The sequence below is a fragment of the Paenibacillus sp. GCM10023252 genome, from assembly GCF_042653305.1.
Taxonomy (GTDB): domain Bacteria; phylum Bacillota; class Bacilli; order Paenibacillales; family Paenibacillaceae; genus Pristimantibacillus.
The window spans coordinates 403444-461114 of the sequence record NZ_JBHSHW010000021.1; the positions used below are offsets into that span (position 1 = coordinate 403444).

General features: G+C 53.6%; 54 protein-coding genes (2 of these 54 only partly in view). 45 read left to right on the forward strand and 9 right to left on the reverse strand.

The genetic code is table 11. The features are described from left to right. Nucleotides 1-62, reverse strand: the 5' portion of a protein-coding gene (lexA, locus tag ACFO9Q_RS12880; RefSeq protein WP_379182534.1) for a transcriptional repressor LexA. 559 nt of this gene lie to the left of the window's left edge; the window shows 62 of its 621 coding nt (coding positions 1-62); the start codon lies at nt 60-62; the stop codon falls past the left edge of the window. 771 nt (nt 63-833) lie between these two features. On the opposite strand from lexA, the gene ACFO9Q_RS12890 reads away from it, so the two are divergent. The 4 genes from ACFO9Q_RS12890 to ACFO9Q_RS12905 all read left to right on the forward strand — a co-directional run bounded on the left by ACFO9Q_RS12890 (nt 834) and on the right by ACFO9Q_RS12905 (nt 3433). Further along, nucleotides 834-1022 (forward strand): DUF896 domain-containing protein, encoded by a 189-nt coding sequence (locus ACFO9Q_RS12890; protein ID WP_379182536.1) that lies wholly within the window; start codon nt 834-836, stop codon nt 1020-1022. Between the two features lie 25 nt (nt 1023-1047). After that, entirely contained in the window at nt 1048-2034 is a 987-nt protein-coding gene (locus ACFO9Q_RS12895) for an aldo/keto reductase (protein WP_379182538.1), read from the forward strand. Between the two features lie 69 nt (nt 2035-2103). Continuing rightward, the gene (locus tag ACFO9Q_RS12900; protein ID WP_379182540.1) at nt 2104-2619 is read left to right on the forward strand and encodes a hypothetical protein; all 516 of its coding nucleotides are present in this window, start codon (nt 2104-2106) and stop codon (nt 2617-2619) included. Between the two features lie 28 nt (nt 2620-2647). Continuing rightward, a complete protein-coding gene (locus tag ACFO9Q_RS12905) occupies nt 2648-3433 on the forward strand; it encodes an HAD family hydrolase (protein ID WP_379182542.1) in 786 nt (261 codons plus the stop codon). Between the two features lie 77 nt (nt 3434-3510). Here ACFO9Q_RS12905 and ACFO9Q_RS12910 read toward each other — a convergent pair whose 3' ends face one another. Next, on the reverse strand, nt 3511-4056 hold the full coding sequence (locus tag ACFO9Q_RS12910) for an acireductone dioxygenase (RefSeq protein WP_379182544.1): 546 nt from the start codon (nt 4054-4056) through the stop codon (nt 3511-3513). A gap of 146 nt (nt 4057-4202) precedes the next feature. On the opposite strand from ACFO9Q_RS12910, the gene metH reads away from it, so the two are divergent. The 3 genes from metH (at nt 4203) to ACFO9Q_RS12925 (ending at nt 9791) form a co-directional block, all read left to right on the forward strand. Further along, nucleotides 4203-7643 carry a methionine synthase gene (metH, locus tag ACFO9Q_RS12915; protein WP_379182546.1) on the forward strand — a complete coding sequence of 1147 codons (3441 nt, stop codon included), beginning with the start codon at nt 4203-4205 and terminating at the stop codon, nt 7641-7643. 116 nt (nt 7644-7759) lie between these two features. Next, nucleotides 7760-8704, forward strand: a complete 945-nt coding sequence (rnz, locus tag ACFO9Q_RS12920) for a ribonuclease Z (protein WP_379182548.1) — start codon at nt 7760-7762, stop codon at nt 8702-8704. A gap of 118 nt (nt 8705-8822) precedes the next feature. Further along, entirely contained in the window at nt 8823-9791 is a 969-nt protein-coding gene (locus ACFO9Q_RS12925) for a metal-dependent hydrolase (RefSeq protein ID WP_379182550.1), read from the forward strand. Between the two features lie 3 nt (nt 9792-9794). Here ACFO9Q_RS12925 and ACFO9Q_RS12930 read toward each other — a convergent pair whose 3' ends face one another. After that, on the reverse strand, nt 9795-10433 hold the full coding sequence (locus ACFO9Q_RS12930) for a DUF1648 domain-containing protein (RefSeq protein WP_379182552.1): 639 nt from the start codon (nt 10431-10433) through the stop codon (nt 9795-9797). 2 nt (nt 10434-10435) lie between these two features. Continuing rightward, a complete protein-coding gene (locus ACFO9Q_RS12935) occupies nt 10436-10711 on the reverse strand; it encodes an autorepressor SdpR family transcription factor (protein WP_379182769.1) in 276 nt (91 codons plus the stop codon). A gap of 205 nt (nt 10712-10916) precedes the next feature. On the opposite strand from ACFO9Q_RS12935, the gene ACFO9Q_RS12940 reads away from it, so the two are divergent. The 17 genes from ACFO9Q_RS12940 (at nt 10917) to ACFO9Q_RS13020 (ending at nt 31001) form a co-directional block, all read left to right on the forward strand. Continuing rightward, nucleotides 10917-13202, forward strand: a complete 2286-nt coding sequence (locus ACFO9Q_RS12940) for a DEAD/DEAH box helicase (protein ID WP_379182554.1) — start codon at nt 10917-10919, stop codon at nt 13200-13202. After that, on the forward strand, nt 13199-14506 hold the full coding sequence (locus tag ACFO9Q_RS12945; RefSeq protein WP_379182557.1) for a ribonuclease H-like domain-containing protein: 1308 nt from the start codon (nt 13199-13201) through the stop codon (nt 14504-14506). The genes ACFO9Q_RS12940 and ACFO9Q_RS12945 overlap by 4 nt, the downstream gene beginning before the upstream one ends. A 23-nt stretch (nt 14507-14529) precedes the next feature. After that, on the forward strand, nt 14530-15342 hold the full coding sequence (locus ACFO9Q_RS12950; RefSeq protein ID WP_379182771.1) for a TIGR01457 family HAD-type hydrolase: 813 nt from the start codon (nt 14530-14532) through the stop codon (nt 15340-15342). A 41-nt stretch (nt 15343-15383) separates the two neighbouring features. Beyond that, entirely contained in the window at nt 15384-16199 is an 816-nt protein-coding gene (locus tag ACFO9Q_RS12955; protein WP_379182559.1) for an Fpg/Nei family DNA glycosylase, read from the forward strand. Between the two features lie 12 nt (nt 16200-16211). Beyond that, nucleotides 16212-17042, forward strand: a complete 831-nt coding sequence (locus tag ACFO9Q_RS12960) for a deoxyribonuclease IV (RefSeq protein ID WP_379182561.1) — start codon at nt 16212-16214, stop codon at nt 17040-17042. Between the two features lies 1 nt (nt 17043). After that, complete coding sequence (locus ACFO9Q_RS12965) at nt 17044-17388, forward strand: cyclic-phosphate processing receiver domain-containing protein (protein WP_379182563.1); 345 nt, start codon at nt 17044-17046, stop codon at nt 17386-17388. A gap of 28 nt (nt 17389-17416) precedes the next feature. Further along, the gene (locus ACFO9Q_RS12970) at nt 17417-18433 is read left to right on the forward strand and encodes an SAM-dependent methyltransferase (RefSeq protein WP_379182565.1); all 1017 of its coding nucleotides are present in this window, start codon (nt 17417-17419) and stop codon (nt 18431-18433) included. 142 nt (nt 18434-18575) lie between these two features. Further along, a complete protein-coding gene (locus ACFO9Q_RS12975) occupies nt 18576-20183 on the forward strand; it encodes a serine/threonine protein kinase (RefSeq protein WP_379182567.1) in 1608 nt (535 codons plus the stop codon). A gap of 129 nt (nt 20184-20312) precedes the next feature. Continuing rightward, nucleotides 20313-21872 carry an ABC-F family ATP-binding cassette domain-containing protein gene (locus ACFO9Q_RS12980; RefSeq protein WP_379182569.1) on the forward strand — a complete coding sequence of 520 codons (1560 nt, stop codon included), beginning with the start codon at nt 20313-20315 and terminating at the stop codon, nt 21870-21872. Between the two features lie 123 nt (nt 21873-21995). Further along, nucleotides 21996-23285 (forward strand): chromate efflux transporter, encoded by a 1290-nt coding sequence (gene chrA / locus ACFO9Q_RS12985; protein WP_379182572.1) that lies wholly within the window; start codon nt 21996-21998, stop codon nt 23283-23285. Between the two features lie 107 nt (nt 23286-23392). Then, nucleotides 23393-24091, forward strand: coding sequence for a response regulator transcription factor (locus ACFO9Q_RS12990; protein ID WP_379182574.1), 699 nt, complete (start codon nt 23393-23395; stop codon nt 24089-24091). Beyond that, nucleotides 24088-25443: a HAMP domain-containing sensor histidine kinase gene (locus tag ACFO9Q_RS12995; RefSeq protein ID WP_379182576.1), complete on the forward strand. Its 1356-nt coding sequence runs from the start codon at nt 24088-24090 to the stop codon at nt 25441-25443. Before ACFO9Q_RS12990 ends, ACFO9Q_RS12995 begins: the two co-directional genes overlap by 4 nt. 43 nt (nt 25444-25486) lie before the next feature. After that, nucleotides 25487-26347, forward strand: a complete 861-nt coding sequence (locus tag ACFO9Q_RS13000) for a carbon-nitrogen hydrolase family protein (protein ID WP_379182578.1) — start codon at nt 25487-25489, stop codon at nt 26345-26347. A gap of 33 nt (nt 26348-26380) precedes the next feature. Then, nucleotides 26381-27052: a GNAT family N-acetyltransferase gene (locus ACFO9Q_RS13005; protein ID WP_379182580.1), complete on the forward strand. Its 672-nt coding sequence runs from the start codon at nt 26381-26383 to the stop codon at nt 27050-27052. A gap of 18 nt (nt 27053-27070) precedes the next feature. Then, complete coding sequence (locus ACFO9Q_RS13010; protein WP_379182582.1) at nt 27071-27745, forward strand: GNAT family N-acetyltransferase; 675 nt, start codon at nt 27071-27073, stop codon at nt 27743-27745. Further along, nucleotides 27742-28521: an MBL fold metallo-hydrolase gene (locus tag ACFO9Q_RS13015; RefSeq protein ID WP_379182584.1), complete on the forward strand. Its 780-nt coding sequence runs from the start codon at nt 27742-27744 to the stop codon at nt 28519-28521. The genes ACFO9Q_RS13010 and ACFO9Q_RS13015 overlap by 4 nt, the downstream gene beginning before the upstream one ends. Before the next feature lie 485 nt (nt 28522-29006). Continuing rightward, nucleotides 29007-31001 carry an endonuclease MutS2 gene (locus ACFO9Q_RS13020; protein WP_379182586.1) on the forward strand — a complete coding sequence of 665 codons (1995 nt, stop codon included), beginning with the start codon at nt 29007-29009 and terminating at the stop codon, nt 30999-31001. 36 nt (nt 31002-31037) lie between these two features. On the opposite strand, the gene ACFO9Q_RS13025 is transcribed toward ACFO9Q_RS13020, so the two are convergent. Beyond that, entirely contained in the window at nt 31038-31691 is a 654-nt protein-coding gene (locus tag ACFO9Q_RS13025; protein ID WP_379182588.1) for a thiamine diphosphokinase, read from the reverse strand. 219 nt (nt 31692-31910) lie between these two features. On the opposite strand from ACFO9Q_RS13025, the gene ACFO9Q_RS13030 reads away from it, so the two are divergent. After that, nucleotides 31911-32543, forward strand: coding sequence for a trimeric intracellular cation channel family protein (locus ACFO9Q_RS13030; protein ID WP_379182773.1), 633 nt, complete (start codon nt 31911-31913; stop codon nt 32541-32543). Continuing rightward, nucleotides 32544-33020 (forward strand): low molecular weight protein-tyrosine-phosphatase, encoded by a 477-nt coding sequence (locus tag ACFO9Q_RS13035; protein WP_379182591.1) that lies wholly within the window; start codon nt 32544-32546, stop codon nt 33018-33020. It abuts the gene before it with no gap. A gap of 80 nt (nt 33021-33100) precedes the next feature. Here the strand turns inward: ACFO9Q_RS13035 and ACFO9Q_RS13040 are convergent, their stop codons facing one another. Next, nucleotides 33101-33832 (reverse strand): alpha/beta hydrolase, encoded by a 732-nt coding sequence (locus ACFO9Q_RS13040; RefSeq protein ID WP_379182593.1) that lies wholly within the window; start codon nt 33830-33832, stop codon nt 33101-33103. 307 nt (nt 33833-34139) lie between these two features. On the opposite strand from ACFO9Q_RS13040, the gene pdhA reads away from it, so the two are divergent. The 6 genes from pdhA to thyA all read left to right on the forward strand — a co-directional run bounded on the left by pdhA (nt 34140) and on the right by thyA (nt 40509). Further along, nucleotides 34140-35207 (forward strand): pyruvate dehydrogenase (acetyl-transferring) E1 component subunit alpha, encoded by a 1068-nt coding sequence (gene pdhA / locus ACFO9Q_RS13045; protein ID WP_379182595.1) that lies wholly within the window; start codon nt 34140-34142, stop codon nt 35205-35207. A gap of 19 nt (nt 35208-35226) precedes the next feature. Further along, nucleotides 35227-36204, forward strand: a complete 978-nt coding sequence (locus tag ACFO9Q_RS13050; RefSeq protein ID WP_379182597.1) for an alpha-ketoacid dehydrogenase subunit beta — start codon at nt 35227-35229, stop codon at nt 36202-36204. Nucleotides 36205-36253: 49 nt separating this feature from the next. After that, nucleotides 36254-37615, forward strand: a complete 1362-nt coding sequence (locus ACFO9Q_RS13055) for a dihydrolipoamide acetyltransferase family protein (RefSeq protein ID WP_379182599.1) — start codon at nt 36254-36256, stop codon at nt 37613-37615. A 3-nt stretch (nt 37616-37618) separates the two neighbouring features. Next, a complete protein-coding gene (gene lpdA / locus ACFO9Q_RS13060; protein ID WP_379182601.1) occupies nt 37619-39034 on the forward strand; it encodes a dihydrolipoyl dehydrogenase in 1416 nt (471 codons plus the stop codon). Nucleotides 39035-39157: 123 nt separating this feature from the next. Then, nucleotides 39158-39658 carry an acyl-CoA thioesterase gene (locus ACFO9Q_RS13065; RefSeq protein WP_379182775.1) on the forward strand — a complete coding sequence of 167 codons (501 nt, stop codon included), beginning with the start codon at nt 39158-39160 and terminating at the stop codon, nt 39656-39658. A gap of 56 nt (nt 39659-39714) precedes the next feature. Beyond that, nucleotides 39715-40509 (forward strand): thymidylate synthase, encoded by a 795-nt coding sequence (thyA, locus tag ACFO9Q_RS13070; RefSeq protein ID WP_379182603.1) that lies wholly within the window; start codon nt 39715-39717, stop codon nt 40507-40509. 22 nt (nt 40510-40531) lie between these two features. Here thyA and ACFO9Q_RS13075 read toward each other — a convergent pair whose 3' ends face one another. Beyond that, nucleotides 40532-41635, reverse strand: coding sequence for a glycosyltransferase (locus tag ACFO9Q_RS13075; RefSeq protein ID WP_379182605.1), 1104 nt, complete (start codon nt 41633-41635; stop codon nt 40532-40534). A 126-nt stretch (nt 41636-41761) separates the two neighbouring features. On the opposite strand from ACFO9Q_RS13075, the gene ACFO9Q_RS13080 reads away from it, so the two are divergent. The 6 genes from ACFO9Q_RS13080 (at nt 41762) to ACFO9Q_RS13105 (ending at nt 50583) form a co-directional block, all read left to right on the forward strand. Next, complete coding sequence (locus ACFO9Q_RS13080) at nt 41762-42250, forward strand: dihydrofolate reductase (protein WP_379182607.1); 489 nt, start codon at nt 41762-41764, stop codon at nt 42248-42250. A gap of 226 nt (nt 42251-42476) precedes the next feature. Then, the gene (locus ACFO9Q_RS13085) at nt 42477-43967 is read left to right on the forward strand and encodes a glutamate synthase subunit beta (protein WP_379182609.1); all 1491 of its coding nucleotides are present in this window, start codon (nt 42477-42479) and stop codon (nt 43965-43967) included. Nucleotides 43968-44073: 106 nt separating this feature from the next. Beyond that, complete coding sequence (locus tag ACFO9Q_RS13090; protein WP_379182611.1) at nt 44074-44382, forward strand: hypothetical protein; 309 nt, start codon at nt 44074-44076, stop codon at nt 44380-44382. A gap of 63 nt (nt 44383-44445) precedes the next feature. Next, a complete protein-coding gene (locus ACFO9Q_RS13095; RefSeq protein WP_379182613.1) occupies nt 44446-45555 on the forward strand; it encodes a hypothetical protein in 1110 nt (369 codons plus the stop codon). Between the two features lie 16 nt (nt 45556-45571). After that, entirely contained in the window at nt 45572-48043 is a 2472-nt protein-coding gene (locus ACFO9Q_RS13100) for a DNA topoisomerase 3 (protein ID WP_379182615.1), read from the forward strand. A 263-nt stretch (nt 48044-48306) separates the two neighbouring features. Then, complete coding sequence (locus ACFO9Q_RS13105) at nt 48307-50583, forward strand: DEAD/DEAH box helicase (RefSeq protein WP_379182617.1); 2277 nt, start codon at nt 48307-48309, stop codon at nt 50581-50583. A 128-nt stretch (nt 50584-50711) separates the two neighbouring features. Here the strand turns inward: ACFO9Q_RS13105 and ACFO9Q_RS13110 are convergent, their stop codons facing one another. Both ACFO9Q_RS13110 and ACFO9Q_RS13115 read right to left on the reverse strand, forming a co-directional pair. Continuing rightward, a complete protein-coding gene (locus ACFO9Q_RS13110; RefSeq protein WP_379182619.1) occupies nt 50712-51449 on the reverse strand; it encodes an HAD family hydrolase in 738 nt (245 codons plus the stop codon). 442 nt (nt 51450-51891) lie between these two features. After that, entirely contained in the window at nt 51892-52116 is a 225-nt protein-coding gene (locus tag ACFO9Q_RS13115; RefSeq protein ID WP_379182621.1) for a hypothetical protein, read from the reverse strand. Between the two features lie 173 nt (nt 52117-52289). Between ACFO9Q_RS13115 and ACFO9Q_RS13120 the strand changes: the two genes are divergently transcribed. The 7 genes from ACFO9Q_RS13120 to ACFO9Q_RS13150 form a co-directional block, all read left to right on the forward strand. Further along, complete coding sequence (locus tag ACFO9Q_RS13120) at nt 52290-53015, forward strand: phosphonate ABC transporter ATP-binding protein (protein ID WP_379182623.1); 726 nt, start codon at nt 52290-52292, stop codon at nt 53013-53015. Beyond that, the gene (locus ACFO9Q_RS13125; RefSeq protein WP_379182625.1) at nt 53012-53572 is read left to right on the forward strand and encodes a GNAT family N-acetyltransferase; all 561 of its coding nucleotides are present in this window, start codon (nt 53012-53014) and stop codon (nt 53570-53572) included. The genes ACFO9Q_RS13120 and ACFO9Q_RS13125 overlap by 4 nt, the downstream gene beginning before the upstream one ends. Nucleotides 53573-53588: 16 nt before the next feature. Further along, complete coding sequence (locus ACFO9Q_RS13130) at nt 53589-54200, forward strand: DUF3298 and DUF4163 domain-containing protein (RefSeq protein ID WP_379182627.1); 612 nt, start codon at nt 53589-53591, stop codon at nt 54198-54200. Nucleotides 54201-54251: 51 nt separating this feature from the next. Beyond that, on the forward strand, nt 54252-54830 hold the full coding sequence (locus ACFO9Q_RS13135; protein ID WP_379182629.1) for a response regulator: 579 nt from the start codon (nt 54252-54254) through the stop codon (nt 54828-54830). Between the two features lie 70 nt (nt 54831-54900). After that, nucleotides 54901-56535, forward strand: coding sequence for an amino acid permease (locus tag ACFO9Q_RS13140; RefSeq protein WP_379182631.1), 1635 nt, complete (start codon nt 54901-54903; stop codon nt 56533-56535). Between the two features lie 191 nt (nt 56536-56726). After that, the gene (locus tag ACFO9Q_RS13145; protein WP_379182633.1) at nt 56727-57512 is read left to right on the forward strand and encodes an SDR family NAD(P)-dependent oxidoreductase; all 786 of its coding nucleotides are present in this window, start codon (nt 56727-56729) and stop codon (nt 57510-57512) included. A gap of 40 nt (nt 57513-57552) precedes the next feature. Continuing rightward, nucleotides 57553-57671 carry the 5' end (the start) of a phosphotransferase gene (locus ACFO9Q_RS13150; protein ID WP_379182635.1) on the forward strand. 961 nt of this gene lie beyond the right edge of the window, so only the first 119 of its 1080 coding nucleotides appear in the window; the start codon lies at nt 57553-57555; the stop codon falls past the right edge of the window.

Sequence of the window (57671 nt, forward strand, 5' to 3'; positions counted from 1 at the left end):
TCTCGAACTTCGTTCTTGATAAATTCAAGAATTGTTTGTTGACGGTTGGATATCTTCGACACCGCAATCACTCCATTGTATGTTTGAAGGAATTATAGCACAGAACCGGAGTTCGTACAAACATAAGTTCTTGAAAACAAAGGTTCGTATTTTAGTATTGACCACAAACATGCGTTCGTGTTATTGTTGTATTAACAAAACAGAACAAACGTTTGGGGTGTGGGATATTATGATAATGAATCCAACGACGTATACAAGCATACATAATCGCAATCATTCTATGAGAAAGAAAACTCATCTTCAGCTTACGATAAGCTTAATGCGCAAGCATAGCTTGAAGATTTTGACTTCAATAGTAGTCTCCATTATCTTATTCACTGGGTTCGCGTTAATCGGAACAAACGCATCTAGTACCCAGTTAGCTCCAGCGGGTGCTGGAGAGCAGACCATTATTGTAGTGGGAGGCGATACCCTCTGGAGTATTGCTTCCAACTATATAGAGGAAGGCGACATCAGAAGAACTGTCTATTCCATCAAGAAGCGGAACAATCTAGATTCCACTGTATTACAACCAGGACAGACATTAATCATCCCTTAGATCCAGGTAAGCAGAATTGCTGGAGCTGGCCAGGTTGATAGGGTTACTCTTTTGCTCATAACACTTTAGTTACCAAGCTGCTGCACGGCATAGAAGGGTTGGAAGGATAGGCAACTATCTTTTTAACCCTTTTTTTTGTTCTTGCTGCTGGCCCGTAATCTTGACAATGATAAGCGGGAAATGTCAAAGTAGAGTAGGTATCTAAATGTTAGTGCAGCGAGAGGAGAGAATCAGCATGATTGAACAGTTGATTGCGCGTATTAATGAACTGTCGCGTAAACATAAAGCAACCGGATTGACCCATGAAGAGTTAGTCGAGAGAGACGAGCTTCGCAAGAAGTACCTCGCCAACTTCAAGAGTAACTTCAGACAGCAGCTTGATTCTATTAAATACACGGATGAGGATGATTCAGTAAAACATTAGCGGCATTCAGGAGGGAACCATAACGATGCATTATCGATTATTGGGACGAAGCGGACTAGCTGTATCTGAGTTATGTCTAGGTACGATGACGTTCGGCAATTCTACTAGCGAACAGGATTCAACAGAGATGATCCATCGCTTCCTGGATCGGGGAGGCAACTTCCTTGATACTGCGGATGTCTACGTCCAAGGACGATCCGAGCAGATTGTGGGACAAGCGATTAAGAACCGCAGGTCTGAGGTCGTTCTGGCTACGAAGGTCAGAATGACCACCTCCCCTGATATGAATGGAGTGGGTCTGTCCCGCAAGCATATTATGGACGGAGTTGAGGCTAGTCTAAGGAGGCTCGATACCGATTACATCGACCTCTATCAGGTACATGTATGGGATCATGCGACCCCAATTGAGGAGACACTCCGAGCATTAGACGACCTGGTTACCTCAGGCAAGGTTCGTTATATCGGCTGCTCTAACTTCCTCGCTTGGCAGTTAATGAAGTCGCTGGCAGTGAGCGAGGCGAACCGGTACATAAGATTCGTGTCTATTCAGCCGCAGTACAGCCTAATTAGCAGACAGATGGACCTTGAGATGATGTCTCTGTGTCAAGAAGAGAATGTCGGCGTTATTCCTTGGGCTCCGCTGGGCGGAGGATTCCTCACGGGCCGATATGACCGGAATGAGCCAACGGAAGGTCGTCTTACTTCCAAGGTTGGCGAGAGTGCATGGGTGAATCGGTCAACCGATAGGAACTTCACCATACTCGATGCCATTAGAGGAACGGCTCTTGAACTAGGCAAGTCACCTGCTCAGGTTAGCTTGAACTGGCTGCTTCAGCAGCCGGGCATTACGTCGCCGATATTCGGCGCCAGCACTTTAGAGCAGTTCGAGGATAATATGGGGGCTGCCGGCTGGAAGATGCCCGCCGAGCTGTGGGAGCGATTGGATCAGGTGAGTGCGCTGCCTGATGATTACCCGAATCGATTCATTACGAAGTTCAAGCGTCCATTCTGATTAACTAGAATGGCCTAAGCTTATATTGACGAAGCGGATTATAGCGCTTCACTAACTGGAGGAATAGTCTTGTCACGTACGTGGGAGCGCAAGGTGCGCCGTAATTCAACTCAGCTAAGCAAGCAGCGCAAGAAGCATGGTGGTTCACCGATAGTTGCCAGCAGTGAGAAGGTGGATCGATTCAAGGGCAGGAATTATGTCATTCCAGCTTTCATCATTCTCTTCATCGGATTATATGTCATACTCAACTTGTCAACATCAACAACTCAATCTACTGAACAAGATACGATGTTCTGGGTGACGATAGGTCTCTATGTCATGTTGGCTGTGATCTTCTTCTTCAGACGTCCATATCTTGCCGTAGGCAAGGATTATGTGCAGACGAGACGGCTGACAGGGGATAAGAGACTGCCCGCTGCTTCCATTAAGGGGTTCACCCTGCAGCAAGGTTATGTATCTATCGAGCAGGAGAAGGGCGGCAATTGGGTGTTCTCCCGGTTCATCAACCGCTATCCGACAGACGAGATGGCAGTCAAGCTGAGAGAATTCGCCAAGCAGCACAGCATTACCGTACAAGAGAAATAATATCAGAACTAGGAGTGTGCAATTCGACATGGCTAAGCAGGCGGTACTATTCGATCTAGATGATACGTTGCTGTGGGATGACCGCAGTGTGAAGGAAGCATTCGAAGCAACCTGCAAGGCGGGTTCTGATGCGGCAGGGGTAGACCCGGGAGAGCTAGAGGAAGCGGTGCGTCGCGAGGCAAGAGCGCTCTATGAGTCCTATGAGACCTATGCCTTCACGAAGATGATTGGCATTAATCCATTCGAAGGGCTGTGGGCCCCATTCCGCGAAGGTCACCAAGAGGAGTTCCGCAAGCTGGAGGAGCTGGCGCCGGTATACCGGAAGGAAGCGTGGACACGCGGTCTTCGAGCACTTGGTGTGGAGGACGAAGCGCTGGGGGCTAAGCTCGCTGAGCAGTTCCCGGCTGAACGCCGAGCGCGTCCGATCGTCTATGAAGAGACCTTCCGCGTACTGGACCAGCTTAAGGGCTCCTACAAGCTGCTGCTCTTAACGAACGGTTCACCGGATCTGCAGCAGGAGAAGCTAAGCGGCGTTCCGGAGCTCGCTCCTTACTTCGATCATATTATAATCTCCGGAGACTTCGGGCAGGGGAAGCCGGCAGCGGCAATCTTCCATCATGCCCTGGAACGTCTCGGCATTCAACCGGAGCATGGCATTATGGTCGGGGATAAGCTGACGACTGACATTCTCGGTGCGAATACAATCGGGATGACATCTGTCTGGATTAACCGCCACCATGCCGTTCGCAATGATGATATTATTCCTACTCATGAGATTACCCACTTGGAAGAGCTTCTTCCTCTTCTCAAGTAACAACAATAAGGGACTGTCTCCTAAGGTCATCGACCTTGTGAGACAGTCCCTTAATCATCTTAGGGCCAGACTCCAGCCTACTTAGCCGCTTTGAACTCCGGATCTGCATAGGAATGAGCAATCCAGCCGTCCTTCTCGATGAAGAGGCGCACAGCCACAATCTGGCGGTTCTCCATCAAGGTGAAGAAGTGAGGCTTGTTCTCGGGAACCGAGATGACATCGCCGGCTTCCAATTCTACATTGAAGTACCCGACGTCTTCCGTCCCTTTGATGATGAAGATCCCTCTGCCGGCCGTTATCGCACGAACCTCATCCTCGGTATGGGTGTGAACGTCTTCGAATCGCTTCAGAATCGCGTCCAGATCAGGTGTAGCATCTGACAGTGCTACGATATCCCAAGTCTGATAGCCGCGGCGTGACGCCAGATCGCGAATCTCTTCGTCGAATGTGCCAAGAATCTCAGTCTTATCTTCATCCGATAGAACGAACTTTTCCTGAAGGTGTTCTGGCAGCTTGGCTGCTTCCCAATGCTCATACAGCACTTCCTGCTTCTCTAGGAATGCAAGAACCTCAGCATCTCCTTGAATCCGTTCCCCTGTATTGCGAATAACGATTTCAGCCATTGTCAATCCCTCTTTTCCAATAGAAATTCATGATATTCGTTATTATATCGGATAATTTCATAGCTGTCGATTGGATTTACCTTTTCACCGTGCTGCTATTCTGATAAACTATTCCTTAATGATTTCGGGGAGAAGGGTGTAGAAAAATGTCGAAGTTAACCATACAAGAAATGCTGCAAAAGCGCATCCTAATCCTTGACGGAGCGATGGGTACGATGATCCAACAGGAGGACTTAAGCGCGGCCGACTTCGGCGGTGATGAGCTCGAGGGCTGCAACGAGATGCTGGTCCTCACGAGACCGGATGTCATTCAGGGCATCCATGAGAAGTATCTCGCTGCAGGCGCTGATATTCTAGAGACGAATACGTTCGGTGCGACGAGTGTCGTGCTGGCCGATTATGATATTCCTGAGAAGGCACGTGAGATTAACCTTGCGGCGGCGAAGCTGGCTAGAGAGGCAGCGGATAAGTACTCAACACCAGATCATCCAAGATATGTAGCGGGAGCGCTAGGACCAACGACGAAGACATTGTCTGTGACTGGCGGAGTCACCTTCGATGAACTGGTAGACAGCTACTATGAGCAGGCTCTCGCTCTAATGGAAGGCGATGTTGATGCATTGCTGCTGGAGACGTCGCAGGATACGCTTAACGTGAAGGCGGGGAGCATCGGCATTCAGAAGGCATTCGAGACATTAGGCAGAGAGCTGCCGCTCATGATCTCAGGAACGATCGAGCCAATGGGTACAACACTCGCTGGACAGTCCATCGATTCCTTCTACATCTCGCTGGAGCATCTGAAGCCGATCTCCATCGGTCTGAACTGCGCGACGGGCCCTGAATTCATGCGGGACCACATTCGTTCGCTGAGCGGTATTGCGAAGTCCGCCGTCAGCTGTTACCCGAATGCTGGACTGCCTGATGAGAACGGCAAGTATCATGAGTCGCCGGAGTCGCTCGCCAAGAAGGTAGCCGCATTCGCCGAGCAGGGCTGGCTTAACATTGCAGGCGGCTGCTGCGGAACGACGCCGGATCATATCCGCGCGATGGCAGAGACACTCTCGAATTATGCGCCAAGATCGCAATATGGGGATCACCCGCCAGCTGTATCCGGCATCGAGACGGTCTACATTGAACCTGAGAACCGTCCAATCATGATTGGTGAGCGGACGAACATCTCGGGATCGCGGAAGTTCAAGCGTCTCATTAAGGAAGGCAAGTTCGACGAAGCGTCCGAGATTGCCCGTGCTCAGGTGAAGGGCGGAGCCCATGTCATTGATATTAACCTGCAGGACACGGATATCGATGAAGCTTATGCGGTTCATGAATTCCTGCCTCAGGTTGTGAAGAAGATTAAGGTCCCGCTCATGCTGGACTCTACGTATAACCACATCATTGAGCTTGGACTGAAGTATTCCCAAGGCAAGGCGATTATTAACTCCATTAACCTTGAAGACGGCGAATCGAAGTTCGAACAGATCGTCCCGCTTATTCACCGCTACGGCGCGGCTGTCGTTATGATTCTTATTGACGAGCGCGGGCAAGCCGTATCCCGCGAGGCGAAGATGGAAGTCGCTGACCGCTCGTATGATCTTCTTGTGAACAAGTATGGGATGAATCCGGAGGATATTATTTTCGACCCGAATATGTTCCCGGTTGGCTCTGGTGATCCGCAGTATATCGGCTCCGCGGTGGAGACGATTGAAGGGATCAAGATGATTAAGGACAAGTATCCGAAATCGAAGACGATTCTCGGACTGTCGAATATCTCGTTCGGACTCCCGGATGCGGGGCGCGAGGTACTCAATTCCGTCTATCTGTATCACTGTACGAAGGCGGGGCTTGATTACGCGATCGTCAATACGGAGAAGCTGGAGAGGTACGCGTCGATTCCTGAGGAAGAGAGACGTCTGGCTGAAGAGCTAATCTTCAACACGACTGACGAGACTCTGGCTGCCTTCGTCGCGGCCTTCCGTGACAAGAAGGTAGAGAAGAAGGAGAAGATCTCGAATCTCACGCTCGAGGAGCGTCTTGGCTCCTATGTGGTGGAAGGGACGAAGGAAGGGCTCTATCCGGATCTGGATGAGGCGCTGCAGAAGTACTCTCCGCTGGAAGTCATTAACGGCCCGCTCATGCGCGGGATGGAAGAGGTCGGCCGCCTGTTCAACGGGAATGAGCTGATTGTAGCTGAAGTGCTGCAGAGTGCGGAGGTGATGAAGGCATCCGTCGCTTATCTCGAGCCGCATATGGAGAAGGACGAGACGAGTGTGAAGGGCAAGATTATACTGGCGACGGTCAAGGGCGATGTGCATGATATTGGCAAAAACCTCGTCGAGATTATACTCTCCAACAACGGTTATAAAATCATTAACCTCGGCATCAAGGTACCGCCTGAGCAGTTAATTGAAGCTTACCGCAACGAGAAGGCCGACGCGATTGGACTATCCGGCTTGCTGGTGAAGTCCGCTCAGCAGATGGTCATTACCGCGCAGGACTTGAAGACAGCAGGCATCGATGCTCCGATTCTGGTTGGCGGCGCGGCGCTGACGCGGAAGTTCACGAAGACACGAATCGGTCCGGAATATGACGGTCTCGTCTTGTATGCGAAGGATGCGATGGACGGACTGGACATTGCGAATAAGCTGATGGACAAGGAGTATAGAGCGAAGATCGAGGAGGAGCATGCAGCGTTCAAGGCTTCCGGAGAAGTGTATGAGGAAGAGAAGCCTCAGCTTCCTAAGCTGACGCGTGCGGTCCGCTCCAATATCTCGCCAGACGCACCCGTGTTCATCCCGCCGGATCTGGACCGTCACGTGCTTCGTGATGTGCCGATCTCACATGTTACTCCTTATGTGAACATGCAGATGCTGCTCGGTCACCATCTTGGCCTGAAGGGCAATGTGGAGCAGCTGCTTGCCGAAGGCAATTCGAAGGCGGTTCAGCTGAAGGAGACGGTGGACGGCATTCTGAAGGAGGCCGCTTCACAGGGCATTATTCGTGCTCATGGCATGTACCGGTTCTTCCCGGCGCAATCGTCCGGCAATGATATCATTGTGTATGATCCACAGGACCAGACACGTGAGCTGAAGCGATTCTCCTTCCCGCGTCAGGCGGTTGAACCGTATCTCTGTCTGGCAGACTTCCTGAAGACGGTCGACAGCGGCATCATGGACTACGTTGGCTTCCTCGTCGTTACCGCAGGTCAAGGGGTGAGGGAGCTGTCCGGAGAGTGGAAGGACAAGGGAGATTATCTGCGCTCCCACGCACTGCAATCCGTTGCACTAGAAGTGGCGGAAGGATTGGCGGAACAGGTTCACCATATGATGCGCGACAGCTGGGGCTTCCCGGATCCGCACGACATGACGATGAAAAAAAGACACGGAGCCAGATACCAAGGCATTCGCGTATCCTTCGGCTATCCGGCTTGTCCGAACCTGGAGGATCAAGGTCCGCTGTTCGAGCTGATGCATCCTGAAGATATCGGCATCGAGCTGACAGAAGGATTCATGATGGAGCCGGAAGCTTCCGTATCGGCTATGGTATTCGCTCATCCCGAAGCCCAGTACTTCAATGTAGACAAGGCTTAAGCAACACGCAAAAGCGTATCATTCGTATAGATTCTCAGGCCTCCTAGGAAGACCGCGCTCAGCGGCCGTCCTCGGGGGCTTCATTCGTATGAAGGCAAGGAAAGGCGGCATGAGAAGTGGAGATCTGGTTCATGGGGACGAATGCGGGGCGGCCGACCAAGGACAGGAATGTAACCTCGATTGCGCTGCGGCTATTAGAGCCGTGTGAGCATATCTGGCTGTTCGACGCTGGAGAAGGAACGCAGCAGCAGCTGCTGCGGACACCGCTGAAGCTGAACAAAATATCGAAAATCTTCATCACTCATCTGCATGGTGATCACATCTATGGACTGCCTGGGCTGTTGACCAGCCGTTCCTATCATGAAGGGGCGGGTCCGCTCATGCTGTTCGGTCCTCCGGGTATCAAGCAGCTATTGGATACGATCTTCGAGCTCAGCGGAGCCTATCTGAACTATGAGTTAATGGTTCAGGAGATTACGGATGAAGGGCTGCTCTATGAGGATGTGCACTTCCGAGTAGAGGTGGGCTCGCTTGACCACCGAGTTCCATGCTTCGGCTATCGCGTCGTAGAGAAGGAGCAGAGCGGGATGCTGAATATAGAGAAGCTGATGCAGCTGGGCGTACCGAAGGGACCTCTCTACGGGCAATTGAAGCGCGGGGAGAATGTGTGGCTGGAAGACGGGACCGAAGTATTGGTTGCTGAAGTGACGGCGCCCCCGCTTCCTGGGCGAATCATCACGATACTTGGCGACACGAAGCCTTGCGACAATGCGGTCAAGCTCGCGGAGAACGCCGACCTGCTCGTTCACGAAGCGACCTTCCGCGCTGGCATGGAGGAGAAGGCGCATGCCTATGGTCATTCAACCACGATTGAAGCAGCTGAGACGGCGAGGAGAGCTGGGGCAAATCGGCTGCTGCTCACCCATTACAGCTCCCGGTTCCGTATGGAGGAGCTGTATCAGCTGCAAGAGGAAGCCGCAGCTTACCATCCGAATACGACAGCCGCTTATGATCTGTTCTCGACGACGGTTCCGAAGCGCAAGCGGTCCAGCCCTCATTAGAGTAGAGCATGTCTTGTATTCCTTACAATATCGTCATCATTCGTGAATAATCCCTTAATGATTGCCTGCTAAGATGGCACCGTACAGTGTCAGTCATAGCGGAAGGGGATGGCGGAGGATGGATACAGGGAGTCACTTGTTAATGGGTGCAACACTCGGAGGTCTTGCAATGGTCGATCCTGTCGTCGCTGCACATCATGAGGCTGCGTATGCGGTCATGGCAGCGACATTAATAGGAAGTCATGCTCCTGACTTCGATACGCTGGCCAGATTGAAGGGTCCTGCCGCATATGTGCGCTACCATCGGGGAATTACTCACTCCCTCCCTGCTCCTATGCTATGGGCACTGGGGCTCGGATTCCCTATTGCGATGCTCACCGGGGCGGCTGATTATGTATGGACCGTCGTGCTATGGGCCTTCATCGCGGTCTGCTTGCATATTGTCCTTGATCTATGCAATGGCTACGGAGTACAGTGCTTGCGGCCGATAACGCGCAAGTGGGTCCACCTGGATGCCTTATGTCTATTCGATCCGTATCTATTCGGGCTTCATGCTGCAGGCGCCTGCCTGTGGCTTCTTCGTGTGCTTCCGCCGGCCCCTCTGTTCCTCACCGTATATACCCTGACTATCTTATATATCTCATGGAGGCTTGCTGCACGCCGACTCATCAGGCGCAGGCTGAGGCTGCGATTCGGTCTTAACGGCAGGCTAACGATGGTTCCTAGCCTCAGCGGGAGGTCTTGGCAATTCAGCGCGGAGCTCGATGATCGATCGGTGCTCGGAATGATAAGCGGTCGGCACATCTCGATTGATCATACCGTTATGAAGCAAGCAGAGCAGCTACCGCCCGCTGTCGCAGCGACGATGGGAGCTGACGGCGTGAGAGCCTTCCTGCAATTCGCTGAGCGCGTCCATTATCAGGTGCAGGAGAGGCTGGACGGCTATGAAGTAACCTGGAGCGACGTAAGATTCTGGACGAAGGATGGAATGCCGTTCGGTGTAGCGGTTCAGCTGGATCGCAATCTGCAGGTGCTGCATCACCAGCTGCGATGGAACAAGAAGACGTGGGAGCCACCCCACGTCTAAGTCTTACTTCACTCTCTGCCTATAGAGATAAGCGGATATAGCAGGTGACAGGCCGACAAGGATAACGACGGTCAGGAAGACTGGGAATTGGGATCCGCTCGGCATGAACGCAGTTAGTACGAGGATAAGACCTCCAATGACGAAGGCATACGAAGTCCATCGGTTCGTACTGCGCCAAGCAGGCTCATCCATCGGTTCGGAGTGTGGCTTGAATCCTGGTCCATAGGACAGCTTAGGACCAAGCCGAGGCATATAATTGCCGATTGCGACGAACAACAGGCCGATGATAGGTCCCAGCACCGTTGATAGGTTCCATTCAAATCCGTAGCCGTATCCAATAATGAATACCTGTAGAGCGAACAAGCCGAGCAGAAGCACCATGAGTATGGAGCTAAGAGCGGATTCCTTGATCCGCTTCTTCGTGTTAGCCCGTTCCAGCTTCGGTAATAGCCAGAATAGGATAGTCATGAAGATCATGAGGGCAGGCACGATAAAAAGGGCGATAGCCTTCGGTCCGTAGCGGTCCGGATCGCCTCCAGGTCCCCAGTGAGTAGGCATAGTGGCGGGCATATCGGGGTAAGCAACAGCGGTTCCTACAGCTGCGAGCAGTATGAGCAGCCAAGCGAGGTAGTATCTACTCATTCTTAACGATCACTCCTGTCCTTGGATTGCTGGAGCGACAGCATCCACTTCATCAGCTCGTGGAAGACGGTCGTGTTCAGCGAATAAGAGATGTGCTGCCCTTGACGCTCATCCCATACGAGATCGGCCTGCTTCAGCAGGTTCAAGTGATGGGAGATGCTCGGCTTCGTCATCTGGAATTGGTCAGCAATCTCGCCTGCGGTCATGTCGCGGTCCTTCAGCAGGTCGAGAATCTGACGCCTAGTCGGGTCTGACAGCGCCTTGAAGGCATGGTTGATAGACAATAGGCTCCTCCTCTGTTCAATAATTAGATAATTATCTAAATATTAAATGTATCCGCAGTATAGCTTGAGCCAGCGCAAGAGTCAATAGGCTGAATCTGGATAAAAATTAAAATTGCCGTACGAACATGCATTCTGTACAATAAAAGATAGACTGCGCGTCTGTAAAATAGACGCCCTCAAGGACAGGGAGTGAACGGTCATGAATCGCTGGACGGGCAAAGCCTCAGGTCTCCAGGAATGGCTGGATATGCTGCGAGAAGATAGAGAAGTGATGGACAACGTTACATACTGGCGTACGGTTGATGCGAAGGATGCCTCTTCGGTCCCTCTCCCGGAGGAGCTTCATCCGAAGCTGAAGAAGGCGCTTCAAGACCGCGGCGTCGATCAATTATATACTCATCAAGAGGAAGCCTTCCGAGCGGTCAGAGCGGGACATCATGTCGTCACCGTCACGCCAACTGCTTCGGGTAAGACATTATGCTATAACCTTCCCGTGCTGCAGAGCCTGCTCGAGAATGATGAAGGCAGGGCGCTCTACCTATTCCCAACGAAGGCGCTCGCCCAGGATCAAGTGGCGGAGCTGCAGAAGCTTGCCGATCTGATGGAGACAGACCTCAAGACCCATACGTATGACGGTGATACTCCGCCGACTGTTCGCCAGGTCGTCCGCAATGCGGGACATATCGTGGTGACGAACCCGGATATGCTGCACTCTGCGATACTGCCGCATCATACGAAGTGGGTGAAGCTGTTCGAGAATGTGAGATACATTATTATTGATGAGCTTCATGCCTATCGCGGCGTATTCGGGAGCCATGTGGCGAATGTCATTCGGCGGCTGAAGCGAATATGCCGGTTCTACGGGTCTAACCCGCAGTTCATCTGCGCTTCTGCGACGATTGACAATCCGAAGGAGCACGCAGAGCGGCTAATCGGGGAGTCGGTTACGCTAGTGGACAACAACGGAGCCCCTATGGGTGAGAAGCACTTCGTGTTCTACAATCCGCCAGTCGTCAATCGACAGCTCGGCATCCGCAGGAGCAGCGTCCTTGAGACGAAGAAGCTCGCAGGATTGCTGCTGAAGCAAGGCGTCCAGACGATCGTCTTCGCGAGGAGCCGTGTTCGAGTGGAGCTGCTCCTTACCTATCTGCAGGAATTAATTAAGGATAAGGTGAATGACCGCACGATTCGCGGGTATCGCGGCGGCTATCTGCCGAAGCTGCGGCGTGAGATTGAGAGGGGACTGCGAAGCGGCGAGATACGAGGGGTTGTGTCGACCAATGCGCTCGAGCTTGGCATTGATATCGGACAGCTGCAAGCCTGCGTGCTGAACGGCTATCCGGGAACCATCGCTTCCACGTGGCAGCAATCCGGGCGGGCCGGCCGACGCCATGAGAGCTCGGTCACCTTCATGGTGGCGAGCAGCAATCCGCTGGATCAATACATGATTCAGAATCCTGACTTCTTCTTCAATCGTCCGCCGGAGAGAGCGCTTATCCATCCTGATAATCTGCTTATCCTGATTGACCATGTGAAGTGTGCAGCCTATGAGCTTCCCTTCTCAGCGGGGGATACCTTCGGATCCGAGTCGCTGGAAGACATGATGGAATTTCTAGTCGAGGAGAAGGTGCTGCACCGGGCGGGGGATCGCTGGTTCTGGATGGAGCAGTCCTTCCCGGCTCACAATATCTCCCTGCGCACAGCGGCGCAGGAGAACTTCGTTATCGTCGATATGACTAGCGGACATCGGGTTCTCGGTGAGGTGGACCGCTTCAGCGCCCCGACGCTCATTCACGAGGAAGCGATCTACATCCATGAGGGAGTGCAGTATCAAGTGGAGAAGCTGGATTATCCCGAGAAGAAGGCTTACGTGCGCGAGGTGAACGTCGATTACTATACCGATGCGAATCTAGCCGTTGAGCTGAAGGTGCTGCATGTGGACAAGGAGCGGCAGGCCGGAGATCTAGATCTGCAGTACGGCGAGCTGACGGTCAATGCGAAGCCTACGATTTTCAAGAAGATCAGGTTGCGCACACATGAGAATATCGGCTCCGGACCGATCCATCTCCCGGAAGAAGAGCTGCATACGAGCGGCTATTGGTTCGCCTTCAGCGAAGAAGCGGCCGCCCGCAAGAGCAAGAATGAGATGCAATACGCGCTGCTGGGCATTGCCAATGTCCTCGTGCATATCGCACCGCTCTATCTCATGTGCGACCCGTTCGATATTCGTGTCGTCCCGCAGGTGAAGGCGGTGCACACACAGCGGCCGACAATCTACTTCTACGACCGTTACCCTGGCGGCATCGGCCTCAGCGAGCGGCTGTACGAGGTGCATGACAAGCTGATTAGCCAAGCGCAATCGCTCATTGAATCTTGTACCTGTCTAAGCGGCTGTCCCGCCTGCGTCGGTCCGATTGAAGAGGTTGGACTGTTAGGCAAGCAGCAAGCGCTCCAGCTGCTGCAGGAAGCAGGTGGTGTGAAGTGAGCTTGCGGGATCGAATGAATCGGCTTCGCGGCACGCAGCCTGCGGAGCAGGAGCTGGTGAATCCGAAGGATGACGATGCCAAGTTGAACCAGCCTCCAGATGAGGGTGAGGATGAGGTTGAAGACGAGGAGCTCTCTCCTGCTTGGGCGCCGATGGGGGTCGTTCAACGCTCGAATGCGCATGGAAGCTATCTTGTACGCGAAGTGAGGTACCCGTTAGATTATGTTCACGGCCATCATCGGTTGTCCGAGCTTGCGATTGCGGCGCCATACTTGTCGTCCTTCCATCAAGGCGAGCAGATGACGGAGGAGAGGCTGCTGTTCCTCGATCTGGAGACGACGGGACTAGGCGTCGGAGCCGGCAATGTTCCGTTCATGGTAGGAATCGGGTATTGTGAATCGACAGAATTCATCGTCGAACAGACCCTCATTCGCCATCCTGCCGAGGAGAGGGCAATGCTCTTCGATCTGCAGGAGAAGCTGAAGGACTTCCGCTATCTCGTCACCTACAATGGAAGGACGTTCGATTGGCCGGTCATGCAGAATCGCTTCATCCTGAGCGGCTTCGGGCGTGACATCTGGGAGCCGATGCATATTGACTTCCTGCATCCGGCACGGAGTATCTGGCGCAATACCCTTGCCTCCTGCCGGCTGTCGCATGTTGAGGAGGAGAGGCTGGGCATCTATCGCAAGGATGATGTGCCGGGCTCAATGGCTCCGCAGCTCTACTTCCAGTATCTCGCCGAGGGCAATCCCGAGCCGCTTCACGGCGTGTTCCTCCATAATGGGACGGATATGCTGTCGCTTGCTTGCCTAGCCATACGCTTCGGACATCTGCTGTCAGGCAGGCTGGGTCAGTATATTCCGCTGCCAACTGAGCCTGAGGAGCTAGTTCGAACGGGGCTATGGCTGGAGAGAGTCGGAGCCGCCTCTATTGCTGAGCCATTCTATGAGGCTGCAGCTCAGTCTACGGCCGCTTCCGCAGCGACGTTGATGACCTTGGCATCCAGGGACAAGAAGGTTGGCAATTGGCAGCGGGCTGTGTTATTGTGGCAGAAGGCTGTCCTGCAGAGGGAGAAGTACACGTCCTCGTCTGCGAATGAGGCTCATATTGAGCTGGCCATGTACAACGAACATAAGCTGAAGGATTACGAGACAGCTTACTTATATGCGAGAGAAGCTCTGGAGAGAGCCTTAAGTCATCCGCTGCTGTCGCGACGCGACAAGAAGCGACAGGCTGAGATTGACGCGCTTCGGAATCGGACGCAGAGGCTGGAGCGGAAGCTCGGGAGGCACACCAGTTGAATACAAGGAATGCACGGCATAGAATGAACACACTGAGTACACCTCAAGGCTTGCTCATTGATCTAGACGGAACCTTATATCATGGCTCTAAGCGAATAGAGGGGGCAGATACTCTCCTCCACATGCTGCAGGAGCAGGGCATTGCCTATCGATTCGTTACGAATAATTCCTCTGCATCATCACGAGCAGTGGCCGAGCGTCTTGAAGCGATGGGCATTCCTGCGAGAGCAGAGGAAGTGTGCACATCAGCGGCTGCGGCTGCGACGTACATAGCAAGCGTGAAGCCTGACGCAACGGTATTCATCATTGGGGAGTCTGGTCTTACAGAAGCGGTGGAAGAAGCGGGATTAACTCTGACTGAGGCTGGCGAGCCGGACTATGTCCTTCAAGGCATTGACCGGCAGCTCACCTATACGAAGGTTGCACATGCAGTAAGCTGTATTCGCGCGGGCGCAAGATACATCATGACGAACCCCGACTTGCTGCTTCCAGGTGAGAACGGACTCATACCGGGGGCTGGATCCATCGGAGCGATGCTTCGTGCCGCGAGCGGGACCGAGCCCATCGTGATTGGCAAGCCTTCCTCCATATTAATGGACTATGCCTTGAATGACATTGGCTTATCAGCTAATCAGACGTGGGTCATCGGGGATAACCTCGCCACTGATATAGCAGCAGGGCACGCTGCCGGCTGCGGCACCGTGCTCGTCTTGACAGGACTTACTACCCCCGATAACTATAGTCATTATGCGAAGCTGGCGGACTGCGAGCCGGATGTCGTCATTCCTACACTAGATGAGCTTAGGCAGTATATAATGAATGGGATCGGGCTATAAGAGAAGGATAGCGAACAGGCAGAGAGGAAGTTGAACTAGGCATGCCGGAACTACCAGAGATGGAGCATTATCGGGCGCAGCTTGCCCCTAGAATCGCCGGTGCTCAGATTACCGGGACGGAAGTAACACGAGAGAAGTCAATTAACCTATCCGTGCAGGAGTTCCAAGACGGGCTCCATGGACGGACGATCTGGCATGTGGAGCGCCGCGGGAAGCATCTGGTTATGCACCTTGACAATGGCAAGAGACTCGTGCTCCATCTCATGCTGGGTGGATCCATCTTCTTCGGCAGCGAGGAGGAGAAGCCGGATCGTACGGCTCAGGTGACCATACGTCTCACGACAGGCAATCTATACTTCATAGGGCTGAGACTCGGCTACTTGCATCTGCTGTCCGTCAAGGAAGTGGAAGCGAAGTTCAGAGAGCTCGGACCAGATCCCTTCGATAAGCGTCTTAGTCTGCAAGCATTCATAGCCAGATTCTCCGGCAAGCGCGGCGTATTGAAGCCGGCACTCGTCGACCAGCATGTGCTCTCTGGCATCGGCAACTGTTACTCTGACGAGATTGCATTCGCCGCCTCCATTAGACCGGATGCCCGCATTCGCGAATTGGAGCCATCCACCTGGGAACGTCTCTATCAGGCTATGCACAGCGTGCTGCGAGAGGCGACTGCCCGCGGCGGCTATATGGAAGAGCCGCTTACTGCGGGGGATGAAGTGACCGGCGGTTATAACGACCACTGCCAGATCTACGATCGCGGCGGAGAGCCGTGCGTCCGCTGCGGAACTGTGATTGAGCAATTCGAGGTGTCCTCTCGCAAGGCTTTCGTATGCCCTGCCTGTCAGAAGAGTCAGTAGGTGACACGCTCCATGCGATATGGATACCATCTCAGCATTCGCGGAGGCTATCATGCAGCGGCCAGAGCGGCTTCGGCGGCGGGGCTGTCTGCTTATCAATATTTTCCGAAGAATCCTCGAAGTCTTACGCCTAAGGCTATTGATTACGCGGATGGTGAGCGCTGCGCTTCGTTCTGCCGTGAGCATGGGATAGTATCCATCGCGCATTCCCCTTATCCGACGAATCTGGCGGCAGGGGATGAAGAGCAGGTGAAGAAGACGACGATCTCCCTGCTTAATGATCTGGCTATTGCGGATTCTTGCGGCTCAGTGGGGGTTGTGGTGCACTTCGGAATCTACAAGGGCAGGAATGTGCTAGACGGGTACCGGAATATTATCTATAGTCTGAATCTCATAACCTCTCATTGGTCTGGTAAGGCGAAGCTGCTCATTGAGAACCAAGCGGGGGACCATGCCTTCATGGGGACGACGATGGAGGAGCTTGCTCAGATTCGCGGATTATGCAAGGAGCCAGACAAGATTGCCTATTGCTTGGATACTTGTCATCTGTTCGCCAGCGGCACGTGGAACGGGGAGCGGGAGGCGCAGTGGGCGGATAAGGCTCGTCAGCTGGGAGTGATGTCTTCCATCGCTGCGGTGCATCTGAATGATTCGCTCCATCCTGCCGGGATGAAGCGGGACCGGCATGCGGCACTCGGGCAAGGCCATATTCCGGTGGACGGAATGAAGTGGCTGGTCGGACTGCCAGAGCTTGCTGAAGCGGCGATTATACTGGAAACGCCTCCAGATGAGGATGGCACCTACAACGCGCAATTGAATCTTATTCGTGAATGGGGAGATTAGATTGATTCACCTCTATCTGGATGATTACCGAGCGTGTCCGCAAGGCTTCGTGCTTGCAGGGAGTGCTAAGGAATGTTGTCTTCTCCTCGATGAAGAGGAGATCGGCGTGCTGTCCCTCGATTATGATCTGGGCTGGGGGGAACCAACGGGAATCGAGGTCGTCAAGCATATCGTGGCGATCGGCCGATACCCGCAGGAGATCTATCTGCATACGTCCAGCACGGCTGGCCGCATGGAGATGTACCATCAGCTGTCGGCCCATGCGCCGATGGAGGTTAAGCTTGTGAACGGCCCGATGCCTGCTCTTAGGCTGGAGCAGATTGCTACAGAGGCTAAGTCAGGCTGAGGGATATAGAGAAAGAGGTGCGACTTAAGTGAGTGAGTGGATTGGAACGGCCAACAGCCCCTATTCGCCGTATGCGATGGAGGAATTGCGCCGTGTCATACAAGGGGTTACATATACCCAACTAGCGGCTGGAGAAGTGTTCAAGTTCGACAGTCCGTTGGATCGAGAGGCTACTCTTCGTGCGATTGGAGAGGAAGAGCCGATCTTCCTGAGGCATGTGCAGCCCGTGGATCGCACGATTAGCATTACAGGCAATGCCGATGATCTGGAGAGTCTATCGGATACGATACGTCGAGCGAAGCTTACCTTCGAAGGACGGATGACAGCTGTTCACGTCAGACGTGCTTCAGGGACAAGTTACCCCTACTCGGCAGCCGATACGAAGGCTGTCATCGATGCGGTGTTGCTGGAGGTTGACGCAGAGCCTGTCGTGCAGCAACCTGATATCATCATTGCGATCTATGCGGCTAAGGATCAGCTGTACATCGGCTTCGGCAAGCCGGATGAGATGCTGTCCGATTGGCCGGGAGGCGCAGTTCGCTTCCAGCGGGAAGAAGGGCAGATCTCACGTGCCAAGTTCAAGCTGCTCGAGGCTGAGCGGACCTTCGGGCTGAATTATGCGAACTTCCGCCAAGCGCTGGACATCGGGGCTGCTCCTGGAGGCTGGACCTCGCTGCTGCTAGAGAGAGGACTTCGTGTCACGGCTGTTGATCCGGCTGAACTGCATCCCTCTCTTGCTGCTTATACGACGCTTACAGCACTCAGGAAGAATGCGTCTGAAGTGTCCTTCAAGCCTGGCACCTTCGACCTGCTCGTCTGTGATATGAGCTGGAGTCCGATGCAGATGTGCAGGCTCATCACCGATCTTAAGGACGCCCTTGCTCCGGGCGCGACCGCGATTATTACCGTGAAGCTGATGCATCGCAAGCCGCTTCAGACGATTCGCGAGGTGAAGGAGCGGCTAAGCACGGTGTTCCATCTGCGTAAGGCGAAGCAGCTGTTCCACAATCGCGAGGAGATCACGCTCCATCTGCAGAAGAAGTAGGAAGAGATTGTACGTCTGCTAGTGCTATGATAGAGTAGCTATATATAGGACATGGGAAGGCATCCCGATTTGACTTAAGCGAAGGCGACTTCGATTAGGTGAGGTCGGGATTTTTGTCTTTCCCGGGAGGAGGAAGATCGTCATGCAGGCATGGGATGAGGGAAGGCTCGTAGGAGGCCGTTATCGCATTATTGGAACACTTGGTCGTGGAGGAATGGGTGTCGTGTATGCAGCTGAGGATACGAGGCTGCAAGGGAAGCTGAGGGCGATGAAGGTGACGGCCTTGGCGGAGGATGCTGCCGAAGAGATGGCCGCTCAGCAGCCGGTTGAGGCTTGGATGCTGATGCGGCTGAGCCATCCGAACTTGCCATTGATTGTGGATTATTATCCAAGGGAGGAGTCGGGATGTGAGATTGTCGTGATGGACTTCATCCATGGGGAGACGGCTGCTGCACGGATGGAGCGGATGAATAATCAGATGGGCTTCCATGAAGTCATCACAATTGCCCTGCAGCTCTGTTCAGCGCTCGCATACTTGCATGGGCAGACTCCACGAATTATCCATAGGGACCTGAAGCCATCGAATGTGATGCTGGAGGAGAACGGCAATGTGAGACTGATCGATCTCGGTATTGCGCGTGAGTTCAAGTCGGGGCAGCGAACAGATACGATGCGGCTTGGCACGCCAGGCTTCGCGGCTCCAGAGCAAGAGAGCGGTGAGCAGAGTGATGAGCGTACTGACATCTATGGTCTGGGCGCGCTGCTCTATTATATGCTGAGCGGAGGCAAGCGGTATCCTTCGCCTCTCCTGCAACGAACATCGAGCGATCCGATGCGGCTCCTGCAGCAGCGTGATGATGTGCCGAGGACCTTCGTCGATACCTTAAGCCGAATGCTGCAAGCAAGGCCGGAGAGAAGACATGGCTCGATAGCTGAGGTTGAGCAAGCTCTGCTATCGTACTCCTTAGGTAAGCACTCACCTGCAGCCTCGTCTGCTCATGGCCATCCGCGGACTTCTGCTCAAGCTTCGCCTTCCATGCTAATTAACGTACTTGCATTGTCACCAGGTGCCGGCGCGACCTTCCTCACCCTCACTCTCGCCCACTTGCTCGGTCTTCGCGGCTATCCGTGCTCGGCTGCAGAATATCCCTCTCCCAGCTCGGAGTGGGTGCCGCTGCTTCAGCCTGCCCCATCCGCTTCGCGAGTGTCTGCCGATGGGCTGTACAGGAGCTGGCATCGCCACGGGGTATGGTGGAACGGTCTGCAGCCGCGTACGAACGGGACTACCCAGGATGAGCAGGAGAAGCTGAAGCTGATGCTTGGGCAGCAGCCTAGCCTGTTCACCCTGATGGATCTGTCCAGCCAGTGGGAGACAGCGGGAGCATCCGCTTGGATCAGGAGATCCAGCTATCTGATTATCGTTGCAGACCCCCATCCTGCGAAGTGGCAGGCTCATCGGCTTATTGCCTTGCAGAAGCTCAGCGGCGAAGCAGAGCAGTTAGGCGCGCGTATCCTATGGGTCGTGAACAAGGACGCTTCGTTCCGGCATCGCAGGGAATGGCTGGAGATGCTCCCGATGCGCCCGGCTGCTGCCATCCCTCAGCTCCCACAGGAGGAATGGCTGAATCTGGTATGGGATGGGAAGTGGGCGACCGATCATCCGAGACTGAGGAAGGTGCTGGAGAGGGCGATGACGCCGCTTACGGACGTGCTTTTACGAGAAATGCACACAAGATCGGAACGCATATGATACAATAGTACGGGTGAAAAAAAGGCCACTCATCACTTCCGGTGCTTCTGCCAGAATCACTGTTGACCTCGCAGCGAAGCATGGAGTCGACCAAATATATGAGCAAGTAAGAATGGAGCAATGAACAAAGTGAGCTTGTTAACGGTAGAACAGTTGTCGCACACGTTCGGAGATCGGACGTTATTCAAGGATGTATCGTTCCGCCTGCTGGCGGGAGAGCATGTCGGCCTCGTCGGCGCGAATGGAACGGGTAAGTCAACGCTGATGAATATATTGACGGGCAAGCTATTGAAGGACGAAGGCAAGGTGGAGTGGACGCCGCGCGTGCGGTACGGCTATCTGGATCAGCACACGAAGCTGACGCCTGGACTGACGATTCGGGATGTGCTGAAGCAAGCATTCCTCCCGATGCTGGAGCTCGAGCAGGAGCTGAATGAGATTGCAGCCCAGATGGCAGAGGCAGATTCGGATCAGCTCGAGCAGCTGCTGGAGCGGATGGGGGAGATTCAAGAGGAGCTGGAGATTGGAGACTTCTACCTCATCGATGTGAAGGTGGAGGATCTGGCTCAGGGACTGGGGCTGAATGCCATTGGTCTGGACCGGGATGTAGCCGCGTTAAGCGGGGGTCAGCGGACGAAGGTTCTGCTTGCGAAGCTGCTGCTGGAGAAGCCGACGGTCCTACTGCTGGATGAGCCTACGAACTATCTAGACGAAGAGCATATTACTTGGCTAACGAACTATCTGCGTAATTATCCGTATGCTCTCATCCTGATCTCGCATGATACGGCGTTCATGAATGCAGTTGTCAGCATCGTCTACCATCTGGAATTCTCGAAGCTGACGAGATATACGGCCAACTATGAGAGATTCCTCGATATGGCGGAGATGAACAAGACTCAGCATATTGAGGCTTATGAGAAGCAGCAGGAGTACATTAAGAAGCAAGAGGACTTCATCCAGCGGAACAAGGCAAGAGCATCAACCTCGACCCGCGCCAAGAGCCGTGAGAAGCAGCTCGACCGGCTAGATCGGATTCACAAGCCGGAGGAAGCCCAGAAGCCTACCTTCGCCTTCAAGGAGTCGCGGACGAGCGGCAAGACGGTCTTCGAAGCAGAAGGATTGTCGATTGGATATACGAAGCCGCTGCTCCCTAGCATGGATATGGTGCTCGAACGCGGCGACAAGGTAGCGATTGTAGGCTGCAACGGCGTCGGCAAGTCAACGCTGCTGAAGACGATACTCGGGGTTATTCCGGCGCTGGACGGGAAGACCTACCGGGGGGATTATCTTCACCCTGCATACTTCGAGCAGGAAGTGAAGGCACCTACGAATACACCGCTTGACGAAGTGTGGAATGAATTCTCCTCTATGAATCAGCATGAGGTGCGTGCTGCACTTGCTCGTTGCGGGCTCAAGAACGAGCATATTACCCGTGCGATGAACCAGCTGAGCGGCGGCGAGCAGGCGAAGGTTCGCTTGTGCAAGCTGATGCTCCGCGAGAGCAATTGGCTGCTGTTCGATGAGCCGACGAACCACTTGGACGTCGCCTCCAAGGATGAGCTGAAGCGTGCGATGCAAGCGTTCAAGGGCACGATCGTGCTCGTCTCGCATGAACCGGAATTTTACGAGGATTGGGTCACGAAGGTATGGGATGTGGAAGCTTGGTCGATGCAGCAGGCTCGCGTGTAGGCGTGCTTGATTGCAGGATCGATGAATGACACCACCTTCAATGATTCGGGTTGGTGTTGCGGGGCGAAATAGAGGGAAAGCTCCCGTTCGGATTCAAGTTGAGTGAGGGAGAGGATTGAATTCATGGAGCCGCAAGCTGGAGCTCAGCAGGAGCAGTCGCAATCTGGGGGGCAAGCGATCACTGTTCATGCGAACAGTATCCATCCGAGTAATGAGCTCCTTGAACAAGGGAGAAGCGCAGTAGTCGAGGTATTCTGGACGGCGCTGAAGCTCGGGCTAACCTCCTTCGGGGGCCCCTCCGCTCATATCGGTTACTTCCGTAATGAGTATGTAGAGCGGAAGCGCTGGCTGTCGGAAGGAACCTTCGCGGAGCTAACCGCTCTCTGCCAGTTCCTGCCTGGACCTGCAAGCAGTCAGCTGGGAATGGCGATTGGGATGCGAAGGGCTGGATCGGCGGGAGCTGCAGCTGCTTGGCTAGGATTCACGCTGCCGTCAGCGCTCCTCATGTTCCTGTTCGCTTACGCGGCAGGAAGCTCCTCAATCGCGGGTGCAGGTTGGCTGCAGGGATTGAAGCTGGCAGCTGTTGCCATCGTGGCGTCAGCCGTATGGAGCATGTCGACGACGCTCGCTCCCGACCGTAAGCGGGCTACGCTCGCTATTAGTGCAGCATGTGCAGCACTCCTCTTGCCGGGCGTATGGGGACAGCTAATTCCACTCGTCGTCTGCGCTGCAATAGGACTAGCCTGGCTTCAGGCGCCGGAGGCGGCTGTTACCTCTGCCCCTGCCATTCCCGCACAACGCCGTCGTTACGGAGCGTGGTTAGCACTAACCATATTCGTCATACTCATGGGACTGCTTCCGCTAGCTGCCCGTACGATGGATTCGCCGCTCATCTCCCTCGCTGACAACACGTATCGCGCGGGGGCGCTCGTATTCGGCGGCGGGCATGTCGTTCTGCCTATGCTAGAGCAAGAGGTTGTCGGCGCAGCGGGCGGCCTTACAACCGAGCAGTTCATGGCCGGCTACGGCGCCGTTCAAGCGGTTCCCGGTCCACTGTTCACCTTCGCTGCCTATATCGGCGCGGCGATGACCGAAGGCCCGCAGCGCATGCTGTACGCTGCCGTTGCAATTGCCTTCATCTTCCTGCCCTCATACCTGCTCCTAGCCGGGGCACTGCCTTATTGGAGCTCTCTGCAGAGGAGCAAGCGGGCACGAACTGCGCTGATGGGCGTGAATGCAGGGGTAGTGGGACTTCTGCTCGCGGCCCTGTATAACCCGGTGTGGATCGATACGGTGAAGCAGCCGCTTCACTTCGTCATGGTGTTGCTGGCCTTCTTAATGTTACATCTATGGAGACGACAGCCTTGGCAGGTTGTCCTGTTCGCAGCAACGGCCGGCCTACTCTTCCTGTAGCCCGGCCTGCTTGCTTTATACAGGATCCTTCCATTATGATATCAGCAAGTATTATGCTACATTCAACTACTACCCCTAAGGGATTCTGGAAGCAGGTGGACATCACGATGAAAGAACGCATATTAGTCATAGAAGATGAAGCAGGGATTGCAAGAATATTGCAGCTCGAGCTGGAGCATGAAGGATATACGGTAGGAACAGCGGCCGATGGACGCAAGGGCTATGAGATGGCAACAAGCGAAGAGTGGAGCCTAATTCTGCTGGATGTGATGCTGCCAGAGCTGAATGGGATAGAAGTATTACGCAGACTTAGACAAGCGGGCAACCCTGTTCCGGTCATGCTGCTTACAGCCAGGGACACCGTTCCTGACAAGGTAAGCGGGTTCGAGCACGGTGCCAATGATTATATTACGAAGCCGTTCGCAATGGAGGAGCTGCTTGCGAGGGTGCGCAACATCCTCCGTATCTTCCAGCAGAACCCGAAGGAGGCGGAAGGGTCAGACCAGCTGACAGTTGGCGATCTGAACATCGAGCTGCGCACCCGCAAGGTGTTCCGCAAGGAGATTATTATCGATCTGACCCCTAGAGAATTCGAGCTGCTCGTCTACTTGGCAGAGCACAAGAATGAGGAGAAGTCGCGCGAGGATATTCTCTCTGAGGTGTGGGGCTATGACTTCATCGGCGAGACCAATCTCGTAGATGTGTATATCCGTTACCTTCGGCAGAAGCTCGACAAGGGCTATCGCCACAAGCTCATCCACACCGTACGCGGAGTCGGCTATATGATTAAGGAGCCTGACGCATGACGCTGCGAAAGCGGTTCACGCTTTTCACCATATTCTGGTTCATCTTCATCCTCATTCTGTTCAATATCTTCGTCTACTTCTATGTGATTAAGATAACGACGCAGAGCGAGGAGCAGGTAATCGCCAACAAGGTGAATCTCATGCTGGACAACCCGCAGATTCAGACGACGACGAGACTGACCGATCCGGAGCTGCTGAATGAATACTACAATGTAGATGAGGTCATTCGAATCATCCTGCCGGATGGCAAGGTGGCCAACATTAGCGGGTCGGATTCAGCTCTGCTGGAGCTGCCCGCCGTGTTCTATGATCAGCATCAGACGGGCATGCAGACGAAGGGCGGAGAGCGAATTCTATACATGAGGGTTCCGCTCTACAAGGATGGCAAGGTCGTGGCTATGCTTGAAGTGAACCGTATCTTGAATGAACTGGACAACTATCTGCAGATTCTTGTCGCAGCGCTGAGCGTCACGAGCGGAGGTGCGATTCTGTTCGCCATCTTCGGTACGTATTGGTTCACTTCGAGGCTCACTGCGCCGATCGGCCAGATGGTGAATACGATGAGGGAGATCGATCGCAGCGGGAAGCTGCGGCAGATTGACTTGCATGGACATGAGGAATCGGCAGAGCTGCAGCAGCTAGTGAGGGCGTTCAATCAGATGATTGAGCGGCTCGACCGTACGTTCGCCAGGCAGAAGCAGTTCGTCGCAGATGCCTCCCACGAGCTCAAGACTCCTCTTACCGTAATCAGCTCCTACGCTGGTCTGCTGAAGCGCTGGGGACGGGATGATGAGAACATCCGCAATGAAGCGATTGATGCGATTGATATGGAAGCCGCGCGGCTGCAGAATCTGACGAAGTCGATGCTGACCCTCGCCGAGGCGGAGCAAGAGGACTGGCTGCGGCAGGAGATGTTCGATGTCGTCCAACTGGTGGATGAGCTGGCAGGCATGCTTCAGACGACCTTCCAACGCTCGATTCGAGTGAAGCCGATATCACGCGTCGTCCGAATGGTCGGAGACAAGGACAAGATCCGGCAGCTGCTCGTCATCCTGCTCGACAATGCGATCAAGTACAGCAAGGATCCGATCGATGTCACCATCGCACTGAACAAGAATATTGTGAAAATCGACGTAAGAGACAAAGGAATCGGCATCCCTGAAAATGAGATTCCTCACTTGTTCGAGCGCTTCTATCGTGTGGACGGGGCGCGAAGCCGCTCCACTGGAGGCGTTGGCCTCGGCCTGTCTATCGCGAAGCGTATAGTTGATCTTCACGAAGGTCAGATTAGTGTGTTCAGCCTGCCGGATCTCGGCACAACGATAACGATTCAGTTCAAGCAGAGAAGATAAGGGATGTTGTAACGATGCCCGTGGAGAGGGGAGACCATGCTCGATGAAATACCGTGTTGCAGCCGTACAGTATCATCTGGAGGACATTAGCTCCTTCGAGCAATTTGCAAGTCAAGTGACCCACTACGTTCGTAACGCATCTGAATATGGAGTGCAGTTCGTGCTCTTCCCTGAGTTCCTAACGACTCAGCTGCTCTCCATTGGGGACGAAGCAGGGAAGCCGCTGCCGATTGACCAGCTTCCTGTGTTCACTGAAGCTTACTTGGCGCTGTTCAGACAGCTTGCGTCTGAATACAATATGCATATTGTTGGCGGCACGCATGTGGTGGATGTCGGCGGCGGGAAGCGGCAGAATACGGCGCATCTTTTTCACCCGGATGGCCGTGTGGATACACAAGCGAAGATTCATCTGACGCCAACCGAGGTGGAAGAGTGGGACATGGCGCCTGGCGACGGCTTGGCTGTGTTCGAGACTCCATATGGGACGATTGCGATGCTGACATGCTATGACATAGAGTTCCCGGAGATCGTTCGGATGGCAAGGGCGAAGGGGGCGGACGTCATCTTCTGCCCTTCGTGTACGGATGACCGGCATGGCTTCTATCGCGTTCGCTATTGCTGTCATGCACGGACGGTGGAGAATCAGGTGTATATCGTCACTACGGGGACGGTCGGTTCGCTGCGCCGGGTAGACTTCATGCGCGCTAATTATGGCCAAGCAGCCGTTATTACACCGAATGATATTCCATTCCCGCCTGCCGGCATTATGAGTGAAGGGGATGTCAATCAGGATATGCTCATTGTCGCTGACCTGGATCTCAGCCTGCTGGATGATGTACGGAAGGCAGGGTCAGTGACGACTTGGCGAGATCGCAGGACGGATCTGTATACCGACTGGTCTTAGGTCTTGAAGTCGTGAAGGGGCGTGGGTTCAGACATGCGTAAGGAGCTGTATGTGTACCATGAGGGGAAGCCGGTTCAAGCGGTCATTCGGACCTATACGGAGCGAGACTTCGACGGACTGATTGAGGTTCAGAGGGTAAGCTTCCCGCCGCCGTTCCCTGAGGAGCTGTGGTGGTCCAAGGAGCAGTTGACCGAGCATGTGGTGCGGTTCCCGGAAGGGGCGCTGTGTGCAGAGGTCAACGGGGTGCTCATTGGCTCCATGACGGGGCTGATCGTATCCGATGAGGCGGTGGAGGAGGCGCACAGCTGGTCTGCCATTACTGATGACGGTTATATTCGTAACCACGATTCGACCGGCCACACCCTCTATGTGGTTGATATCTGTGTCGTGCCCGAGTTCCGCAAGACGGGGATAGGCAAGTGGCTCATGCAGACCATGTATGAGACGGTTGTTCAGCTTAAGCTGAATCGGCTGCTTGGCGGGGGCAGGATGCCTGGCTATCATCTTCATGCCGGGGAAGCGACTCCTGAGGAGTATCTCGAGCGGGTGCTTAGAGGGGAATGGAATGACCCCGTTATCTCCTTCTTGCTGCGCTGCGGGCGGGTGCCGGTCGGCATATCTGAGCAGTATTTGGAAGATGAACAATCTTTGAATTATGCGGTATTAATGGAATGGCGTAATCCTTTTAATTCAAGTTCATTATGAAGGGGAGATTCGTTTCGTATGATTTATCATCGCATTACATCTATTGAGGACAAGTATTTTGCTTCGTTACATAAGCTATTGGAGACGATCTTCCCGCCTGAAGAAGTATTGGCCTATGAGCTATGGAGAGAGCCGCTGCAGGATTCATCGATTCATGTGTATGTGGCTGTGCTGGATGAGGAAGTGGTTGGATCTACGGAATACCGCTATTATTCGAATCTTAAGGTTGGCATGACTGACTTCACGATTATCGGCAAGCCGTCTCTCGGCATCGGTCGATTCTTGCTGCGCGGTCGGGAGCGAGATCTGGAGAGACTTGCACGTGAGTCTGGTACACAGTCACTCGGTATGTTCGCGGAGATCTACAATCCATACATGGTGGCTGGAGAGCATGACTTCGGTGGTGTAACGCCAATGAATCCATATGTGAGGCGCGAAGTGCTGTCTCATATCGGGTATAAGCGTCTGGATCTGAGCTATGTTCATCCTTCTTGGGATCATGAAGGGCAAGCGGTCGAGGGACTGGATCTGTGCTTCCTGCCCGCAGACGAAGAGCTTGCCAGCTTGCCTGCATCGCTTGTGCAAGAGTTCCTGCAAGGCTACTACACGGCATTGCCGAATAAGCCAGCCGAATGGCTTCAGATGATGGAAGGGCTTCAGTCACGTGACAGGATTGCCTTGCTGCCGCTATGACGACTGAATTAACCTTCTTAGGAACGGGGGACTCCATGGGGGTTCCCCGTGTCTATTGCAGCTGCGAGGTCTGTGAAGAGGCACGAGGGTCCGGTCACAACCGTCGGCTTCGATCCTCCCTGCACATCAGCGACTCTGAAGCTGGCGAGATGCTGATCGACTGCGGTCCGGACTGGGGCCGGCAGATGGAAGCCGCGGGGCTCCGAACAGTGAATCGCATCCTGCTCACCCATGCCCACTTCGATCATATCGGCGGACTAGTTGAATGGGCTGACGCCTGCAGATGGCAAGGGTCGAGGGGAGAAGCCTATGCTCCAGCTGAGGTTATTGTGGAGATACTGGACCGGTTCCCTTGGCTCGATCGGCATATTCACTTCCAGCCTATCGATGAATCTGTGCAGCTTGGGAGCTGGCTTGCCTCCTGCTGGAAGGTCAACCATGGGAAGAACGGTTACTCCTATGCCTACCGCTTCGAGAATACTGCGTCTGGCAAGGCTTGGGCCTATTGCTCTGATGCGATTGGCCTGACGCTCGAGCAGCAGAAGCCCCTTCATGGATTGGAGCTGCTCATTCTAGGCACGAGCTTCTATCACGAGCCCTATGACTATGAGACGAGGTCTGTCTATGACGTAGTGGAGGCAATGGAGCTTCTGGAAGTTCTTCAGCCTCAGCAGACGCTGTTCACGCATATGTCTCATGATATTGACCTCACTCGCAGCTATGGGGTGCCAGAGTGTGCAGGCTTCGCTAGGACGGGGATGAGGGTCCAGTTGTAGCTGACAGCCATTGCAGCTGAAGCTTGACAACCACCTCGTCCATTCGTTACAGTAATAAGATATTGTTATTCATTGTGCCGTGACGAACGGCATGAGAGGGGAAATTTTAATGTTTGCCGGTGTTCTTAACTCCTAGAATTGGATACATCAGACCAACATGCTTGTACAACCGATGCCATGCCCTTATTATGCGAATGATTGCGAATAAGGCAGGTCTATATCGTCTTGTCCACATGCCCCGTCTGATCCATGAGTTAAGAACATGTGGAAGGTTTCCCGCCTGAATAACATTCGGCAGCGGCCCTATCACCGTGCTCTTAGGAGCACGGTTTTTTTGTACCTGCATTTTTATGCCCGCTAGTACAGATAGGACTGGTTTATTTGCCGTACGTGAAGCAGGAATGGAACGCACCCGCGTTCTGTTCCTGCTTCTTTTTTTTTGCTTACCACTATTATTCCAACTTATAAGGAGATGTCACGAAGAGATGATGAATCAAGCGACATGGCAGCGATTAGAATACGACAAGGTGAAGGATATGCTGCTCAGTTACACCGTGTCTCCGGCGGGTAGTGCACTCGCCTCGAAGCTGAAGCCCAGCTCGGAACGCAGGCAGGTTCAAGCCTGGTTGATCGAGACGGAGGAAGCAGCGGCACTGCTTAACGCAGGAGCAAGTGTCCCGCTGTCCGCGATGGAAGGGATTGAACCGTTCCTGCAGCTGCTGGGCAAGGGGAGAATCTATGTGGAGTCGGAGCTCGATCAACTAGCTTCGTGGCTGGCGGCTGTCGCGCAGATGAGAAGGTATATGGACAGCAAGCGGGAGACCGCACCGACGATTGCCGGCTATGCCAGTGCGATGGATGACTGCCCCGAGCTGCGTGAGGAGCTGGCACGCTGCATTCGATATGGTCAGTTGACAGATGGGGCTAGTCCTAGACTAAGCTCCATCCGAAGGCATATCTATGCCGTAGAGGACAAGATTCACAAGAAGCTGGAGCACACCTTGTCGAAGTATAAGTCCGCTCTGCAAGAGCCTATCATTAGCAAGCGAAGAGGGCGATCCGTCATCGCGGTGAAGCGAGAGCTGCGCAAGCAGGTGCCGGGGACGGTATGGGATGAGTCGGCAAGCGGGCAGACCCTCTTCGTCGAGCCTGCCGATGTGGCAGAGCTGCAGCATGAGCTGCAGGAGTGGCATGCGGAGGAGGAACGAGAGCGAACGATTATTCTCTCGGAACTATCCGAACTGGCCGAGTTGCATAATGCATCGCTGCGTCTGAATCTTGAGGCGATGGCTGCCTTCGACTTCATCATGGCGCGCGGCAAGCTTGGGACTGCAATGAACGGTCGCGCAGCTGAGCTGCTGGATGTTCCAGCAGTCCGTCTAGTGGAAGCCAGGCATCCTCTGCTCGGGCCGAATGCTGTGCCGCTAACACTGGAGCTTGGCTTCGCATTCAAGCAGCTGATGATTACTGGACCGAACACCGGAGGCAAGACCGTCACGTTGAAAACAATCGGACTGCTAGCCCTCATGGTCCAGTCCGGTCTACTCATCCCGGCAGGGAGCGGGAGCGGCATCGGTCTGTTCCAGCACATTGAAGCGGATCTCGGAGATGGCCAGAGTCTAGAGCAGTCGCTTAGCACCTTCTCTTCGCATATCAGCGTGCTTAAGGAGATGCTGAAGCATGCAGGCTCACGATCCCTGCTGCTCTTGGATGAGCTGGCCGCGGGGACGGATCCCGGGGAGGGTATCGCACTCTCTATTGCAGTGCTCGAGGAGCTGTTGCACCGCGGTTCACTGACTGCGGCTACGACCCACTTCAATGAGATTAAGACATTCGCCTCCCGGACACCCGGCTGCAGCAATGCGCGGATGGCGTTCGATGCCGAGACTCTTAAGCCGGAATATCGGCTCGTGATGGGAGAGGCGGGAGACAGCCATGCGTTCGCCATTGCACGGCGTTACGGACTTCCTGAGCAGGTTATGCGGCGGGCAGAGGTGCTGCTAGTTGAGCGGACTGTAAGCGGAGGGAGCGAGGAGGCGACTAGGGGAGATGCAAGTCTTACAAGCAGTCTCGGCACCCCAAGCTATGGAAGTATTGAAGGGGGCCGGCAGCAAGAGCAGCAGAGTCTGGGTGAGAGACCTCGCACGAGGAGGAATGTTGACCATACGAAGGAAGCCAAGAAGCCGCTGGAGTCAGGAGACAACGTGTGGATCTACCCGCTGAAGCGAACAGGCATCGTCTACCGGCCTGCAGATGAGCGCGGGGAGGTCATTGTGCAAGTGGAGGGGAAGAAGCTGACCTTCAATCAGAAGCGGCTGCGACTGTATATCGCGAAGGATCAGCTCTACCCGGGGGAGAATTACGACATGGACATTGTGTTCGACACGAAGGAGAATCGCAAGGCGCGGAAGCAGCTTAGCCGCAAGCATGTGGAAGGGCTGACCATCATAACACCGCCTGACGACGGCACTAAGCTGTAGTGCTTAGCAGTTAAGCGCATATAGCAACAACTTGTCTCAATCCCTGCTCTCAATGACGAGTAGTATTCCGTCTCTCACGGAGATAGTCGCCACATCGTCCTTCATCACATTGCTGATGCCCAGCGATTGGCCGATGCGCAGCTCTGCCTCGTGGAGCGGATACATGAATCCTTCCAGTGTGACGCCCTGCACCGAAGCGGTCAAGGGAAGGAGAGAGACATTCTCATAGGGCCTGTCAGGCTCACGCACTAACGACAAGCTGGAGCTGCACAGCCGAATCCGGTTGTTCTCGTCCACGATGGAAGCTGCAGCTCCTTGCTCCAGCGCCAGCATGAGCAGATGGACGTTCGCGAGAGAGTGATCGAAGCGGGAGCCTAGTGCGCCCAGCAGCACAATCTCTCTCGCGCCTATGTCCAGCGCATGGCGGAAGGCAAGCTCCGTATCTGTATAATCCTTGTCAATCGGGTCACAGGCGAGCGTCTCCCAGCTCTCAGCTCGAATAAGGTCCAGCTCTCCTGCCGTCACCGAGTCGAAGTCTCCAATGGAGAGATGAGGCTTCAGGCCATGGTCTATTAGGAATAGTGCTCCGCTGTCAGCACCAATGATAAGATCATCGGCATTCCTCTGTTCCAGCGCCCAGCGGCCGAGCCGACCGCCGGTGTATATGAGTACTCTATCAGCAGCTAACATAATCATCGTTCCTCCTGCAATTCCGAACATTCTACCTAATAATCCTCAGTATAATCGTAATCCGCCTTATAAAACCAGTACATTCCATGCAATTCATCGACATTCGTGCGAAATTTGTCGTTGCACTGGGGGATAGAGGGGGCTAAAATGGGGAAGGACAGTACCGGATGCGTCTGCATTCGGTCTAATGATCGTGGAGCGGAGGAGTTAAGGTTGGATCTGCATGTGTTCGACGTGTTCAGTATTATCGGCACGATTGCGTTCGCAGTGAGCGGCGCGGTCGTGGCCATGGAAGAAGAGTATGATATTCTCGGCGTGTTCGTCCTCGGGCTCGTGACCGCATTCGGCGGCGGTGTGGTGCGGAATCTGCTCATTGGCATGCCAGTCACGACACTATGGAATCAGGGAGATCTGCTTAGGATCGCGATTATCGCGATGACGATCGCATTCATCCTGCCTGTATCCTGGATTCAGCGTTGGAGGAGAAGCGAAGCGTTCTTCGATGCAATCGGCTTATCCGCATTCGCCATCCAAGGAGCGCTCTATGCGACAGAGATGAAGCATCCGCTCAGCGCTGTCCTCGTGGCGGCCATGCTGACGGGCATCGGCGGAGGCATAATCCGTGACGTACTGGCAGGACGGAAGCCGCTGGTGCTGAAGGATGAGATCTATGCCGTATGGGCCATGCTCGCCGGGCTCGCCATTGGACTGAAGTGGTTCAGCTCCACGTACGAGCTGCTCGTCTTATTCGTGATCGTCATCTTGTTCCGGATGTTATCCGTCTACTTCAAGTGGAAGCTGCCTCGCCGGTCGCTGAAGCCTGCAGGTCTAACGAAGGAGGGTCAACAATAGATGCAAGCTAGTGTATTGTTCGTCTGCTTAGGCAACATCTGCCGCTCCCCCATGGCGGAGGCGGTTATGCGTCATCTCTTGAAGGAAGCGAGTCTGGACGCGCAGGTTACCGTTGATTCTGCCGGCACTGGGGACTGGCACCTGGGCCATCCGCCGCATGAAGGAACGCGCCAGGAGCTGGATGCCCACGGCATCTCTTATGAAGGCATGCGCGCAAGATTGTTCCGGGCAGAGGATGCTGCGGAGTTCTCGTACATCGTGTGCATGGATTCCAAGAATGAAGCGGATGTGAAGGAGTTAATCGGAGCTGCCTCATCGCCTCAGACGAAGGTGTTCAAGTTCATGGATCTGCTGCCGGAGCGCGGCACGCCTGATGTTCCGGATCCTTACTACACAGGCAACTTCGACTATGTGTACGAGCTGGTGAAGGAAGGCTGCGAGCGTCTGGTGGAGCGCATTCGGAGCGATTTGCAGTAGCTTTTAACACAACAGTTGTAGTAGAAAAAAGAACCTCGTCAGCCTGTCTCCTGAAGACAAGCTAACGAGGTTCTTCGCGCTCAAGCTAAGAAGTATAGAAGTGCCTCCGGGAGCTCCTTCTGCCAGAAGCCCCATTGATGCTGACCATCCTTCTCTTGATAGTAGATGTCGGCCCCCTTGCTCACTAGAATCTCTCTGGCTGCTCGGTTCAGAGCAACGAAGTCATGCACGCCGCTGTCGGTCTCATAAGCCGTCTCCTGCAGCCCAACGATCATATAGATGGATAACCAGGAGAGATCGGTCTGCGTCTGCATGATCGCTTGAGAGCTGGCATAGTAGGCTCCTGATAAGGACATGACCTGAGTGAATAACTGAGGATAGGTGAGAGCGAGATGAAGAGAGACGGTGCCGCCAAGTGAATCCCCGGCTAGCAGCCGGCTTGAGGCATCCTTGCGAACAGGGTAGTTCTCTTCAATATAGGGTACAAGCTCTTCGCCGAAGAAGCGGATGTAGCTGTCATACAACTCCCTGCCTGGCGTATATTCGGCGCTCCGAACCTTCTTGTCTACCTCTACACCGACAATAATGAACGGTTCCGCTCCCTCATCTAATATCATCTGATTCGCGGTGGTGGCAATGCGGCCGAAGTTGAAGAAGTCCTCTCCATCCTGGCAATAGACGATGGGGTAGCTGAGTACTTCGTTATAGCCTGGGGGAAGATAGACTCGCAGGTCTCTCGTTCCACTCGGGAGGTGATTGCTGGTTACTGTCTCCTTGACGATCGTTCTTTTCAGATAGCGCTGGTCTGTCATGAATGCAATTCTCCTTCTGAGCTTGAATGGAATAAGGGGCTGATGGGTAAACAATAGAAGAACAAGCTTGTCCATGCCGCCAGAGAACGGCAATAACCGTATAGGAATGGCTGTCATTGTATTATTCTGTACCACTAGTTCTACGATCCTGTTACATATACAATTCCTTAACAGAATCGGTCAAATCAACGAAAAAACAACGGTTTTTTTGGATTTTGCTTTGACCAATTTCGCAAAACAGGTTTATAATAATTCTATAACAGAGGACTACGATTTTCAAATATATTGATTGAGGTGAACGTTCACAATGAGCAAACTGCCATACGAAGTTCAGACGGAGCCGGTCACACCGCTAACCGTATTGTCACCCGATGGGGAAGTTGTTAACCCGGATCTCATGCCGGATCTGACGGACGAGCAATTGAAGGAATTAATGTACCGCATGGTATTCACCCGTACTTGGGATGAGCGCGCCGTGAACCTGGGCCGTCAAGGCCGTCTAGGCTTCTACGCTCCTGTATCCGGACAAGAAGCATCCATGGTGGGCAGCGAGTATGCACTGAACAAGGATGACTTCATCTGCCCAGGCTACCGCGATATGCCGCAGCTGGTATGGCACGGATTGCCGCTGTATCAAGCCTTCCTGTACTCCAGAGGCCATCAGCATGGCGGACAGATTCCTGAAGATGTACATGTGTTAATGCCTCAGATTATTATCGGTGCACAGATTCTTCACGCGACAGGTGCTGCTATGGCGTTCAAGAAGCGCGGCGAGAAGCGTGTTGCCATTACGTATACAGGTGACGGCGGATCCTCAGAGGGCGACTTCTACGAAGGCATGAACTTCGCAGGCGTCTACAAGCTTCCAGTTGTCTATGTGGTTCAGAATAACCGCTATGCGATTACGACGCCATATGAGAAGCAGACGGCTGCCATGTCGGTTGCACACAAGGCTGTAGCTGCAGGTATTCGCGGCATTCAGGTTGACGGAATGGACGTACTGGCTGTCTACAAGGCTGTAGCTGAAGCAGCTGAGCGCGGTCGCAACGGAGAAGGCGCTACGTTGATTGAGATGCTTACCTACCGCTTCCGTCCACACTCCATGGCGGATGACACGACGAAGTATCGGACGAAGGACGAAGAGAGCGAATGGACATTGAAGGATCCGCTTGTCCGCTTCGGCAAGTTCCTTGAGAAGAAGGGCCTCTGGTCGGAAGAAGATACGAACCGCGTGAAGGAAGAAGCGAAGGCGACGGTTAACGAGCACATTAAGAAGGCCGAAGCAACTGATAAGATGACCGTATCCGGTCTGATTGATTCCATGTTCGAGACAACGCCTAAGTATCTCGAAGAGCAAAAGGCTGATTTCCAATAAGAGGGAGGATCTATCCATCATGGCTCAAATGAATATGCTAGAAGCTATCCGCGACGCGATGCGTGTGGAATTGAAAAGAGATTCAAACGTTGTCATCTTCGGTGAGGACGTTGGTAAGGTAGGCGGCGTGTTCCGCGTAACCGAAGGCTTGCAAGGGGAGTTCGGAGAAGATCGCGTATTCGATACGCCGCTCGCGGAATCTGCTATCGGCGGCCTCGCGGTAGGGATGGGCCTGCAGGGCTTCCGTCCGATCGCTGAGATTCAATTCGTCGGCTTCATCTATGAAGCGATGGACCAGATGTTCATTCAAGCGGCGCGTATGCGTTACCGTTCAGGCGGACGTTACAACTCGCCAATCGTATTCCGTACACCATTCGGCGGCGGCGTTAAGGCAGCTGAGCTGCATACCGATTCACTTGAAGGCTTGGCTGTACAGACACCTGGTCTCAAGGTTATCATTCCTTCCAATCCATACGACGCCAAGGGCCTCATGATCTCTGCTATTCGGGATAACGATCCTGTCTTCTTCATGGAGCACTTGAACTTGTACCGTGCCTTCAAGCAAGATGTACCGGAAGGCGAGTACACGGTTGAGATCGGCAAGGCGAACGTTGTTCGCGAAGGTAAGGACGTATCGATCATCGCTTACGGCATGATGGTTCACACCGCTGTGAAGGCTGCCGAAGAGCTGGAGAAGAACGGCGTGAGCGCTGAGGTCATTGACCTTCGCACGCTGCTGCCGCTTGATATTGAGACAATTGTCAACTCGATTAAGAAGACGAACCGCGCGATCGTGGTTCAAGAAGCACAGAAGACTTCCGGCGTTGCAGCCGAAGTTATCGCTCAGATTAACGAGAATGCCATTCTACACCTCGAAGCTCCAGTGCTGCGTGTAGCTGGTCCGGATACGGTCTATCCATTCGCGCAGATTGAGGATGCTTGGCTGCCAAGCCCTGCTCGTATCGTGGAAGCAGCGAACAAAGTGATTAACTTCTAATCTATGTTAGAAGGAACTCGAGGACGAACCATACAAGGAGGTTGCGACAGTGGCGAAGTTTGAATATAAATTTCCCGAGCTAGGCGAAGGCTTGCACGAAGGCGAGATTATCAAAGTGCATATCAAGGCCGGAGACACCGTGACGGATGACGATATTATTATGGAAGTTCAGAACGACAAGGCTATCGTAGAAGTGCCTTGTCCTGTGAACGGCAAAGTGCTTGAAGTATTGGTGAAGGACGGCCAGGTCTGCCATATTGGTGAGGTTGTTGCAATCATTGATGCAGAAGGCGAGCTTCCTGAAGGCGCTGAAGCGCCAGCAGATGCAGCACCGGCACCGGCCGCTGCAACGCCTGCCCCGGCAGCAGATGCTCCTAAGCAAGAGAAGCCTGAGTTCGAGAAGGCAGCAGAGGCAACGAAGGTTGCAGAAGCGCCGAAGTCGACTGGCGGACAAGTACTGGCAACGCCTAGCGTACGCAAGTATGCTCGCGAGAAGAGCGTAGATCTGACTCAAGTAGGCGGTACAGGCAAGAACGGCCGTATTACCCGTGAGGATGTTGACGGCTTCTCCACTGGCGGCGCACAAGCGGCAGCAACACCTGCTGCTGCTGTTGATACAACGGCTGCACCAGCCCAAGATAACGCAGCTGTCGCTGCTAAGGGTGCTGGCGAGCCTAAGCCTGCTCATACGCCTGCTGGGTCGCAGTTCCGCCCAGAGGAGCGCGTACCGTTCAAGGGCATCCGCAAGATCATTGCGAACGCGATGTCCAAGTCCGTATACACCGCTCCACATGTAACCATCATGGATGAAGTGGACGTAACCGAGCTGGTAGCGCTTCGTGCGAAGTATAAGCCATATGCAGAGAAGAAGGGCTCCAAGCTGACTTATCTGCCATTCATCGTGAAGGCACTCGTTGCGGCTTGCCGCCAGTTCCCAATCATGAATGCTACGCTTGATGAAGAGAATCAAGAGATTGTTCTTCGCAAGTACTACAATATCGGGATTGCTACAGATACAGACAACGGTCTGATCGTTCCAGTTATCGAAGATGCTGACCGCAAGAATATCTTCATGGTTGCTGACTCCATTCGCGATCTAGCTGTTCGCGGCCGTGACGGCAAGCTGAGCGGCAGCGAGCTGAAGGGCAGCACGATTACGATCTCTAACATCGGCTCCGCAGGCGGTATGTTCTTCACTCCAGTGATCAACTTCCCTGAGGTAGCTATTCTTGGTACAGGACGCATCTCCGAGAAGGCGATTGTCCGCAATGGCGAGATTGTGGCCGCTCCGGTCATGGCACTGTCCTTAAGCTTCGACCATCGTCTGATCGATGGGGCAACGGCACAGAACTTTATGAACTACATCAAGCAGCTTCTGGGTCAACCAGAGCTATTCATCATGGAGGTGTAAGCAATGGTCGTAGGTGATGCTTCTCTAGATATAGATACATTGGTCATTGGTGCAGGTCCGGGCGGGTATGTGGCAGCGATTCGCGCTGCCCAGCTCGGCCAGAGCGTACTCGTAGTAGATAAGTCCAACGTCGGCGGTGTATGCTTGAACGTTGGCTGTATTCCATCCAAGGCTCTCATCTCTGCTTCCCATCAAGTGGAACAGATTGAGCATGCTTCGGCATTCGGCGTAACCGCTGAGAATGTGAAGGTAGACTGGTCCAAGGTGCAAGACTTCAAGAACGGCGTCGTGAAGAAGCTGACAGGCGGCGTAGCATCGCTCCTTAAGGCTAACAAGGTGCAGTACTTCAATGGTGAAGTGATGTTCATCAACGAGAACGAAGCACGTGTCTTCAACGAGCAAGAGGCTCCTCGCTACCGCTTCAAGAACTGTATTATTGCTACTGGCTCACGTCCGATCGAGCTGAAGCCATTCCCGTTCGGCGGACGTATTCTATCGTCCACAGAAGCGCTGTCTCTTCCTGAGATTCCGAAGAGCCTAGTCGTTATCGGCGGCGGATATATCGGCGTCGAGCTCGGCCAGATGTACAGCAAGTTCGGTACGCAAGTAACGATTATCGAAGGCGCAGACGCGATTATGCCTGGCTTCGACAAGGATATGTCCAATATCGTTGCGAAGAAGCTGAAGGCGAAGAACGTGAACATTGTTACCGGTGCTCAAGCGAAGTCTGCTTCGCAGAACGACAAGGAAGTTACCGTAACGTACACCGTTGGTGACAAGGAAGAGACCGTGAACGCGGATTACCTGCTCGTAACCGTAGGCCGTCGTCCGAACACAGACGGCGAGCTTGGTCTTGATCTAATCAACGTGAAGATGACTGACCGTGGTCTGGTTGAGGTCGACAATCAAGGCCGCACGAACATCCCGCATATCTATGCAATCGGCGATATCGTACCTGGTCCTGCGCTTGCGCACAAGGCGATGTACGAAGGCCGCGTAGCAGCTGAAGCGATCTCCGGACTTACTAGCATTGTTGATTATAAGTGTATGCCAGCTGTTGCCTTCTCCGATCCGGAATGCGCTAGCGTAGGCTACTCCGAGACTGAAGCGAAGGAGAAGGGCTACAAGGTGAAGGCGGGCAAGTTCCCATTCGCAGCTAACGGCCGTGCTCTATCCTTGAACGGAACTGAAGGCTTCGTGAAGCTGGTCTCCGACGCGGAGACAGGCCTCGTGCTCGGCGCTCAGATCGTAGGGATCGAAGCTTCGAATATGATCGCTGAGATTGGACTTGGCATTGAGATGGGCGCTACCCTTGAGGACATCGCCTTGACGATCCACGCTCACCCGACGCTTGGCGAGATTGTTCTAGACGCAGCAGAGGTTGCGCTTGGTCATCCGATTCATACGTTCGTGAAGTAAGCTTATCATCTATGACTTGGCTATAATTGTTATATAATGGAGGAGGTTGCGCGGCTGATACAGCAAGCGGACCTCCTTCGTGCTATTCCCGACTCTAGTATACTTAAGAAGGGTGATACCATGATGCCTATTCCTGCTAAGCAAGCAAGAGATTCCCGCACGGTTATGACCCAGCTTATCTTCCCGCTCGATACGAATCACCATGACACGATGTTCGGCGGCAAGGTGATGGACTACATGGACAAGGTAGCGGCCATTGCGGCGATGCGACATGCGAGAGCCGAGGTTGTCACCGCATCTACGGACAGTCTGGACTTCCTAGCTCCGATACGCATTGGCGAAGTTATTGAGGTAGAATCGTTCGTCACCTGGACGCATCGCAGCTCGATGGAGGTGTATGTGAAGGTGCAGTCCGAGAATATGATGACGGGGGAGAGGCGGACGACGGTTACGGCCTTCTTCACCTTCGTGGCCCTTGATGGGGACGGCAAGCCGACTCCTGTGCCAGGCGTCATTGCCGAGACGGAAGAGGAGCTCTATCTGCAGAGCGGTGCGCAGGAGCGATATGACTTGCGAAGGAAGCGGAAGCAGGAGCGATTGAAGCATCGCCCGAGTTCGACATAGAGCACTCAATTGTGTAAAATACGACTATCATAACGACGATGAGCTAGAGGTGACGAATGAAATCCTATCAACAACTACTGCAGGACATTCTGGACCATGGCGTCCAGAAGGAGGATCGTACTGGAACAGGCACGATCTCCGTATTCGGAAGACAGCTTCGCATGGACCTGTCCCAGGGGTTCCCTCTGCTGACGACGAAGAAGCTTCATCTCCGCTCCATCATTCATGAGCTGCTATGGTTCCTAAGCGGCAGTACGAATGTGCAATATCTGCGCGACAACAAGGTAACCATCTGGGATGAGTGGGCAGATGAAGAGGGCAATCTGGGGCGTGTCTACGGCTCGCAGTGGAGAACTTGGCAAGGACCGAACGGACAGATTACCGATCAGATTGCCGGACTCATTGAACAGATTAAGAATAACCCTGACTCTCGCAGGCATCTCGTCAGTGCTTGGAATCCCGCGGAGATTCATGAGATGGCGCTTCCGCCATGCCACTACGCGTATCAGTTCTATGTAGCTGAGGGGAAGCTGTCATGTATGTTCCAGATGCGGTCGGTCGATACGTTCCTGGGCCTGCCCTTCAATCTCGCATCCTACGCTCTGCTGACTCATATGGTTGCCCAGCAATGTGATCTGGAGGTCGGCGAGCTCATCTGGACCGGGGGAGACGTGCATATCTATCTCAATCATCTGGAGCAGGTGAAGCTGCAGCTGACTCGTGAACCGCGCGACTTGCCGCAGCTGCGCATCGCTCGCAAGCCGGACTCCATATTCGATTATAAGTTCGAGGACTTCGAGGTGGTTGGCTATGATCCCCACCCGGGCATCAAGGCTCCGATTGCAGTCTAAGTCATAGGGAAGAAGCCATTCGCTACATGCGGGTGGCTTCTTCTGCAGTTGGCTTGGACTGGAGGATTCCCTCCAGGTAGCGCTTGTTGTTAAGGATAACGGAATCAGCAGGGCGGTACGCAAGAGCTCGTTCGTTATGCTCATAAGCAAGCTCGGTCATGCCCAGTCGGTCGTAACAGACGCAGAGCTGCAGGTGGGGCAGCCAAGTCTGACAAGCTCGGTTCGTGAGCGACATTCGAGCCTTCGGATCGTCAAGCTCCGATGCAGTCTTGTACCAATGGACAGCGGTCTGGTAGCGTTCCTGCTGGAGGAACCAGTACCCGATTCGGCAGCAGAATTCTGCACGTGGAGTGTCATACTCGAAGGAACGCAGCGCGTACCTAAGCGCATCCTCATGCCGGTCAAGATGAGCGAAGCAGTCGGCAAGCTTGCCGCAGGCCGCAATACAATCCTCTACCCATCCTTGCTTAGTTGCCAGGAACTGCTCGTAGCTTGCGATTGCGCGCTCGTAATGTCCATGATCCAGCAGTTCATTCCCATAATAATACAGATCGCGAACCGAGAGAGTCTGGCCCTGCTGCAGCATGGCTTCATAGATTCGGATGTTGCGGTCTCTATCATGCTCCTCCCGCAGATGAGTAACGGCTATTCCTCCGTCGATGCTAGTTCCGCTCACCGCTAAGTATTCATGAACAGCCCCGACCCATCGGAAGCCCCGGTCAGAGCGTACGAGGCGGTTGCGCTTCAGCGACGTTGTTACCTGTCCATTCTCATCTGCAGAGAGATGATAATCCATGAGGACCGAATCCACGTGCTCACCGAGTGTGAGCTTCAGCAGAGTGAGCTTCTTCCGGTCTGCATCCAGCAGTACATCATCCGCATCCAGCCATAGAATGTGAGACATTGTCGCCTTAGAGAAGGCCTCATTCCTAGCGGCCGCGAAGTCATCTATCCATTTGAAGTGATGCACATGCTGGGTATAACGCTTGGCAATCTCAATGGTTCGATCCGTTGAACCCGTATCTACAATAATGATTTCATCAACTACACTATGAACCGAGTCCAGGCAGCGTGCCAGCACTTGCTCTTCATTTTTTACAATCATACAGAGGCTGATTGTAATCATTAAGCTCACTCCTCCGTAACGGTTTCCTTCAGATACGCTATGTTTTGATGTGCATTTTATGCTAAAATAAACGTTATTGTGTTCAAGTGTTGAGACACCCAAAATAAAGAAAAGGGGGGTAATCGTGTGGAGCTGTCAATGATTGCAGCCATGGATCGGAATCGTATGATTGGCCGTAATAATCAACTGCCGTGGCGTCTGCCTGCTGATATGGCTTTTTTCATCAGAATGACTAAGGGCAAGACTGTGGTAATGGGGCGCAAGACGTTCGAGTCGCTGAAGAAGCCGCTGAAGGATCGCACAAATGTTGTCTTGACGCGTGATGCCAGCTATGCTCCTGATGGATGTGTTGTTCTTCACTCTATAGAAGAAGTGAGAGAGCGGTTCTCCGGGGAGGGAGAGGTTGTTGTGATTGGCGGGGAGCAGATCTATACACAGTTCCTTCCCTATGCAGACAAGCTGTATCTGACTAGAATTGATGAAGCGTTCGAAGGCGGAGATGCGTACTTCCCTTCTATTGATCAAGAGCAGTGGGACCTTGCCCATAGCGAGCCCGGCATTCAGGATGAGAACAATCCCTATTCCTACCAATTCCAGACCTATATTCGCCGATAGACGCCGCGAGTGGGACGATGGGCCTTGTGACGAACGTTATGCGACATAGTGCAAATGATTGTACGGAAAATCCATTAACCGGCATCGTCAGGAATGCTAGGATGATGTAAAATGATTAGGAAACATGCAAAAGTTTGTCCTTGAATAATTAAGTGATTCCCGATATAGTTTGATAGAGAAGCCTTATAGAGGTTAACGGGAATAACGGATGGAGGAAATTGCGATCATGTCTACACCTACTGGGTTTATGGAATACCAACGCGAGTTACCGGCCGATCGCGATCCGCTGGAACGGATTAAGGACTGGGAAGAATTCCACAAGCATCTATCTGATGATCAGCTTAAGACACAAGGCGCGCGCTGCATGGATTGCGGCACCCCTTATTGCCATACAGGAATGGAACTGGCAGGCTCCGTATCCGGCTGTCCGGTCAATAACCTCATTCCAGAGTGGAATAACTTGATCTACCGCGGTCTATGGCGCGAAGCTCTAGAGCGGCTGCACAAGACGAACAACTTCCCGGAGTTCACCGGACGTGTATGTCCAGCTCCATGTGAAGGCTCTTGTACAGTTGGCCTGATTGGCGATGCGGTTACGATTAAGACAATTGAGCAAGCGATTATCGACCGCGGCTTCGATGAGGGATGGGTTGTCCCTCAGCCGCCTAAGGTTCGTACCGGTAAGCGTGTAGCTGTCGTAGGCTCTGGTCCAGCGGGCATGGCCACTGCAGCTCAGCTGAACAAGGCAGGACATACGGTAACGGTCTACGAGCGCGCTGACCGAATCGGCGGACTGCTCACCTACGGCATTCCTACGATGAAGCTGGATAAGGGTGTTGTCCAGCGCCGTGTGGATCTGATGGAAGCAGAAGGCGTCGAGTTCATCACGAATACGGAGATCGGCAAGGATGTAACTGCACAGCAGCTCGTAGAAGACTTCGATGCGGTCGTATTATGCGGCGGTTCGACGAAGGCTCGCGAGGTAGAGATTGAGGGCCGTGAGCTGAATGGCATTCACCTCGCGATGGATTATCTGAACGGAACGATCAAGAGCTATCTGGATTCAGGCTTGGCAGACGGTAACTACATCTCTGCGAAGGACAAGGATGTTATCGTGATTGGCGGCGGCGATACGGGTACGGACTGTGTAGCTACAGCGCTTCGCCATGGCTGCAAGTCGGTGACTCAGTTCGGTACAGTGGGCAAGGCTCCGCTCGTGCGTGATGCCGTGAACAATCCTTGGCCGCAATTCCCGAACGTGTACACGCTGGATTATGCACAGGAAGAAGCGAAGGCACTGTTCGGTGCAGATCCTCGCGCATTCTCCGTACTGACGAAGAAGTTCGTAGGCGACGAGCATGGCAATGTGAAGGAGCTTCATACGGTACAGATTGAGCGTATCGTGGACCCGGAGACAGGCCGCAAGATCTACAAGGAGATTCCAGGCACGGAGAAGGTATGGCCGGCGGATCTCGTTATGATAGCGGTGGGCTTCGAAGGACCGGAGAATACCATTATTAACCAGCTGGGACTTGACCAAGACCGCCGGACGAATGTGAAGGCGGATTACGGCAAGTACACGACGAATGTCGACAAGGTGTTCGCTGCTGGAGATATGAGACGCGGACAGAGTCTCGTCGTATGGGCAATTAATGAAGGACGCGAGGCTGCTCGCGAAGTGGACAAATATCTGATGGGCTCAACGATGCTGCCTTAAGGGCATGCGGGAGAGCGTATCATCGAGGGAGGAGCGCCTGCGGGCGCTTTTTTCCATGATTAGGCTAGATAGGGTTGAAGGATGAGCAAGGGAGGATATGATTAACATGATTAAGTATGGATTAGATCGCATGACAGAGCTAAGGTTCGAACAATTCTACCCAAGGCTGGAGCTTAGAGATGGGCAATGGGTAGATATGGAGCTAGCCTTCCAGTTGTCTGAGGGGACACCTGCGCCTGATGACTTGATAGACCTCACTGCACTCGTCATCTGCACGACAGATGGGGTCATCGCTCAGATCGTTCCTCAGGATGAAGGAACCGACTGCGAGTATCAGTTCACCGTGTCAGAGAAGGAACAGATTACGGCTTACGTGAATTCAGAGGAAGTGCAGCTGCTCATCTCGAAATTGTAATGACCAAGGGAAGGAAACATGTGGTAAAATCGGACTGAGATGACCTAAGGGAGAGAAGTCGTCATGGGGACCGAGGGAGCCGCGATTCTATCACCGACGGACGTTCGGAAGATTAGAAGCTACGTCCAATACAAGTATGGGGACAGGCCGCACAACCAACGAGCCGAGATTATTGCAGATGCGATTAATAGAATTATAGATAGGCAGCTGCCTGTGTTCGATGAAGCCAGCAGACGTACGGTCGCTGCTGAGCTGATTCGGATGGCGGTCATACGGGACCAGCGTTCGGTAGGTACGGAGGATATCTTCAACACCTGCTTGCAAGTGCTGGACTATGCGAGCCCTGAGGTGTACGAGCCTCTGCATAGTTGGGTCGAGCAGCGAATGAAGGTGACGCTGAGCTCTCCACAGTTCGTACGGGTATTAACGGAAGTCGGATCATCGTCTGAGGCCAGCCGATGGTTGGCCCTGAAGCAGAGGCTGTGCGAGGAGAAGGTTCGTGAACTGCCGCTGGCTGTCGTGATGACTCCTCAAGTACCACATGTGAGAACCCCGGAGCTGGGCCGCAGCGTGAAGGCAAGGACGGCCATCTATGCCGCTCTATGCCTATTGTTGGTTGGTGCATCGCTGCTCTATGGGTGGTCGCTGTCACTGCCTTCAAGCAGTGTGATGCAGCCTCCGGCTGTGCTGCATCCAGCCGTTCCTGAAGCTGCTGTGCCGGCGGATGGTCTTCCTGCAGAGCTGTTGTATCAGGCTGTAGACAAGGAGAAGCTCGTTCAATATCTGAAGGGCAAGTCTTCGCTGCTGGCGGAGCAGCCTTATCTGGATGCTATCATTGGACAAGCGGAGAAGTTCAACATTCATCCTCTGCTGCTGTTCGCCATTACCGGCCAGGAGCAAGGCTTCGTGCCGAAGCATAACAAGAATGCGAAGAAGATTGCGAATAATCCGTTCAACGTGTTCCATTCGTGGCAGGAGTACAATACGACGATTCAGAAGTCGGCAGAGATTGCTTCCCGAACGATCGTGAACTTAAGCAAGGGCAAGCCTAAGCATGTCGATGCCTTGACGTGGATTAACCGGAAGTACGCGGAGGATCCTAATTGGTCGAATGGGGTGAGGCAGATTCTAGCTGCCATGCAGCGTCAGATAGAGACGCCAGCCGAGAGATAGAGAGGCGAGAGAACGATTGAAGACGTTAATTATTGCAGAGAAGCCGGATATGGGTCGGACGATTGCTGCGGTGCTGGAGCCGAAGGCAGCGAATAAGCGGACGCACTTGGAAGGCGAACAGTATATTATTACATGGGCGATCGGACATCTCGTCTCGTTGGCAGAGCCGGATCAATACGATGCCCGTTACAAAAAATGGAACGCAAACGACCTGCCCATCATTCCGGATGCGTTCAAGCTATGGCCGAATCCGCGGACGAAGGATCAGCTGAAGGTCATTGGCGACCTGGCGAAGCGCTGCGGTCGATTGGTCAATGCTTGCGATGCCGGGCGGGAGGGCCAGCTGATTTTTCACCTGATTCGGGATTACTTGAAGCTGTCGCAGCCGACAGATCGGCTATGGATCTCTGACCTTACCCCCGAGACGATCCGCAAGGGCTTCTCCCTGCTGAAGAGCGATGAGGATTATGCGCCTCTAACGCGCGCAGCTAGAGCAAGGAGTCAAGCGGATTGGTTGATCGGTATGAACGCTTCACGTGCCTTCACCATCCGCCATCGTGCCTTGTTGTCAGTCGGACGTGTGCAGACTCCGGTGCTTGCGCTGCTCTATGACCGGCATATGGAGATGACGGCGTTCCAGTCGGAGACGTTCTTCGTCGTGCGCGCCTCCTTCGAACAAGGGGACTTCGTCTACCAAGGCGTGTGGCAAGGAGATCGGTTAACGGACAAGACTAAGGCAGAGGCTCTGGCGGCTAAGGTGAGCGGGAAGCCTGGCGAGATTAGCGAGTATACGGTGAACGAGTCGAAGGAATATCCTTATCGGCTGTACGACTTGACGCTGCTGCAGCGGGAAGCGAACGGCAGGTATGGGTATTCGGCGAAGAAGACGCTTGATATTGCGCAAGCCTTGTACGAGAAGCATAAGGTTATCACCTATCCTCGTACGAACTCCAATTATGTGACGGAAGAGAATCTGCCGGTCATGGGCAAGGTGCTGACGATGCTCCAAGGGACGGCTTACAGCGAGCTGGCTAATTACGCGGATCGGAGCCGGGTGCATAAGGGGAACAAGGCGGTGTGCAACCCATCCAAGGTTGAGGATCACCACGCGATTCTGCCTACGCCGAAGAAGGCTTCGGGGCTTAGCTCAGAGGAGCAGAATGTGTATGATATGATCGTTCGGCGGTTCCTCTCTCATTACTATCCTCCTGCTGTCTACAAGAATCATACGGTGTTGACGGTCGTAGAGGAAGAGATCTTCCGGACGAAGGCGAAGGAGCAGCTGGATCCGGGCTGGAAGGTTGTTCAGCAGCAGCAGGATCAAGGTGGCGGGAGCTCGCGGGGGAAGTCGAAGAAGAAGGGAAGCGAGGATGGCGACGGTTCTGAGGAAGAGGAGCTGCTCACCGACCGCCCCTTCAGCATCGATGCTGATGTTTCTGTACATTGCCGCGGGGCTGAAGCCGCAGAGAAAGCGACACAGCCGCCGAAGTCTTATACGGAAGGTACCTTGCTGAAGGCGATGGAGAGTGCAGGCAAGTCCATGGAGGACGATGAGCTGCGCGAAGCGATGAAGGATACTGGTCTTGGTACCCCAGCTACGAGAGCGGCGACGATAGAGCGGCTCAAGCAGGTTGGCTATATGACGCTCGCAGGCAAGAAGCTGGAGATTACTTCGAAGGGGATTGCAGCGATTCAGCTTATCCGCGGAGCAGGTGTGGAGCTGCTCGCCTCCCCGGAGATGACAGGACGCTGGGAGCAGCGGCTCTACCAGATCTCGAGAGGCGATGCTTCGGACGGCCGCTTCATGGAGCAGGTGAAGCAATTCGCTGCGTTCATCGTCGACAAGGTTCAGCAGCAGCAGCAGGCTGCACCCGGCACATTCGACGAGCCGGACAAGCCAGCTGGCCGCGGAGGGAAGAGCTCCGCGAGAGGAGCTGGAGCAGGGAGAGGTTCGAAGGGATCTACGACGGGAGCGGGTAAGACTCGCGGTGCTCGGAGTGGAACGAGCAATGGAGCTGATGAAGGCCCTGCTCCGGGCAAGACGAAGGGAGCGTCCGCTCGCGGTGCTCGAGGGATTACGGGCAGCGGGGGTGCTCCTGCTGGTCAACAGAGTGCGAGTCAAGGGACTGCTCGCGAGACAGCAGCTAGTCAATCACAGACATCAGGGGCTATCGCCGCGACTACTCCTGACAAGCCTCAGCGAAGCTTCGCCGAGCCAATAGCGAGTTGCCCGCGCACCGGCTGTCATGGACGTATCATTGAGGGCAAGCGAGGATTCGGCTGCTCTGCCTACCGAGAAGGCTGCACCTTCGTCGTATGGAAGGAATATCAGGGCAAGACGGTTACCTTGACGATGATGAAGTCCTTAGTGGAGAAGGGGGCGACCAGCTTGTTGACCTTCAAGGACCTCGGGAATGGCTCGCCAGGCAAAGGACGCTTAGTGCTCATTGACCGTAACAAGGGTACACTTCAGATTCGACCTGAGTGAGGTTGACAGAGAATACGTAGAAGGCTGACCGAACTTGGTCAGCCTTCTTTGCTGTGTGGACTTATCCATATATAAGAACAGTACCGCAGAGTGGTGAAAATACATTTATAGATTAAATTAATTGATTTAACGCGAAAAGGGCTAATGGCTCTTGGCCACTAGGTAGTTGGTTGGAAATTACCTAAATATTGGATGAGAGTGCTATACTGAAAAATAGAATAGAAACTTTTCGTCGATGTAACTAAGGAGGGGAACCTATTCCTATGGATATAGCCGTCAAGCTGCAGCAAAAATTCAAAGACCGGAATACAAAGAATAAGCTGAGAGTCTACCAAGGCAGATTGGAGCTCATTAAAAAACGAAATCTGAGTACATGGAAGGATGAGCAGATTCAAGCGGAATCCCTCCGGTTGCAGAAGGAGGCGAAATCGGGTACACCTCTCACTGAGCTGCTTGTCGATGCGTATGCGTTAGTCTGCGAGTCAGCAAAAAGAAAGCTCGGATTACAGCCTTACGATGTTCAGATTCTAGCTGCTATTGCTCTTCATGAGAGATTTATAATCGAGCAGCAGACGGGTGAAGGTAAAACACTCTCTGCAGTTATGCCTGCTTATCTAAATGCACTGACTGGTGAAGGCGTTCATATCTTAACTTTTAACGATTATTTGGCAAATCGAGATGCGGATTGGATGGGACCGATCTATCGTTTCCTTGGATTGTCAGTAAGCTCGGTTCAAGCGGGTATGAGCTTGTTCGAGAAACGGGAAGCGTACGCCAAAGATATAACTTATGTAACAGCTAAAGAGGCGGGGTTCGATTATTTGCGCGACACGATTGTACTAGATGTAGACGATACCGTTCATCGTCCATTACACTACGTCATCGTTGATGAAGCGGATTCACTGCTTCTTGATGAAGCACGGGTGCCGCTAGTCATCACTGGCGAGTCAGGGTCTTCGAACGATGATCGCTTACATTACGCAGAAGTGGTTAAGCAGCTTAAGCATACGGAGCATTACGACTTCGATGAGTTCCAGCGGAATGTGTACTTGAATGAAGATGGCGCAGCACGAGTGGAGGCACTACTGGGATGCGGCAATCTTTACAGCAGCCATAACAGTCAGCTTTTAACGTCATTGAATTGTGCGCTCTATGTGGAATCTTTGTTAAAAAAAGACGTTGATTATATCGTCCGAGACGGAAAAATCGAGTTGATTGAAGAATATACTGGACGTGTGGCGGAGAACAGGTATTTGCCAGACGGCTTGCAATCTGCGCTTGCGGCTAAAGAAGGACTGCAATACAACGCCGGCGGGAAGATTCTCGGGATGATAACCCTTCAACACTTCATAAGTCTGTATCCGAATATTTGCGGAATGACGGCTACCGCGAATGCTTCCGCAATTGAATTCGAAGATATATATGGCCTGCAGGTCTTGCAAATTCCACCTAACCGGTCAAACAAACGGATTGACCATCTTCACCGGATATATACTCATAAGGGAGCCAAGCTTAAGGCACTCGTGCATGAAATCACATCCGTCCATGCTACGGGACGTCCTATACTCATCGGTACTTCATGTATCGAGGAGTCGATTATGCTGGCGGATGCGCTAGCCATTGCCCATGTACCTTGCCATGTACTTAATGCGAAAAATGACTCAGAGGAAGCAGAAATAATCGCGAAAGCGGGAGAAGTCGATGCCGTTACGGTGTCTACGAATATGGCGGGACGCGGCGTCGACATTCGTCTTGGCGGGAGCAACCCTGCACAGGCAGAAGCAGTCAACAAGCTGGGCGGTCTGTATGTAATTGGTACACATGTAAACCAAAGCTTGCGAATTGATGATCAGCTGCGTGGGCGGTCTGGCCGACAAGGTGACCCGGGAGCTTCCGTATTCTTCGTAAGCTTAGAGGATGAGCTGATGCTTCGGTTCGGCATCAATCAAGCTATTCGTGTTCCTAGACAAGATGAGGCTCTCGAACAGCCGTTGCTCCGCAGCAAAATCGCACATATTCAGCGTGTTGTGATGGGCCAAAACTTCCAAATCCGCAAGGAGCTGAACCGTTACTCGGATATGGTGGAGGATCAGAGGCGTATATTATACGCAGAGAGACTCAGAATTTTGACAGGCGAGATACCGTTAAGCCCTTCAGAGCAGCGAGTCCGTCTCTATTATATCGATGAGCTCTGGGCTGACCATCTTGCATACGTTTCTTATATTCGCGAAGGCATCCACTTAGAGAGCCTCGTCAGCGGCAATCCGATCGACGAATTCCATACACGAATCACCGAAGCCTACGAGCAAATTCCAGCTAATATTATTAGTGAGTCGACGAATATGCTCGTAAGGCTAGAAGGCTCGAATGATCCAGCGAAGTGGGAGGAGTTCGGGTTGAAGAGCCCCGCTTCCACTCAGACCTATATCATCAACGATCAATATATTCAGAATACACGCAGCTCATGGTCAGCAATGACGGTATTTGCTTTTGGTATTCGTAGTCTGTTGAGGCCAATATTAAGATTGTCCAAATTCTAGTGGTCATTACACAAAGCTCTCTACAGAGTTGGATCTAATAAAAGACCTCCTGAAACCTAGAATAGAAGGTTGCAGGAGGTCTATACTTCTTGTTCATTCTCTAAATTACCCTGCCATGTCCTCTCCTCCTAACGAAGGGACACATAACCATGAATCGTATCCGGGACTTCGATTAGTCGGTTCAGGGTGAAGAAGGCGCCCTTGGGCTCGACTTCGATCTGAATAATATTGTAGAGCCATTCGGTCTCGGCCTTCATATGAATGGCGTTAATGCCAGCGGTTAATGCGGGAACGACATCGGTGCGGATGGAGTTGCCAATCATCCACGTCTGGCCGCGGTCGAACAGTCCTTCCGCTAATATATGCTCTAGCGCTTCGCTATTCTTGTGCTGTCTAATGTAGACACGCGACTGGAAGTAGCGCTCCAGCTGAGCATGCTCAATCTTCCTCTTCTGAATTAGAATCTCGCCGCCTGTGTACAGATGCAGCTCATGTCCGCGCTCCGCTAAGCGGTCAAGCGTAGCCTGCATGTCCGGATAGGGCTCCGTCTCATGATCGTATACGCTCAGGCCCAGCTTCCAGGCGAAGTCAATCTCGACAGGGGAGCGAGGCCGGCCTAGCAGCGCCGAGAAGTATTCGTACGTATCAACGAATGACTGGGGGAAGTGCTCGCTCTTGAAGCCAAGAATGGCAACGCCGGCAATATCAATCTCCGTCTGCTTGTCGCGAACGGCGGCTGGGGTTACTTCCGGGTAACCAGCGAACCAAGTAGTCATCGACTCCACGAACTGTTCAATGACGAGGTAGAAATATTTATTACAATGAATGAGGGTATCATCCAAGTCGAATAGGATATGCTGCTTCATACAGGGATCGGCTCCTTCAGGCGACAAGTTACATGTGAAGTTAGTGTAGTGTATGATCAATCTACCGCAATTGCCCCCGCTCCGTCAAATGACCCGCTCTCCCTGTCTAGCACGTGACACATAATTCCAAGCTGTGTATCGCATAATGAGATGGGAGGTGACGAAGCTATGCCATTCCATTCCAGCAGCAAAACCGAAAATCGCCAAAACCATTCCAGATTCAAAGAAGAGTCCATCACTCTTCGAATGAGTAAATACGCGAAGCGGCCGCCAAGCTTGAACGGCATTAACAAACAGCTCCCGTAACACTCTGAAAGCGTAAGATCGAAGACGATGCAGCTCCATAATAGCTGTCACGAGAGTATCGTCAGGAGAGCAACCGCTAAGCAGCACAACGAGGGAGAGCCTAATCGCTCTCCCTCGTTCCTGTCATTATCTATCGTTAGGCATACTTCAGCTTGGATACGGTAAGTTGATTCTTAATGAAGTCAATTCGGCGTCGTACATAGAAATCCATACTGTCGCCCTTGCTCAGATCCTTCGGCGAGATCACCTCCTCTGCTCCATTATCGATAATTGTCAGCTTGCCGTCGGAATAGAACTTGAAGGTTAAGTCCCGGTAAGGTCGGTGCTTCTCAATGTAGCGAAAATTCTCACAGTTTTTCATGGTGATCGATGCCTCCTTTAAAATATTAGGATGGGAATGGATCGTGTATGGAACGTTTGTTCTTGTTTTTATTATAGCAAACATTTGTTCGGGTGGAAAGTATTTTTTGTATACTTTAAACTAGATTCATAGAATAGCTAGAGCAATGGTTCAGACAAGAAGGAGCGCGGTCCATGATTAATGTAGTTAACTTATCCAAGCAGATTCCAGGCGGCCCAACCGTGCTTCAGCATATTAGCTTCGCGGCAGAGGATGGCCAGTTCATTGCGGTGAAGGGAAGCAGCGGCAGCGGGAAGTCGATGCTGCTTCGATGCCTTGCCTTGCAAGAGAAGTGGAGCGGCGGGACGTACCGGATGGATGGCGTTGATATCTTCAAGGCGGGTCTGTCAGGAAGGTTCAAGGTGAAGCGCGAGGTGGCGTACTTGGAAGAGAAGCCCCAGCTTCATAATAATAAGACGGGACTCAAGAACGTGCTGATCGGTTCAGCCGCACAGACGCCCATCCTGCGTAGATTGACGGGGATGGTGCGTAATGATGATTATATGGGCGCCATGGATACAATTGAGAAGATGGGCCTGTTAGACAAGGCGCACTTGAAGGCGGACAAGATGAGCGGGGGAGAGAAGCAGCGGATCGCGCTTGCCCGGGCAATGGTTCATGGAGCGAGAGTCATCCTGGCAGATGAGCCCGTATCCGGTCTAGATCCGCACGCAGCCGACCAGGTGCTTAGCGATCTGAAGAAGCTCTGTCAGCAAGAACGTGTCACGGTCATCGCAGTTCTGCACCAAGGCGATTGGGCCGAGCGTTATGCCGATCGCATCCTTGGCCTGAACAATGGGGAGCTTGTGCTTGATATAAGCGGCAGAAGAATGACCGAACGGGAGAAGCAGCTGCTGTGACCGTGACCGACCAGAACGACCAGGGAGACATGTTCGGCCAAGGCGTCCAGGCACTGCAGATTCGCCCCCTGCAATACGAAGAGATTGACCAAGCCATATCGCTGGAGCTCGCGAGCTACCCGGCCGAGGCTGCTGCATCAAGAGAAGCGTTCCTCTATCGATTAGAGCATTATCCCGAGTGGTTCTGGTCGGCGTGGAGCGGGGAGCAGCTGGTCGGGATCCTGAACGGAGTTCTAACCAGTGAGCCCCATCTAGGAGATGAGCTGAAGAGCGCACATGAAGGTGCCATTCAAGGCAATCATCTCTGCATCTTGACGGTGGCCGTCGACCCGCGCAAGCGCAGAGAAGGCATTGGGAGCAAGCTGCTGCAGCATGTACTCGATAAGAGTCAGTATTCCGCACTGCAATCCATCGTTCTCATGTGCGAGGAGGAGCTCATCCCGTTCTATGAACGAGCGGGCTTCAGCCTCATCGGCCCATCGGCATCCCAGCACGGCGGCCTGCTCTGGTATGAGATGAGTCGTCCCGTGCATACAATGGAGCATCTTACCGAATAGGAAGGTGTCTATGGCGATGGCATGGCAACCACCGGTTATGATTCGATCTTCTCGAGTTACATTCCCTAAGGCAGAGATATGGATTCCCGTTGTAACCCAAGCCCCGAACGCAGCGGCAGGCAAGCAGATGAATGAGACGATTAAGGATACGGTCAGGAAGCTGATCGAGAACCAAGGCTCGCTGGAGGATCCTCGTGCCGAGATGCAGGGATATTACGAAGTGAAGACGAATGAGAAGAATGTGCTAAGCCTGTCGCTGTTCAATTATGCATACACCGGTGGAGCGCACGGGCTGACCTTGCAAGCGTCGCTAACCTTCGATACGACGAGCGGCCGTTCTTACTCGCTGGCGCAGCTGTTCAAGCCAGGCAGCCCGTACATACGGCGGCTGTCGGAGCTCGTTAAGGCGCAGATTGCCGTTCGCAAGCTTGAGCCGCTGCAGCCGTTCGAGAGCATTCGGCCCGATCAGGATTTCTATGTTGCCGACCGTTCTCTCGTCATTTATTTTCAACTGTATGAGCTGCTGCCCTATGTGTATGGATTCGTCTACTTCCCAATATCCGTCTATGAGATTCAAGATATCGTCAATGAGCAAGGCCCGCTCGGGCCAATGCTTGTGGGCGATTAGAGCAAGAGCCTTGCCGCACACTCAACCCTACATCTAAGGAGCTACTGCCTCATGATCGGATTCGTCATTCTATCCGCAACCGCGCTCTTCGCTGCCGCAGCCTTCCTCTATTACAATCATCGCAAGCAGCATCAGGACAATCGGAATGACCTGAGCTTAAGCCGATATACAGTGACCACGCAGGACCGTTCACACACCCGTTCACCAGAGCGGATACCGAATGATTCCAGCCTCGGAGAACGTCGGAAGCGAAGCGCGGGCGAGGCGCCAGTTATACTCGTCGTTGATGATCAAGCGTCCATCCGCGTGCTGCTGCTTGAACTGTTCAAGGAGGAAGGCTGCACGGTATATGAAGCAAGCCACGGGCAAGCGGCCCTTGCGCAGTTCCACAAGCAGCCCATTGATTGCATTCTCCTAGATTTGAAAATGCCAGACATGGACGGAATCGAAGTGCTTCGATCCGTTCGAGAGACCGACCCGAATGTCATGGTCGTCATGATCTCCGCCTATGGTGATCTGGCGAAGGTTGATGAGGCTAGACGACTGGGGGTCGCGACTTTTTTCACCAAGCCGTTCGATATTGAAGAGCTCCGGGACTATGTGATGGAACAGCTTCATTACTCATCTTAGAGAATCTGCGGATTGACAGGGAGTGCTGATCGGGACAGAGCTGTCATACACTAGCCTAGGAGGTGAAGGTATGCATGAGGTCCTGATCGGCCTATTGTTGTTCGCAGCACTCGGGCTCGCCGCACTGTCCGGTGCCGTCAAGGCGCAGCGCGGCATTCGAGCTGCTACTCATCAGAGCATGACAGGCTATGCCGCCTACATCCAGTACATGCAGGACAAGCACGATCTGAATCGGTTCGGAATCGCGCAGCAGCTGAGACGCAGGCTGGGCGGCCTTGCTGTGTTCGGAATATCGTATCATACCATAGGCTTACTAGGCGGCGCCGTTGTCCTCTACGGTCCTGCTATCTTGACAGGCGGACCCTCCGTGCTTGGTTATGGCTGGCCAATCTTAGCGCTGCTTGGCCTATCGGTGAGCGCATCGTTAGCTGAGCTGTCTTCTGCCGTGCCGACCGCAGGCGGCTGCTATCATTGGTCATCCGCACTAGGAGGGAGGAAGTGGGGATGGCGCGCAGGGTGGCTGCATATCGCTGGCTACACCTCGCTGTTCACGTTAACGAATATCGGTTGTGCAATCGTGATCTACAGCTGTCTGTCTAATAGGTTGGGCTATGCTTCAAGCGCTGTGACGATGATCGTATTATTAGCGTTGATAACCGTATCCCAAGCTGCCGTCCACTACTGGGGAGCCCGGGCAATGCGGTGGTTGTTATCAGGCGGGGTATGGCTGCATATTGCGGCTGTGCTCGTCATTGCCGGGGGACTGATGGCCTTATCTTGGCCGGGATTGTACAGCTCAGAGATGCTCTATAGCAGACTTCCTGCCGCGGAGAGCCATGGAGTGAGCGGGCTGAGCGGCAGCTTGTCCTGGCTGATTGGCCTGCTCTGGTTGCAGAGGCTCTTCATCGGTCAAGACGGAGCAGGGCATGGGGCGGAGGAGGCTAGCGATCCTAGGGTCAGGGTGCCCTGGGCTATCTATCTCTCCTCTGTCTACACCTCGATTGTAGGCTTCGCCCTGCTTGCCTTCATGACGCTTAGTTGGATGGGAAGGTCTGCTCCGGCTCCTGGAGAGAGCGGCTCGCTATTCGTCATGATGGTGCAGGCGGCCTGGAGCAACTCGATCCTCGTCCTGCTCCTGATTGCGGCTTGCATCTGGCTCAGCGGGCTGCAGGCGATGGGCGTCCTGTCTCGATCCATCTTCGCGATGGCCAGAGACCATTCCCTCCCGCTTAGCCGCAAGCTGGCTTATGTTGAACCGGGAGCTCATCTTCCTATCTACAGCCTGCTGGCCTCTGCGGGGATGTCCCTTCTCCTTGGCGTGATGCTGTATGGCTTCTTCTCACAAGAGGCGATTCCATTCCTCGCGGCAGCTGCCCTCATCAGCCTCCATGCGGCCTATGCCATCCCGATTGCCCTAAGGCTCCGAGCAGGGGAGAGGCATGCCTTGCTGCAGGATCGGGTATGGCATCTCGGCAGCTGGAGCAGGCCAGCCGCGTGGTTATCACTTCTCTGGTTGATCTGCGCAGGTCTCGCGGCAGCGTTGATCTGGAATCGGTGGGCAGGGGCGGCTGTCCTTGGCGGATTCCTCTTGTCTCAGCTGGCTGATCTGAAGTATGGAAGTCGGCATCTGGCGGCGATGCAGGGAATGCTGCGGAGGACGCAGGAGGAAATCATCGGAATTGAGCGAAAATTCCCTCAACAATAATTCAGCCTTCATACGGGGAAATTCAACTCCATAGATTGAGGAAATAATGAGATTTCATTTCCCGGGGAAGCGCATGAAATTACACGAAGAAAACGTTTTCGACAGCGGTGATTGCTACTATTCGTGGCAAACTGTCGAAAGGAATCGAACGGAGTTATAATAGCAATAGAAGAAGAAGGGAGTGCGCGGAAATGGCGGGAAATGAAACGGAAATGATTCGCACAGCCAGAGCAGCTGTCATTACCGGCGCTGCAGGAGGAATAGGCCAGGCGTTGGTGAAGGCTTATGCAGAGAGCGGCTGCCTGGTGTGGATGACGGACATGGACGCTGTGCGCGGCGAGCAGGTGCTTCAGCATATAAGAAGTGAGCTGCCGGCTGAGCTGGCGGGAAATATTAGATGGTCGCAGGCGGATCTGAGAGACCCTGAAGCGATTACGCAGCTCCTAACCACGGCAGCGGAGCAATTCGGCAGGATTGATATCCTTATCAACAATGCAGGTATTGGCCGTACGATGAACCCGTACGAGCTAACGGTCGAGGACTGGGATGATGTGCTGTTCACGAATCTAAGAGGCACCTTCCTCTGCTCCAGAGAAGCGGCCAAGCGGATGAAGCAGCAGCCTGAGGGCGGTCATATTGTTAATATCTCCTCGACAAGGGCGACGATGTCGGAGCCGAATACGGAAGCATATGCCGCTTCCAAGGGCGGCATCATCGCTCTCACGCATGCTCTGGCCATCTCACTTGGGCCAGACCGTATCTTAGTGAACAGTATAAGTCCGGGCTGGATAGACGCCGGTGACGGTTCTGATCTCAAGGAGACGGATCACAAGCAGCACCCCGCTGGCAGAGTAGGGAGGCCTGAGGATGTCGTGAAGGCCTGTCTCTACTTAACCGATCCGGATAATCGATTCGTCACGGGCGTGAACCTGGTCGTGGACGGAGGAATGACGAGGAAGATGATCTATGAGCCCTAAATTCATCTGTGAGCTCAGTCATAGGGAGGGAAGCTAGAGAATGACCGCACGGACAGAGATAGAGATAGAGACAGAGATTGAGATGGACACCATGGCTGCGATACTGGACCAGTACCCTCTGCAGAAGCCCTATCTCTTCGAGGAGGGGCTGGGCGGCAT

Coding starts and splice junctions, on each gene's coding strand:
- ACFO9Q_RS12890 (WP_379182536.1), top strand. CDS start 834: ATGATTGAACAGTTGATTGCGCGTATTAATGAACTGTCGCGTAAACAT.
- ACFO9Q_RS12895 (WP_379182538.1), top strand. CDS start 1,048: ATGCATTATCGATTATTGGGACGAAGCGGACTAGCTGTATCTGAGTTA.
- ACFO9Q_RS12905 (WP_379182542.1), top strand. CDS start 2,648: ATGGCTAAGCAGGCGGTACTATTCGATCTAGATGATACGTTGCTGTGG.
- ACFO9Q_RS12910 (WP_379182544.1), bottom strand. CDS start 4,056: ATGGCTGAAATCGTTATTCGCAATACAGGGGAACGGATTCAAGGAGAT.
- metH (WP_379182546.1), top strand. CDS start 4,203: ATGTCGAAGTTAACCATACAAGAAATGCTGCAAAAGCGCATCCTAATC.
- ACFO9Q_RS12925 (WP_379182550.1), top strand. CDS start 8,823: ATGGATACAGGGAGTCACTTGTTAATGGGTGCAACACTCGGAGGTCTT.
- ACFO9Q_RS12930 (WP_379182552.1), bottom strand. CDS start 10,433: ATGAGTAGATACTACCTCGCTTGGCTGCTCATACTGCTCGCAGCTGTA.
- ACFO9Q_RS12940 (WP_379182554.1), top strand. CDS start 10,917: ATGAATCGCTGGACGGGCAAAGCCTCAGGTCTCCAGGAATGGCTGGAT.
- ACFO9Q_RS12950 (WP_379182771.1), top strand. CDS start 14,530: ATGAACACACTGAGTACACCTCAAGGCTTGCTCATTGATCTAGACGGA.
- ACFO9Q_RS12955 (WP_379182559.1), top strand. CDS start 15,384: ATGCCGGAACTACCAGAGATGGAGCATTATCGGGCGCAGCTTGCCCCT.
- ACFO9Q_RS12960 (WP_379182561.1), top strand. CDS start 16,212: ATGCGATATGGATACCATCTCAGCATTCGCGGAGGCTATCATGCAGCG.
- ACFO9Q_RS12975 (WP_379182567.1), top strand. CDS start 18,576: ATGCAGGCATGGGATGAGGGAAGGCTCGTAGGAGGCCGTTATCGCATT.
- chrA (WP_379182572.1), top strand. CDS start 21,996: ATGGAGCCGCAAGCTGGAGCTCAGCAGGAGCAGTCGCAATCTGGGGGG.
- ACFO9Q_RS12990 (WP_379182574.1), top strand. CDS start 23,393: ATGAAAGAACGCATATTAGTCATAGAAGATGAAGCAGGGATTGCAAGA.
- ACFO9Q_RS12995 (WP_379182576.1), top strand. CDS start 24,088: ATGACGCTGCGAAAGCGGTTCACGCTTTTCACCATATTCTGGTTCATC.
- ACFO9Q_RS13000 (WP_379182578.1), top strand. CDS start 25,487: ATGAAATACCGTGTTGCAGCCGTACAGTATCATCTGGAGGACATTAGC.
- ACFO9Q_RS13005 (WP_379182580.1), top strand. CDS start 26,381: ATGCGTAAGGAGCTGTATGTGTACCATGAGGGGAAGCCGGTTCAAGCG.
- ACFO9Q_RS13010 (WP_379182582.1), top strand. CDS start 27,071: ATGATTTATCATCGCATTACATCTATTGAGGACAAGTATTTTGCTTCG.
- ACFO9Q_RS13015 (WP_379182584.1), top strand. CDS start 27,742: ATGACGACTGAATTAACCTTCTTAGGAACGGGGGACTCCATGGGGGTT.
- ACFO9Q_RS13020 (WP_379182586.1), top strand. CDS start 29,007: ATGATGAATCAAGCGACATGGCAGCGATTAGAATACGACAAGGTGAAG.
- ACFO9Q_RS13025 (WP_379182588.1), bottom strand. CDS start 31,691: ATGTTAGCTGCTGATAGAGTACTCATATACACCGGCGGTCGGCTCGGC.
- ACFO9Q_RS13035 (WP_379182591.1), top strand. CDS start 32,544: ATGCAAGCTAGTGTATTGTTCGTCTGCTTAGGCAACATCTGCCGCTCC.
- ACFO9Q_RS13040 (WP_379182593.1), bottom strand. CDS start 33,832: ATGACAGACCAGCGCTATCTGAAAAGAACGATCGTCAAGGAGACAGTA.
- pdhA (WP_379182595.1), top strand. CDS start 34,140: ATGAGCAAACTGCCATACGAAGTTCAGACGGAGCCGGTCACACCGCTA.
- ACFO9Q_RS13050 (WP_379182597.1), top strand. CDS start 35,227: ATGGCTCAAATGAATATGCTAGAAGCTATCCGCGACGCGATGCGTGTG.
- lpdA (WP_379182601.1), top strand. CDS start 37,619: ATGGTCGTAGGTGATGCTTCTCTAGATATAGATACATTGGTCATTGGT.
- ACFO9Q_RS13065 (WP_379182775.1), top strand. CDS start 39,158: ATGCCTATTCCTGCTAAGCAAGCAAGAGATTCCCGCACGGTTATGACC.
- thyA (WP_379182603.1), top strand. CDS start 39,715: ATGAAATCCTATCAACAACTACTGCAGGACATTCTGGACCATGGCGTC.
- ACFO9Q_RS13075 (WP_379182605.1), bottom strand. CDS start 41,635: ATGATTACAATCAGCCTCTGTATGATTGTAAAAAATGAAGAGCAAGTG.
- ACFO9Q_RS13085 (WP_379182609.1), top strand. CDS start 42,477: ATGTCTACACCTACTGGGTTTATGGAATACCAACGCGAGTTACCGGCC.
- ACFO9Q_RS13090 (WP_379182611.1), top strand. CDS start 44,074: ATGATTAAGTATGGATTAGATCGCATGACAGAGCTAAGGTTCGAACAA.
- ACFO9Q_RS13095 (WP_379182613.1), top strand. CDS start 44,446: ATGGGGACCGAGGGAGCCGCGATTCTATCACCGACGGACGTTCGGAAG.
- ACFO9Q_RS13105 (WP_379182617.1), top strand. CDS start 48,307: ATGGATATAGCCGTCAAGCTGCAGCAAAAATTCAAAGACCGGAATACA.
- ACFO9Q_RS13110 (WP_379182619.1), bottom strand. CDS start 51,449: ATGAAGCAGCATATCCTATTCGACTTGGATGATACCCTCATTCATTGT.
- ACFO9Q_RS13115 (WP_379182621.1), bottom strand. CDS start 52,116: ATGAAAAACTGTGAGAATTTTCGCTACATTGAGAAGCACCGACCTTAC.
- ACFO9Q_RS13120 (WP_379182623.1), top strand. CDS start 52,290: ATGATTAATGTAGTTAACTTATCCAAGCAGATTCCAGGCGGCCCAACC.
- ACFO9Q_RS13130 (WP_379182627.1), top strand. CDS start 53,589: ATGGCATGGCAACCACCGGTTATGATTCGATCTTCTCGAGTTACATTC.
- ACFO9Q_RS13135 (WP_379182629.1), top strand. CDS start 54,252: ATGATCGGATTCGTCATTCTATCCGCAACCGCGCTCTTCGCTGCCGCA.
- ACFO9Q_RS13140 (WP_379182631.1), top strand. CDS start 54,901: ATGCATGAGGTCCTGATCGGCCTATTGTTGTTCGCAGCACTCGGGCTC.
- ACFO9Q_RS13145 (WP_379182633.1), top strand. CDS start 56,727: ATGGCGGGAAATGAAACGGAAATGATTCGCACAGCCAGAGCAGCTGTC.